The sequence below is a fragment of the Burkholderia stagnalis genome, from assembly GCF_902830275.1.
Taxonomy (GTDB): Bacteria; Pseudomonadota; Gammaproteobacteria; order Burkholderiales; family Burkholderiaceae; genus Burkholderia; species Burkholderia stagnalis.
This window is the reverse complement of the sequence record NZ_CADESW010000018.1, coordinates 57,672-114,498: the sequence shown is the minus strand read 5'-3', so window position 1 is coordinate 114,498 and position 56,827 is coordinate 57,672. Positions and strand designations below refer to the sequence as shown.

Here is a 56,827-nt window from a genome sequence, read left to right as displayed (position 1 = left end):
TATCCGGAAACGCAGTTCGGCGGCGATTTCCCGGCCGGGACCAACTATCTCGATCCGTACATCCGCGCGAAGCTCGACGCGCCCGGCAACGTCGCGATCTATCCGCCGAACCGCTACCGCTACGACACGATCGACTACTTCGCATCGCGCCCGTATCCGGCGCCGCCGTCGGCGAGCAACTGGCTCGGCACCGACCAGTTCGGCCGCGACGTGCTGGCGCGGCTGCTCTACGGCTTCCGGCTGTCGGTGCTGATGGCGCTCGCGCTGACCGCGTCGGGCACGCTGCTCGGCATGCTGGCGGGCGCCGTGCAGGGCTTCTACGGCGGCCGCACGGACCTGGTCGGCCAGCGGCTGGTCGAGATCTGGAGCGCGCTGCCGGACCTGTACCTGCTGATCATCTTCGCGTCGATCTTCGAGCCGTCGCTGTGGCTGCTGTTCGTGCTGCTGTCGATGTTCGGCTGGCTGCTGCTGTCCGACTACGTGCGCGCGGAATTCCTGCGCAACCGCGGGCTCGACTACGTGAAGGCCGCGCGCACGATGGGGCTGACCAATCGCCAGATCATCTGGCGGCACGTGCTGCCGAACAGCCTGACGCCGGTGATCACGTTCCTGCCGTTCCGGATGAGCGCGGCGATCCTGTCGCTGACGAGCCTCGACTTCCTCGGGCTCGGCGTGCCGCCGCCGGCGCCGAGCCTCGGCGAGCTGCTGAAGCAGGGCAAGAACAATCTCGACGCATGGTGGATCTCGCTGGCCGCGTTCGCGGCGCTCGTCGTCACGCTGCTGCTGCTGACGTTCATGGGCGACGCGCTGCGCAACGCGCTCGACACGCGCACGCGCGGCTCCGCATTCGGCGGAGGCCCGCGATGACGCAGCCGTTGCTGGAGATCGAGCGCTTTTCCGCGCAATTCGGCGCGCGCACCGTCGTGCACGAGCTGAGCCTGTCGGTCGCGCGCGGCGAGCGCGTCGCGCTGGTCGGCGAGTCGGGCTCGGGCAAGAGCGTGACCGCGCTGTCGATCCTGCGGCTCGTGCGCGGCGCGACGCTGTCGGGGCGGATCGTGTTCGACGGCGAGGATGTGCTGACGAAGACCGAGCGGCAGATGCGCGGCCTGCGCGGCGCGGACATCGCGATGGTGTTCCAGGAGCCGATGACCGCGCTCAATCCGCTCTACACGATCGGCCGGCAGATCGCGGAAAGCCTGCGGCTGCACGAAGGGCTGCGGCCCGGCGAAGCGCGCGAGCGCGGCATCGCGCTGCTGCGCCGCACCGGGATTCCGGAGCCCGAGCGGCGCATCGACAGCTTTCCGCACCAGCTTTCCGGCGGCCAGCGGCAGCGCGCGATGATCGCGATGGCGCTCGCGTGCCGGCCGCGCCTGCTGCTCGCCGACGAGCCGACCACCGCGCTCGACGTGACGGTGCGCGAACAGATCGTCGACCTGCTGCTCGAGCTGCAGGAACAGGAGGCGGCCGCGCGCGGGATGGCCGTGCTGCTGATCACGCACGACCTGAACCTCGTGCGCCGCTTCGCGCAGCGCGTCGCGGTGATGGAGCGCGGCGCGCTCGTCGAGACCAACGCGACCGGCGCGCTGTTCGACGCGCCGCGGCACCCGTACACGCGGCGCCTGCTCGACAGCGCGCCGCGCCGCGCGATCGGGCCCGTGGCGGACGACGCGCCGGCGATCCTCGACGTGCGCGCGCTCGCGGTCGACTACCGCACGGCCGCGCAAGGCTGGCGCGCGGTGTTCGGGCGAACGGCGTTCCGCGCGGTGCACGACGTGGCGCTGCGCTTGCGTCGCGGCGAGACCATCGGTATCGTCGGCGAATCGGGGTCGGGCAAGTCGACGCTCGCGGCCGCGGTGCTCGGGCTGCAGGCGCCGGCGGCCGGCACGATCGAGATCGGCGGGCGGCCGCTCGCGGCGCTGCATACGCAGGCCGGGCGCCGCGCGCTGTACGGACGGATGCAGGTCGTGTTCCAGGATCCTTTCGGTTCGCTGTCGCCGCGCATGACGATCGAGCAGATCGTCGGCGAGGGGCTCGCGCTGCATCGGCCGGAACTGTCGGCCGGCGCGCGCCGTGAGCGGATCGCGGCGCTGCTGGACGAAGTCGGGCTGCCGGCCGACGCGATGCCGCGCTATCCGCACGAGTTTTCCGGCGGGCAGCGGCAGCGGATCGCGATCGCGCGCGCGCTGGCGGTGGAACCCGAATTGCTCGTGCTCGACGAGCCGACCAGCGCGCTCGACGTGTCGATCCAGAAGCAGGTGCTGACGCTGCTGACGAACCTGCAGGCCCGCTATCGGCTCAGCTACCTGTTCATCACGCACGACCTGGCCGTGATGCGCGCGATGGCGCACCGGGTGATCGTGATGCAGGCCGGGCGCGTGGTCGAGGCGGGCGATACGCTGCAGGTGTTGCATGCGCCGTCGCATCCTTATACCCGGGCGCTGATGGCGTCGTCGATGCTGGCGCCGTCGCACGAACCGTACGAGAGGGAACATGATTGACGAAAGCTGGGCGGACGCCGCGCGCGGGTTGCGCAGCACGGCCGATTTCTGGGCGCTGCGCGTCGTCGACGAGACGACCGACGGCCACCAGGTGCGCAACGACGTCGCGTTGCCGGCGTCGCGCGTGCGCGACCGCGGCGCGATGCTGATCGCGTGGGCGGGGGCCGGCGCGGGCTACGCGGCGAGCGCGGACCTGTCGCCGCGCGGGCTGCAGGCCGCGCTCGACGTGGCCACCGCGCGCGCGAAGGCGAGCGCCGCATGGTCGCTGATCGACCACCGGCAGGCGGCGCGCCCGCAGGCGGGCGGCGCGTACGCGTCGCCGGGCGTCGACGCGCCGCTGCCGTCGCGCGCCGAATGGATCGAACGCCTCGCGCACGAATGCGCGGCGGCGCGCATCGACGCGCGGATCGTCGAGCGCACCGCCGCCGTGACGATCACGCAGACCGACCAGCTGTTCGTAACGAGCGACGGCGTGCGGATCGACCAGCGGTTCCGCTTCCTGATGCCGGAGCTGAGCGCCGTCGCGCACGCGAACGGCGACACGCAGGTGCGCTCGCTCGGCCATTCGGGCACGCTTGCGCAGGGCGGCCTCGACGTGCTCGCGCGCTACGGCTTCGACGGCGCGGGCGCGCGCGTCGCCGACGAGGCGCTGCAGCTGCTCGCCGCGCCGAACTGCCCGTCGGGCCGCCGCGACCTGCTGCTGATGCCCGACCAGATGATGCTGCAGATCCACGAATCGATCGGCCATCCGCTCGAGCTCGACCGCATTCTCGGCGACGAGCGCAATTTCGCGGGCTGGAGCTTCGTGAAGCCGGAGATGTTCGGCAGCTACCAGTACGGCTCGCCGCTGCTGAACGTCACGTTCGATCCGGGGCTCGCGTCGGAGGCGGCCTCGTATGCGTTCGACGACGACGGCAGCGCCGCGCACAAGCAGCACCTGATCCGCAACGGCGTGCTCGAGCGGCCGCTCGGCGGCGCGCTGTCGCAGCAGCGCGCGGGGCTGCCGGGCGTCGCGAACGCGCGGGCGTCGAGCTGGAACCGGGCGCCGATCGACCGGATGGCGAACCTGAACGTCGAGCCCGGCGACCAGACGCTCGACCAGCTGATCGCCGGCATCGAGCACGGCATCCTGATGCGCACCAACACGTCGTGGTCGATCGACGATCATCGCAACAAATTCCAGTTCGGCTGCGAGTTCGGCCAGCTGATCGAGCACGGCAAGCTGACGCAGGTCGTCAAGCAGCCGAACTACCGCGGCATTTCCGCGAGTTTCTGGCGCAGCCTGCGCGCGGTGGGCGATGCGAGCACCTTCGGCGTGTACGGCACGCCGTTCTGCGGCAAGGGCGAACCGATGCAGGTGATCCGGGTCGGCCACGCGTCGCCCGCGTGCGTGTTCGCCGACGTCGACGTTTTCGGAGGAGCGTGATGACGGGATTCGACACGGTAACGACCAGCACCACGACGGCGCTCGACTGGCGCACGCATTTCCTGCGCATCGCGGACGAAGCCGAGCGGCTGAAGGCGTCCGGCGAAATGGTGCTGCTGTGGTTCGCCGGCGAGACGTCCGATTTCGTCCGCTTCAACGAAGGCCGGATCCGCCAGACCGGGCGCGTGGTGCAGGGCAAGCTTGCCGTGCGGCTGATCGACGGCGCGCGGCAGGCGAGCGCCACGTCGACGCTGGCGGGCGACCCCGCCGCCGACCTGCCGGCGCTCGCGGCGACGCTGCGTGCGCTGCGCGACGAGCTGCGCGATGCGTCAGACGATCCGCACCTGCTGGTCGACACGTCTACGTGGACGCAGGACACGCGCCGCCCGGGCCGCCTGCCGGACGCGGACGCGCTCGCGCGGGTGGTGGCCGAATGCGCGCGCGGGCTCGATTTCGTCGGTTTTTATGCGGGCGGCTCGGTGGCGCGCGGGTTCGCGTCGTCGACGGGCAGCCGCGGCTGGCACGAAGTCGAGAACTTCGATTTCAACTGGTCGCTGTACGCGCCGGGCGGCCGCGCGATCAAGACGGCCTATGTCGGCGACGACTGGGACGACGCGGTGTTCGCGCGCAAGGTCGAGGCGGCCGCCGCGCGGTTGCCGGTGCTCGGCCGTGCGCCGAAGGCGCTCGCGCCCGGCCGCTATCGCACGTATTTCGCGCCGGCCGCGATCTACGAGATGACCTACCTGATCGGCTGGGACGGCTTCTCGGCGCGCGCGCACCAGAGCGCGCGCAGCGCGCTGCACAAGCTGCACGCGGGCGAGGTCGCGCTCGATCCGCGCGTGTCGATCGCCGAGAACCTGGCGCTCGACATCGTGCCGGCATTCAACGCGGACGGCTATCGCCGCGACAGCGTGCCGCTCGTCGTCGCGGGGCGCAGCGCCGAGCGGCTCGTCAGCGCGCGCAGCGCGCGCGAATACGCGCTGGCGCCGAACGGCGCGAACGATGACGAATCGCCGCAGTCGCTGACGATCGCGGGCGGCACGCTCGCGGACGACGACGCGCTCGCGGCGCTCGATACGGGGCTGTACGTCGGCAATCTCTGGTACCTGAACTTCTCCGACCGGATGAACTGCCGGATGACCGGGATGACGCGCTTCGCGACGTTCTGGGTCGAGGGCGGCAAGATCGTCGCGCCGGTCGACGCGATGCGCTTCGACGACAGCTTCTACCGGCTGTTCGGCCCGGGGCTCGAGCAGCTCGGCGCGACGCCCGCGCTGCAGCTGAACGACGCCGGCTGGGGCGAGCGCGCGACGGGCGGCGCGCAGGTGCCGGGCGCGCTCGTGCGCGGGTTCGAACTGACGCTGTGACAGGCGAGGGCGCGGCCGCCCTGCGATGCAAGGCAACCGCGCGAGCGGCCGGCGTCGGTCGACTAATCGCCGCCGCGACGCGGCGTGCCGTGTCGCGCGAGAAACCGATCGAGCTGGCCGGCAAACGCCTTGCTGTCGCGCGCGCTGAACGGCGCCGGGCCACCCGTGTCGATGCCTGCATTGCGGAGCTGGTCCATCACGTCGCGCATCGTCAGGCGCTCCTTGATGTTTTCACGCGTGAACCAGTTGCCGCGCGGGTCGAGCGCATGCGCGCCGCGCTCGATGACGGCGGCGGCGAGCGGAATGTCCGCGGTAATCACGAGGTCGCCGGCCGCGACGAGTTCGACGACGCGGGCATCGGCCGCGTCGAAACCCGCCGGCACCTGGATCGACTTGATGAACGGCGACGGCGGCGTGCGCAAATATTGGTTGGCCACCAGCGTCACCTGCACTTCGGCGCGCCGCGCGGCCCGAAACAGCATGTCCTTGATGACGGCGGGGCAGGCGTCAGCGTCGACGAGCACTTGCATGAGGACAACTCCAGTACGTTGGAACGCCATCGTATCTCAAGGTCGCGGCGGGCCCGCCGGCAATCGCTGCCCCTGGTCGAGCATCGGGTCGATGCTGCACACCCTGCCCGCCGTCAGTCGGCAATCGAACGAATGACCTTCGCCGGATTGCCGCCGACGAGCGTATTCGGGGGAACGTCCCGGGTGACGACGGCGCCCGCGCCGACCACTGCGTTTTCGCCCACCGTCACGCCGCCGATGACGGTCGCGCCGGCGCCGATCCAGACGTTGCGTTCGATCCTGATCGGCCTGGCGACGACGAACGCGCGCCGCCGGGACGGTTCGAGCGGGTGGCCGCTCGTGATGAGGCTCACGTTCGGCCCGATCATCACGTCGTCGCCGATGTCGAGCCCGCCGAGATCGTAGAACGTGCAGTTCTGGTTGATGAACACGTTGCGGCCGACGCGGATATCCGGCCCGCCGGTCGTATAGAACGGTGGAATCAACAGAACGCTGTCGTCGACCGGCTTGCCGATCAGCTCGCCGAACAACGCGCGCACCTCGTCCGCATCGTTGTACGTCAGACGGTTGAGGCGGGCGGTGAGCGCCATCGCGCGCTTGATGTCGGCCTGCATGGCGGCCGATTCGGGCGTCCTTCCCGGAATGATCCTGGTTCGATCGTCATTCGCCATGCGTCGTTTTCCTCCGTGCGCGTTGGATCGGGCATTGTAGGACGGCATCCGGCATCCGGCATCCGCGACATCCGGTTCGCGCCCGTTGTAATAGAATTGCCGGCGCCCGTCCCGCCGCCCCGACAAGGCGGCCGACGAATCCGAGAGAGCGCCCCCTGAGCCGGTCGAATGAGCCACGACACCACAACCATAACGAGCTGCCCTGTCCGCAAGCGGCTGGCCTTGCGCCGTCAAGCCAGGCGCTTCCCGGATGCCGGCCTGAATCATTGGCTGGAAATCCAGCGCGACCCGTTGAAGTGGCTGGCCGACATGCATCGCGCGTCGCCCGATCTCGCGAGCCTGCGGATGGGCGTGAAGCGGCTCTGGTGCGTGTTTCATCCCGAGGCGGTCCATGACCTGATGGTCTCCCATCGCGCCGACCTGCGGCGCTGGGAGCCGAGCCTGTGCATCATGCGGCAGTGGAACGGGCCGAGTTTCATGATGAAGGAGGGCGACGCGGCACGTCGCCAGCGCCAGGTGGTGCGCCCGCATATTCAGCCGCCCGCCGCGCAGGAGATCCAGCGTATCGCGCGACACTGGTCGGCGCGCCTCGTGCCGGGCCAGGTGGTCGACCTGGATCTGGAAATGGCCGCCTACAGCGTCACGCTGGCCGGCCATGCGTTGTTCGGCGTCGATCTCGGCCCGAACGCGGAAACCATTGCCAAGGCCGTGCGCATCCTGTCGCGCGTTGCGTTGCTCGAAACCAGCACGGGGCTGCCCCTCGGTCACTGGTTCCCGAGCAAGATGTGCCCGCGCAAGCGTTGGGCCCTGCGCGTGATGCGTTCGCAGATCGAGCGGGTCGTCAAGGAATCGGCGCGCCCGGTGGTCATGCATCGCGACGACCTCGCCACGCTGCTGATGGCCTCGCACCAGGCCACCGGCGCAACGCTGTCCTGGGCGCAACTGCTGCTGGCCCGGCATCCCGAGGTGCTGGCCGCGCTGCGCAAGGAGCTCGCCACGATCGACTGGTCCGGCGTGACGCAGTTGCAGGACCTGCGTCGCGCGCCGCTGCTGCGCGCCGTGATCCAGGAAACCCTGCGCCTGTACCCGCCGGCTTATGCGCTGGTGCCGCGCCAGCTGTCGCGCGCGATGACCGTGGCGGGCACGTCGTTCGCGCGCGGCGATATCGTGATGATCTCCAGCTGGATCACGCATCGCGACGCGCGCTGGTTTCCGGAGCCCGATGCGTTCCGGCCCGAGCGCTTCATGCAAGCCGCGACCTGGCCGCAGGGCGCGTATTTTCCGTTCGGCGTCGGCGATCGCGCCTGCCCGGGCACCGGCATGGCGATGATGGACCTGGCCGTCTCGCTGGCCTACTGGGTCGAGCACTGGGACATGACGATCCTCGGGCCGGTGACCCCGCAAGGCTGGTTCTCCCTTCGCCCCAGGAATGCCCGCGTGCGCTTCGAACCGCGCATGCGTGCCGATTGCGAGCCGAACGAGACGCCGCGTCAGTAGAGGGTCGGCCCGATGCGCATCACCGGGCCGGAAGGCGCGGCGATTCGCCACGGACTCCGAAGCTTCCTCGTGTCACGGCCCACATATGATCCACCCCGCTCGACGAGCGGGATGTGAAACGGCGCGCGATTCGATCATCGGCAACCGGCTTTGCCGGATCGAACGGTTCTTGCTATCCTCGCCGCCGAATCCCGCTCTCCGAACCCATACCAGGAATTTCCCATGACGATCGACGCGCAGCCGGCTTCGCCACGCCCGGCGCATCACGACCGCAAGATGCTGGTGCTGTCGATGCTCGGAGGCGCGCTCGAGGTCTACGACTTCATCATCTTTTTCTTCTTCGCGGTGACGCTGAGCCGCGTGTTCTTTCCCCCCGACATGCCGCAATGGCTGAAGCTGCTGCAAAGCTTCGGCATTTTCGCCACCGGCTACCTCGCGCGCCCGCTCGGCGGCATCTGGATGGCGCATTTCGCCGATCGCAGCGGCCGCAAGCGCGTGTTCAGCCTGACCGTGCTGCTGATGGCGTTGCCGTGCTTCGCGATCGGCATCATGCCGACGTACGCGCAGATCGGTTATCTCGCGCCGCTCGTATTGCTGGCGATGCGGATCCTGCAGGGCGCAGCCGTCGGCGGCGAGGTGCCGAGCGCGTGGGCGTTCGTGGCCGAGCATGCGCGCAGCGGGCGCCGCGGCTACGTGCTCGGCATGCTGCAGGCCGGCCTCACGCTCGGCTATCTGCTCGGCGCGCTGACGGGCGCGGTGCTCGAACGATGCTTCAGCCCTGCCCAGATGCTCGATTACGGCTGGCGCATTCCGTTCATTCTCGGCGGGCTGTTCGGGCTCGTCGGGGTCTGGATGCGCCGCCGGCTCAGCGAGACGCCGCGCTTTCTCGAGATGCAGGGCCGCCGCACGGCAGCCGTCGCGTTCCCGCTGCGCGAGGTGATCCGCGCGCAGCGCAGCGCGTTCATGCCGGCCGTCGCGCTCACCGCCGTGCTGACGTCGGCCGTCGTCGTGCTCGTGATCGTGACGCCGACCTTCATGCAGCAGCGCTTCGGCCTGTCGGCCCGCGAGACGTTCGCGATCAGCAGCGTCGGCATCGTGTTTCTGAACATCGGCTGCGTGATCGCGGGCCTCGTCGTCGATCGCATCGGCGCGTGGAAGGCCGTGGCGCTCTACAGCGCGCTGCTGCCGGTCGGCACGGCGGCGCTCTATGCGAGCCTCGCCGGCGGCGGCCACGGCGTCGCCATCGCGCTGGCCTATGCGTTTGCCGGACTGCTGTCGGGCGTGGTCGGGGCCGTGCCGTCCGTCATGGTTGCGCTGTTCTCGACCGCCATGCGCGTGTCGGGCATTTCGTTCACGTACAACCTGACCTACGCGATCTGGGCCAGCGCCGCGTCGCTGGCGCTCGTCGCGCTGATGCCGGCGAGCGCGTGGGTGTGCGTGCAGTTCACGTTCGGCGCCGGCGTGCTCGGTGTCGTCACGGCCCTGCGCTATGGCCGCAAGGTCTACTTCGGCGACTGGCACGGGCATCTCGACTTCCCGGCCACCGCGCGCACCGCCGAGGCGGCGCCCGGTCGAAGCGCCTGATTCTGCCTATGACGCGACGGCAAATGGACGCTCCCGGCGGGAATCCGAAAGGCAGGGCGCGCGTGTTATTTCGGGCGATTTAAAGCAGGGTCGAGGAATGAACGCCCCGTCGAATGCGGATTTAGAGTATTTGCACGAATTGGCGTAAAACGTCGTCGGCAATTGGCGAACGCGGCAACGATTTCATCAATCGTTTTATAAAGCTCAACAATTTAGCCAGCCAATCAGCGCATTGCGATGCCGCGCTGCATTGATTCAAATGCGGGTCCGGCGCGGAATCGGTTCCATTCGAATTTATTTACCTAAATCAAATCGTGCGTCGCTAAATGAATTTTTTCGCACGCATGGCTTTATTTTCGATGCAGATCGGATAGCATGTCCCCCCAGGTCGGCCTCTCCGCGAATTGCCGAAGATGAATGAATCGGCATGAACGCGATTGGCGCGCCTGCGCGCAGTCGCAGGCGGCAATGAGGAAGCGGCCGAGCGCATTACCGCATCAGGCATTAAAAGAGCAAGAAGACTGTTGCATGCCCCGGGCCCCCTGTCAGGCGAAACAACGAGAAAGCGCCAAGGCGTCGAGTTTCCCGATCGCGTCTTGACGCCGTCGATTGCGACGCGTGTCCGCCGACCGAAGGCCATTCGGGATTCCCACTTACTCGACAGGAGACCGCCATGGCTCGTGTTCGTGTTGCCGCGTGTCCCGAATCGTCAGCGCGCCTCTCCTCATGCAAAACGTGCTGAGCCTCGACGCGAAGCGCCATCCCGTCGTCCCGCAGGGCCGGGGCGTGCGCTCGGTCGTCAACGGCGTGTCGTTGATCTGGGAAGCGGCGCCGGGCCTGCATGCGATCTCGATGGGCGTGGGCATCGGCCGGGGCGCTTATGACGATCCGCACGGCGAAGCGGGCCTCGCCCATTTCTGCGAGCACGCGCGGGTGGCCCAGGTCAACCGGATGATCGGGCCCGCCAAGGCGAGGGTGCTGTCGGTCGAGGCCTTCACCGAGCGAAACGAAACCTACTTCGTCGTGTGCGCGCTGAAACAGGACGCCGCGGTGCTCGGCGAATGGCTCGACGCATTCCTGAATCCGCGCCCCCTCGACGACGCGGCGATCGAGCAGGAGCGCGCCGTGCTCGTCGAGGAGGTCGCGACGCTCGAGAGCAGCGAGATCAGCCGGATCGACGACGAGTTCCTGAAGGCTGCCTACGGCGACGAGCGGATGTGGCGCCCCATCGGCGGGCGCGTGGCCGACGTCGCGGCGCTGGCCGGCGCGAACGTGCATCGCGCGATCGCCGACGACAACCGGCGCGGCAAGATCGCGGTGGCGCTGGTCGGCGACCTGCAGCCGACCGGGCTGCTGGCCTCGGTCGAGCGCACGCTCGGGGTGCTGCCGCGCGCGCGTGAGACGGCGGCCGCGGCGGCGGCCGACCCTATGCCGACGCACGGCCTGGCGGCGGGCCGCGCGCCGATTCCGACGTCGTTGGGCGTCGGCTATTTCATGCTCGGCTACCCGGCGTTCCCGCGTTTCGACGAGCGCCGCGTGTCGCTCTATGCGATGAGCCTGATCTTCGGCGAGGACGAGCATTCGGTGCTCTACAACGCGCTGCGCGTCGACAAGGCGCTGCTGTATGCGGTCAATTCCGAGTGCCATCTGTTCAAGGATCACGGCCATCTCATCATCCGCGGGATGGTGGCGTACGACAAGCTCGAGCGGGTGATGGACCATGTGTTCGAGCTCGCGGCGGCCATGCCGGCGATCGTGCAGGACCGTGTCGTGCAGGACGAAGCCCGGCAGGCGCTGATGCGCACGCTGCTGATGCGGCTCGACGATCCGCGCAACCGGCTGATGCGGCTGCTCAAGCACGAGATGTGGTTCGACGCGTACTTCGACTACGAGGACGACCTGGACTTCATCCGGGGCGTGACGCCGCAGAGCCTGCACGAGGTGACCGAAGCGGTGCTCCGGTCGCCGCCGCTCATCTGCCATGGGGTAGCGAATGGCTAAGGTACTTCTCATCAACCCCAACATCAAGATCGTCGATCGGGAGAAGGATCATTACTCGATCATGGAGCATCTTGGGCTGGGCCTGCTGTCCGCCGCGCTCAAGAAGGACGGGCACGTCGTGCGGATTCTCGACTGCTACGCGCACAACCTGTCCAACGACGCGGCGGTGGGCGCGTTTCTCGCGTTCGAGCCGGACTTCGTCGGGCTGACCGCGAACTACCTGAACTTCGACTCGGCGGTGGAAGTGGCCGAGCTGGCGCGCCAGGTGCTCGACGACGTCTATGTTTTCGTCGGCGGCGAGCACTGCACGTATGCGGCCGAGGAAATTCTCGCCCGGCATCCGGCCATCCAGGCGGTGGTGCGCGGCGAGGGCGAAGAGGCCGTCGTGGAGCTGGTGGCGAAGGCGCCCAAGCTGCTGGGCGTCGCGGGCGTCTATTTCCGCGACGTGCGCACCAACATTCTCTTCAAGAATCCTGACCGTCCCGGCATCGAAGACCTGGACCGGCTGCCGCTGGCCGACCGCGCGACGCTCGACTACTGCCGCAGGCGCGATCTCAAGACCGCCATCGGCGTGATCGCGCAGCGCGGCTGCAACTTCAAGTGCACGTTCTGCAATGCGAACAAGTACCTGCGGCTGGGCGGCGGCGCGGCCATCCGGCGGCGCACGGTCAAGAACGTGGTCGACGAGCTCGAGTATCTCTACGAGCACTACTTCCTCAAGGGCAACGTCGAGAAGCTCTATTTCTACGATGCCAACTTCATCGACGGCAGCAATCGCTCGAAGGCATGGGCGCGCGACCTCGCGCACGAAATCGTCCGCCGCGGCGTGGCCATGCCGTTCGAGGTTTACCTGCGCGGCGATTCGCTCAAGGGCGACGACGACGAGGTCGTGACGGACCTGAAGCGCGCCGGGCTGGAGGCGGCCTTCATCGGCATCGAATCGTTCGACCAGCAGGATCTCGGTTTCTACGGGAAGGACATCACCACCGAACGGCTCACCGAGGGCCTCGACCTGCTGCGGCGCCATCGCGTGCTCGGGCCGACCGCGGGCGTGATCATGTTCAACCCGTACAGCACGGTGCAGGGCATCCGCACCACGGCCCGGCTGCTCGCGCGCTTCGGCTATGCGTCGTTCTGGAACCTGTCGCAGCGGCTGCAGCTCTTTCCCGGCGTGAAGCTGGTGGACGAGCTGCGCGACAAAGGCCTGCTGGACGGCTACGACAAGTCCAACAAGGTGTATTCGTACCGCTTCCAGGAACCGATGATGGGGCGCCTGTCCGACCACCTGCTGCAGCTCAACGACGAAGTGGAAATCGTGCGGGACAACGCGCTGCCGCGCCATGTGTCCACCGAGCTGAACCGCATTCTCAACGCGGTCGAACTGCACGGGCTGGACGAGGCGAAGGCCAACCGCATCGCGGCGCCGGCGATGGCGCGGCTGCAATCGATCAACGGCCTGAACGTCGAGTATTTCCTGCAGACCATCGCGCACTTCGAGGGCGGCAGCGACGCCGGGGCGATCGCCGGCGACCGGCAATCCTACCTGGGCGAACTGGGCGCTTCCCTGGACAGTCTCGAGACCGAATTCAGCACGGCGCTGCATGGCTTACATGATTGGTTGATCAGCGAACGCTCCGCTGACGACCTTGCTGTTGCTTCGCCAGCCGGACAAGGGCGGTGAACCTGTCCGGCCGAAGCCGGCTGGCGAGCAATTCCGTGTGGCTCGCGCCACTTCATCAACGCGTCAACCAAGGAGAAGTCATGGCAATCAATCTCATGGCCCCCAAAGGCAATGACCAGAACGTGAAGCTGTCGACCGAAATCTGGAAGAAGCTGAACGAGGTCAAGACCGCCAAGCTGCAGGAAACCGCGCAACACGCGCAAGCCGACCAGGCAGGCGACGTCGAAGTCCGCAAGGACGGCGAGTAAGCGCGTTGCCTGAGGTTACGTCGCGGTGCACCGCGACGTAACCTCTTTTTCGCCCTTGCGCGGCCGCGCTCGGGCGTCCCTTTCCCATGAGCAGGATGCGCCATATGGACCTGTCGAACGACTTCGATGTGCTGTTGGTGAATCCCCGCAATCCACCGAGCGGCAGCGCCGAATCGGCGGAGTTCACCTGCGAGAATCTCGCGCTGGCGTACCTGTCGAGCGCGCTCGCGACGGCCGGCGCACGTACGCTGATCGTCGATTGCGACCTCGACAAGGTCGGCGCGAGCGAGATCGCCGCGCTGTGCGAACGGGAGCATCCGGTGCTCGTGGGCATCACGGCGCTGTCGCGCAACGCGGGCGACGCGATCGAGATCGCGCGCGAGGTCAAGCGCCGCTGCCCCGGCACGCGCACCGTGCTCGGCGGGCTTCACTTCACCTACTGCGGCGAAAAGGTGCTCGCGAAAGTCCCCGAGATCGATTTCGTGATTCGCGGCGAGGGCGAATTCTCGATGATCGCCCTCTACCGCTACCTGAAGGATGGCGTCGGCACGCGGCTGCAGATCGGCGGGCTGCTCTACCGCTCGCAGGACGGCTCCGTCGTCAGGATTCCGGCGACCGGCGCGATCGAGAACCTCGACGCGCTGCCGTTCCCGGACCGGCAGGTGCTGGCGCGCGCCGTTCGCAAGGGCATCCAGCCGGCCATCCCCGTGCTGAGCAGCCGCGGCTGCTACGCGCGCTGCCTGTTCTGCAATGCGTCCCACGTATACAACGAAGGGGGCGGCCGCCCGTGGCGCCACCGCTCCGCGTCGAACGTGGTCGACGAGATCGAGGGGCTGGTCGACCGCTATGCGGCCGACGCCGACCCGGTGATCCTGTTCTACGACGACACGTTCATCGGCCCGGGCAACAAGGCGCGGCGCCATGCGTACGAGCTCGCCGACGAGATCATCCGGCGCGACGTCCGCATCATGTTCGAAACCTTCCTGCGCGCGGACACGTTCCACGACGACTACGAACTCGTGCGCCGCCTGCGCGAGGCCGGCATGGTGCGCGTGTTCATGGGCATCGAGGCGTCCGACGACCAGGAGCTCAAGCTGTTCCGCAAGGCCGTCACCGTCCACCAGATCGACCAGGCGCTGGACAACCTGAAGACCAACAACGTGACGACGCCCTCCAGCGGCTTCATCATGTTCCTGCCGTACAGCTCGTTCACGTCGCTGCGCCGCAATGCGCTCTACCTGCGCAAGATCCACCATGCGTCGGTGTGGAACCTGTCGACGCGGCTGGACGTGTATGGCGGCAACGAGTTCGTCCCGTACCTGCGCGAGCAGGGGCTGCTGACCGGCGCGGACGAATACGACGGCGTGTACGAATACAAGTTCCGCGATGCGCGGGTGGCCCGCTTCGCGGCCTACATGGACATCTCGCAGAACGACGTCGTGCAGCGGCTCGACACCGTCGGCCGGTTCGTGGAATTCAACTTCGCGAACATGTCGTACGAGCTGTCGCGCATCGGCATCGCCTGCGACTGGGACGAGTCCGCGCTGATCGACCGCGCGCAGAAGGACATCCAGACCCTCGCTTTCGACTTCTTCATGAACGCGATGGAGCGCTTCGAGCGCAACGATCCCGATATCGAACGCGGGCCGGAGAAGGACCGGTTCTTCGACACGCTGTCCGAGCGGATCGACGCGCTCGAATCGTCCTATGCGCGCTTCCTGGCGCGCGCGAACGCGGCGCTGGAAGGCCGTGCCGCGCCGGCCGGGCAAGCGCCCGCCGAATCGGCACATGCCGCTTGAACCGGCCAGACGGAGACCCCATGCCTGCCAACAAGATCATCCTGGTCAACGCCCACAAGAAGTCGGCGGAGTATCTGCACAACAACCCGACGGAGCACCTCGGCCTTGGCTATCTCGCGGCGTACCTGCGCAAGTTCGGCTACTCGAACGTCGAGATCATCGACGGCTATGCGCTGGCGCTGTCCACCGAGCAGATCTTCGACGAGGTGCGCGCGGCCGCGCCCGACCTGATCGGCATCACGCTCGAATACAACACCTTCGAGGAGGCGATCAAGCTCGCCCGGCTCGTGAAGGGCGTGCACCCCCACGCACGGGTCGTGCTGGGCGGCGAGCATGCGACCTATGCGACCGTCGAGATCCTCGAGACCCACCCCGAGATCGACTTCATCGTGCGCGGCGAAGGCGAAGTCACGTTCCTGGAACTCTGCGAGCTGACCTTCAACGGCTCGGGCCAGCCGCTGGCCGACGTGCTGGGCGTCGCGTATCGCGATGCGTCGGGCAAGGCCGTGCAGAACAAGGACCGCCCGGCGATCGAGGATCTCGACACGCTGCCGTTCCCGGCGCGCGACACGCTCGAACGCGCGCTGAAGGCGGGGCTGCGGCCCGCGATCGCGATGCTCGGCAGCCGCGGCTGCCCGGCCAAGTGTTCGTTCTGCAATGCGTACAAATTCTTCAACATCGGCGGCGGCGCGCGCTGGCGGCCGCGCTCGGCGGAGAACATCGTCGACGAGCTGGAGATGCTGCTGAACAAGTACCAGGGGCTCGACATCTACCCCGTGGTGTACTTCGGCGACGAGAACTTCCCGGGCCCCAAGCGCGGGCTGCCGCGCGTGCGCGAATTCGCGGAGCGGATCATCCGCAAGGGGCTGAGCGTCGAGTACGAGATCTTTTGCCGCACCGATTCGTTCAACGGGCAGGACGAACTGGTGGACCTGCTCCGGCAGTCGGGCCTCATCTCCGTGCTGATGGGCATCGAGGCCGGCTCGGACGACCAGCTCAAGCTGCTCAACAAAGGGTCGAGCGCCAGCAAGAACCTGTCGTCGGTCGAGATCTTCCAGAAATACAACGTCGTGACGAGTTCGAGCGGGTTCCTGATGTTCAATCCGTATACGACGTTCCGCGACCTGCGCCGCAACGTCAGCTTCCTGCTGCGCATCCAGCACGCGACGCTCTACAACATGAGTTGCCGCGTGCATGCGTATCCGGGGCTGGAGATGAACAAGGATCTTGCCGACAGCGGCATGCTGACGCCCGAATATACGCACTACAAGGTCGACAGCATCGCGTTCGTCAACAAGCATGTGCAGGGCATCGCCGACCTGCTCACGGACCTGGCCGACGTCGACCTGCTGCGCAGGGAAGATTCGACGATGCGGGACATCGACATCAACATGGCCCGCACGCTGTCGGTGATCGGCGGCAACCTGCTCGAGGGGGACATGGTCCAGCAGTGCGAGGTCGCCGCGCTGTTTGCCGCGAAGGCCGCGGTGCAGCGGCGCTCCGCCGATTTCTTCCTGGCGCTGGTGGAGCAGGCGGAGGCGCATGACCTGACGCGGGACGGCTTCATCACGCAGTACGCAACCTATGCCGAAGCCATCCGGCAGGGCCTCGATCATCTCGACAACGTATTCCATGAAACGATGCTGAACATCAAGCATTACCTCGACGAAACCTTCCTGACGGACCTCGTCGGCGAGCCGCTCTCGGCCCGGAACCTGTGCCGTCCGGAGCAAGGGCACAACGGCGCGCTGTCCGCCGCGTCGATGCATTCCGTCGGGGAGGTGTCGTGAAGCACGTCGTGACCTCCGCGCTGTGGCGCATCATTCCGGTCGGGCTGGCCCTCACGCCGATCGGCGTGCTGTTCGGCGTGCTCGCCGCGCAGTTGAACTGGACGCCGTTCGAAGTGTTCCTGATGAGCCTCATCGGCTTCACCGGCAGCGGCCAGTTCGCGTATCTCGGGTTCGCGTCCCGCGGCATCGACATCTCGTCGCTGGGGCTGGCCTTTCTCGTGATCCTGAGCATGAACCTGCGTTACGTGCCGATGTCGCTGACGGCCACCGCGCCGCTGAAGATCAACCTGCTCGGGAAGGTGCCGCTGGCCCACTGGCTGGCGGACGAATCCTATGCCACCGAGAAGCAGTCGGACGGGGTGGCCAGCCGCTTCGTGATCCGCGGGACGATCACGGCGTTCTGGTGCCTGTCGACGGCGGCCGGCGTCGCGCTGGCGGCGTTCCTGCCGCCGGTGGTCAAGTCGACGCTGGCCGGCGTGACCTATCCCGTCAGCGCGATCCTGCTGGCGCTGGGGCTGCTGAACATCTACGCGTTCGTGCGCGCGCGCCGGGCGGAACGCGCGCGGCAGCCGGCCGCGCTGTCGGCGCGCAAGGCCATCGCGATCGGCTTCGTGGCCGTCTTCGTGCTGCAGTATCTGCTCGGGCCCGTGTATTTCTGGATTCCGGGGATCGCGGTCGTCTATTGGCTGCTGGTGAAAACGGACGGGATGATCGGCCATGAATAACGCGATGCTGGGAACACTCCTGCTGCTCGGCGTCAGCGTGCTGGTGCGCGTCATTCCGAGCATCGTGCGGCTGCCGTTCGACAACCGGCGCCAGCAGACGCTGCGCCAGCTTCTGCCGATCGCCGTCTTCGTCAACCTGGTGGCGTACTGCTTCCTCAGCGAGGTGAAGACCCACCCGGCCGAGGCCGTGGCCGCGTTCGCGCTGCTGCTCGGCATGATTACGTTTCTGCCGCGCGTGGGCGTGCTGCTGTCGGTCGTGCTGTCGTCGACGGTCTACTTCCTGATGCTGCACTTCGGGGCCGGCGGGCACCTGATCGCGTCGATCTGAAGGCGAGCACCTTCGCCGACGGGGCGCCGGCCCGTGCCGCGGGGGCCGGCGCCGTCGCGTCTTCGTCATTCCCGATCGTTAGTTTCGCGGCCTGCCGTGGCGTCGGCATATTCAAATGCGGATTTGCGAATAGCGAATGCCGCGCCTGAAAAAATGGAACCGGTACTGCGATCTTTACGCGCTGCGTCAGTTTATGCGGTGCGATTCTTGAATTGACGGATTACTCTAAGTAAAAACAGGTCGACTGACACATTAGTGAAGTCCATACGAAATGTGCGGGATTATCCGGATGCTTGCTTTTTTCGCAGACTTGTACGCTACCTTACTGATAAAGATATTTACTTGGCCGATATGATTCCGGGCTAAATTCGCCTCCGTTTGAAACTGGATACCAAGAAAACCATCTTGACGGCCGCTGGCAAGCTGGTGTAAGCAACCGGTAATATTTTTAATCCGTGCAATAATCCCGGCGATTATTAGGCCATCCTCGGCGATATTTTCGTTTCTGTCCCCTAAAAAGCGATTCATATGCGCCTGACACATGCGAAATCTGCAAAAATGTCATTTGAATCGACCAAGCGATTCGCTTTCAATACGAAAGCCCTTTTTTGCTGGCAAAAACCAAAACAGTAATCAGGTTTTTTTAAATATAAATCGCAAAGCGTGCCGGAACGTCCCTGCGTCGCCGCTCGTTGCTTGAACGAGCGACCTGTCCGTTTCCGCCAGGCCGAAGCGAAATACGTGTCGTCGTAGTTGAGCGAGCATTACCACCATCGAATCAGAGTCCCCGGCGTGCTTTTCTCGATCGTGGCCGGACGGCGATCCCGTCCGGGAGAGCGCGCGTCGGTGGGGCGGGTGCGTCTGCCCGACGCATCCGCCCACGCTTGCCGCGCCGGCACGACCGGAGACGCGACCAGGAGCCAAGATGACAAACTGGGTTGAAGAACTATTGGCCGGGCTGGAACGAGCCAGTTCGGAGCGGGAGATCTATGGCCGTATCGAGGAGGCGGCGCGCAGTCTCGGCTACGAATACTGTGCATACGGATTGCGCATGCCGTGGCCGGTATCGCGGCCGAGGATCTATTTGCTCAACAACTACCCGCCGGCGTGGCAGGCGCGCTACCAGGAGGCGCGCTATGTCGACATCGACCCCACCGTGAAGCATGCGCGCCGTTCGCAGGCGCCCGTGGTGTGGAGCGACGCATTCTTCGCCGATACGCCCGACCTGTGGTTCGAGGCACAGGAGCACGGGCTGCGCCACGGCTGGACGCAGTCGGCGTTCGACAGTTGCGGCGTGGCCGGCATGCTGACGCTCGCGCGCTCGCACGGCCCGATCACGCCGGCCGAGCTCGAGCAGAACGAGTTCAAGATGCGCTGGCTCGTCAGCACGACGCACCTGGCAATGACCGGCACGCTGATGCCGAAGCTCGCGCCCGACACCGAGCGCGGGCTGACCGACCGCGAGGTCGAGGTGCTCAAGTGGGCCGCGGACGGCAAGACGTCGAGCGAGATCTCGACGATCCTGGTGATCTCCGTCGACACCGTGAACTTCCACGTCAAGAACGCGGTGACGAAGCTCAAGGCCGCCAACAAGACCTCCGCCGTCGTGCGCGCGACGATGCTCGGGCTGCTGAGCTGAAGCGTCGCGCGCGCCGTCGCGCATTCATTTCGTTATCCGATCTTCCGACGCCGCGCATGCGCGGCGCGTCGGCGCGCGCCTGTGTGTCATGCGTGTGTCGCGCATTGCGTCGCGCGTGTCGCCGTTCGAGCGTCGCGCGCGATGCGCGAGCGGAGTCAGCTCCAAACTTTGGTAGTTGTCGCAATCAACGCCGCACGCTGAAATCTCGATCCAGCGAATGGTCGGGTGCGCCGGGCAGCGATGCCGGTGCGAATCGGTCGTTCGCCTCGCTTCATCCCGTCGAAACGACACACCCCACAGCAGGCGCGTTGCTCGGTCGAACCGATGCAGGTGCGCTTTTTGATCGAGTTTCCTTGCTTGAAGAGAGGTTGACGATGGACCCCAGAGCACATACGCCGACGCAAGACCGCGAATCGCACAGCCTGTACGGCTTCGACATGACGGAGTACCTGCGCGGCGACGCGCACGCCGGCCAGCCGGCCTGCGACGTCGCGTTGCACGCGGTCACGCACGGCGGCATCTATCCGCTCGGGCAGGCGCGCCTTGCACTCGGCGCCTATGAACGCGCGGCGCTCGACGTGCTGCAGCGCCATCGCGAACTGCGCATCGACGGCGACACGCCGGCCGACGTCGCGGGCGGCACGACGCTCGCGCTGTACGTGAACTCGCTCGGCCGCCTGCACATCCGCCCGGCGTCGGAACCGAAGGTCGCCTACGAGGAGCGCGACAGCTGGGTCGACCTCGGCACCGTGACGGTGGGCGACGACGTGCTCGCCGAGATCGACACGGCGCTCGCCGCATGGCGCGCGATCGAACGCCGCAGCTTCGCCGAGGTGCGTGCCGCGATGGACCGCGCGCAGGCCGAAGGGAACCTGTCGCGCATCCTCGAGGAAGTCATCGATCACGTCGAGCACGTGGAATCGGTGTGCTTCTACGTCGGCGACCGCTTCTTCGCGCTGATCGACCGCTTCACGAACCTGATCGACAGCAAGACCGGCAAGGGTCATCTGCCGCGCCTGCGCGAGCTGCCGTATGCGGAATGGAGCGAGGAGGACGTGCTGATCGTCGCCGCGCTGAACGCGCTGTTCCTGTCGGGCCGCTCGGTGCGCTTCGAGGAATTCAACGGCGCGCTGCTGACCGCGCAGGACGTCGTCGGCCGCCTCAACCAGCTCGCGGCGAGCTACACGGACGCCGGCTGCGAGGTGGCGGTGCCGCTCGATCTCGACCTGTTCGAGCGCGCGCAGAAGATCCGCGAGCAAACGCTGTGCGCGATCGGCAAGCCGTGGCTGCGCTACCGCTGGATCTACGGCCTGAATTTCCAGAAGACCGAACGGATCCTGCACTCGGCCGTGTCGACCGAGGCGCACGACCAGTGGTATCGCGAATTCGGCGACGACTTCCGCCAGTTCGTGTCGCCGCACGGCGAGTTCGCGCCGCCCGAGTATGTCGCGATGGCGCTGCTCGCGAACGCGGCGATCGCGCGCGACGTCGCGGGCGTGCCGTGCGAGGCCGGCAGCGCGGCCGTCACGAGCTGGATCGAATACCTGATCGAGAAGACCGTCGCGTCCGCCGTGCTCGCCACCGGTTCGGACTACGGGATGTCGAGCTCGCTGCGCGACATCGGCCAGCTCGTCACCTATGACGAGCCGACGCTGATCGACACGGTGCACGCGCTCACGCCGGCGAGCTTCTTCACCGCGTACGTGTCGCACAAGACGATCGCGCGCTACGGCGACGCGGAAAGCAAGATGATCGCGAGCTCGGTGCAGAAGCGGATGCAGTTCAACCGCTGGCACTTCATCCCCGGCAACTTCGAGCGGCCGCTGATCCGCTCGTCGCGCCACTGGTACTACCCGCCGCTCGTGCCGGACATCTCGTCGCATTCGGACATGCACCGCGCCGCGCACAACCGCGCGCGCGTGAAGTACTCGATCCGCGTGCCGGGCCCCGACATGTCGCGTCCGCCGCTGAACATCGCGGGCCAGCGCTATCGCGGCTTCTACGACGTGCGCATCGTGCGCGCCGAAGGCGACGAGTATTCGACCGAGGACATGCTGCGCGTGCGCCGCCGCACGCTGTGGCTCGAGGCGCTGTATACCGCGCTCGTCAACTACCTGATGACGCCGGACGCCAAGCGGCTCGTCGTGAAGGGCTTCGAGGCGGGCACCTACCTCGACCTCGCGGGCGACGTGCTGCCGAACGCGGCGGACACGCTGCGCGCCACGGCCACGGAGGGCGCACTGTGACGGCAGCGCCGATCAGCGTCGTCAACACGGTTGCCGCCAACGGCGGCAAGCGCGACACGCACCGCATCACGTTCTTCCAGCAGGGCGGCCGCGTCGTGCTCACCCACGCGCAGCTCGATGCGCAGGCCACGCGGCTGGCGCACGACCTGCGCGAGGCTGGCCTGGCGCGCGGCGCGCGCATCGGCATCGTCGCGCGCAACGGGCTCGCGTGGGTGCTGCTCGATCTCGCCGCGCTGAAGGCGGGCATCGTCACGGCCGGCTTCGAGTTCGGCAAGTTCCAGCCGAACCAGGCGCTCGTCGACAAGTACGCGCTCGACGCCGTCTACGCGGACGGCGCGACGTCGTTCGACCCGGCGCGCGACCTGCGCACACTGCTCGACGCGCACGTGCGGGCCTGCGGCGACGGCAGCGGCGTCGACCCGGTCGCGCCGCCGTTCGAATCGGCCGTGTACGCGCGCGACGACGTCACGACGATCAAGTTCACGTCCGGCAGCTCCGGCGAGCCGAAGGGTCTCGCCGCGCGCGCCGGCAGCATCGACGCGTCGCTCGCGGCGGTCCAGCAGCTCTACGCGCACGGCGACGGCGACGACGTGCTGGTGTTCCTGCCGCTGTCGCTGCTGCAGCAGCGCTACTGGATCTATTCGGCGCTGACGTTTGGCCACGACGTGACGGTCGCGCCGTTCGAGTTCGCATTGGAGGCGACCCGCCAGCAGCCGCCGACGGTCGTGATGGGCGTGCCGGGTTTCTACGACGGCGTGAAGAAGCGCATCGAGCGCCTGACGCCGCCCGGCGAAACCGGCATCGACGCGCGCCGGCAGCGGATCGACGCGCTGCTCGGCCCGCGCATCCGCTACATGTGGACGGGCTCCGCGCCGGCGAACCCCGACACGCTGCGCTTCTTCGAGGAAGCGGGCGTGCCGATCTTCGAAGGCTACGGGATGAACGAGACGTGCATCGTGACCAAGAACTATCCGGGTCACGCGCGCACGGGCAGCGTCGGCCGGCTGATTCCCGGCAAGCGCGCGCGGATCGACGACGAAGGCGTGCTGATCGTCGGCGCGGACGAGCCGGTCAACACGCAGTACCTGTACAGCGAGCCGGGCGCGAGCGAGCGGATCTTCCTGCCGAGCGGCGAGGTGCGCACCGGCGACCTCGCGCGCTTCGACGACGACGGCTTCCTGTACATCCTCGGCCGCGCCGACGACCTGATCGTGCTCGCGAACGGCAAGAACGTGCATACGCGCAAGCTCGAGGAGCAGGTGAAGACGCACGTCGGCGTCGAGGAGTGCGTGCTGTACGGCGCGGGCCAGCAGTACCTCGTCGCGGTGATCTCGCCGCAGGACGCGGGCGCCGACCACGCGGCGATCCACGCGCACGTTGCCGAGCTCAACGAGACGCTGGCCGTGCACGAGCGGATCGTGAAGGCATTCATCGCGCCGCAGCCGTTCGGCACCGAGACGCGCTTCGTCACGTCGCAGTTCAAGCCGAAGCGCAAGGAAATCTTCAACGCATTCAAGATCGAAATCGATCGACTTTATGGAGGACGAGCGTGAGCGACATCGAAGCCATTGTGCGGCACCACCTGTGCGAAGTGGTCGGACGCCCCGAATCGGAGGCGGCCAGCCTGCCGCTCGACGACGACCTGACGTACGACTTCGGCCTCGCCTCGCTCGAGCTGATCGTGCTGATGAGCAGCGTGTGCGAAGCCGCGCGCGTGCCGTTGACGGAGTTCGGTGAGGACGACCTCGCGAAGCTGCGCACCGGCCGCGACATTGTCAACCTGCTGGCCACCAAAGTACCTGCATAAGGAATCACGATGACCTGGAACATCCCGAACATCCTGAACGCGACGCTGGAGAACGACGTCGTGAAGCTGCGCCGCATCGGCATCGACGACAAGGAAGGCTTCGCGCAGATCGCGTATGACCCGGACAGCTGGACCTACATGGTGTCGGTCGTGCACGACGAGCCGAGCCTGGTCACGTTCCTCGAGCGCGCGATCGCCGATTCGCTGGCGGGCACGCGCGTCGTGTTCGCGATCATCGACAAGGCGAGCGGCCGCTTCGCGGGCACGACGGCGTTCGGCAATCTCGCGCCGGCCGACCGCCGGCTGGAGATCGGCTGGTCGTGGCTCGGCGCGCCGTATCGCGGCACCGCCGTGAACCGCGCGACCAAGGGGCTGCTGCTCGAATACGCGTTCAGCGAGCTCGGCTGCGAGCGCGTCGAATTCAAGACCGACGTGCTGAATTCGCGCGCGCGCGCGGGCCTGAAGTCGATCGGCGCGACCGAGGAAGGCGTGATGCGCAGCTTCAACTTCATGCCGAGCGGCCGCCGCCGCGACGCGATCTACTACAGCATCCTGAAAGCGGAGTGGCCCGATGTCCGTGCAACCCGCTTTCGCTGATCCGGCGCCGGGCGTGCCCGCCGACGCGTCGCGCGACGCGCGGTTCGCGATCGACGCCGACGTCGATCCGGCCCGCCGCGTGCGGCTGGCCGGCAGCCGTCGCGAGATCGGCCGCCAGCATGGCGCGGCGCTGCGCGATGCGATCCAGGGCTTCCTGACCGATCGCATCGCGCGGCTCGCGCCGCTCGTCACGGCCGCGCGGCTGCGCGAGCTGGCGCCGCTCGTCGAGCGGCACGCGCGGGTGATCGAGCGCGAGCTGCCCGATCTCGCGGAAGAAGTGCACGGGCTCGCGGAAGGCGCCGGCATCACGGTCGAGGACGCGTACCTGCTGCAACTGCGCCGCGAGCTGACGGGCTTCCAGCGGATTCCGGCGGCCGCGCGCGGCGACTGCACGACGTTCGCGCGGCATGCGAACGGGCAGGCGGTGATCGCGCAGACCATCGACCTGAACGGCGACATGGCGAGCGAGCTGAGCGTGCTGGAGATCGCGCACGAAGGCAGCGGCGCCGCGGACGTCGCGCTCGTCAGCTTCACCGGGCTGCTCGGCTATCTCGGGATCAACAGCCACGGCGTCGCGATCGGCCTGAACCTCGTGCTCGGCGGCCAATGGCGGCCGGGCATTCCGGGCTACCTCGCGATCCGCCATCTGCTCGATACCTGCGCGAGCGTCGACGAATGCGTCGACACGCTGCGCCGGCTGCCGCTCGCGAGTTCGCGCTCGCTGACGATCGCCGATGCGCAGCGCGTCGTCACCGTCGAATACGTGCCCGACTCGCTGATCGTGATCGAAGGCGCCGAGCACGCGCATACGAACCACTTCCTGCACCCGGCGTTCGCGGCCGACGACGCGCTGAACCCGTTCGCGCGCACGTCGTCGCAGCGGCGGCTCGACGCATGCATTGGCGGGCTCGCAAGCCTGCCGGCCGATGCGGACGCCGCGGCCTGCCTCGCGCTGCTCGGCGAGCCGCCGATCGAAGTCGTGCCGACCGGCGACATCCGCCGCGAATGCACGGTTGCGTCGGTCGCGATGTTTCCCGCGCGGCGTGCGCTGCACGTCCGCGGCCGGGCGGGCGCGCCGCCCGCGACGCAGCACTGAGTGTCACGAACCTAAAACCGATTCCCGTCCCCACCGGAGAACCCCGATGACCTACGTCGTCACCGAGAACTGCATCAACTGCAAGCACACCGACTGCGTCGAAGTGTGTCCCGTCGACTGTTTCCACGAGGGCGAGAATTTTCTCGTCATCGATCCGGACGAATGCATCGATTGCGGCGTGTGCGAGCCGGAATGCCCGGTCGGCGCGATTCTGCAGGACGTCGCGCTCGACCCGAGCCAGTCGCTGTACGCGAGCCTGAACCGCGAGCTCGCGCAGAGCTGGCCGACCATCACGATCCGCAAGCCGGCGATGCCCGACGCGGCCGCGTGGAAGGACGTCGAAGGCAAGCTCGAGCAACTGAAGCGCGACGCGATCGCGTAAGCCACGAAAGGATCGTTATGTCGAATGTTGGAATCGACCGGGCCGGCGCCGTGAACGCGGCGCCCGCGCACGCCGCGCCGCACCGCCGCATGCTGCCGCTGCTGCTGATCGGGCAGGGGATGGCCGCGATGGACACGTCGATCGTGAACGTCGCCGCTCCCGCGCTGCGCGCGGACCTCGGCATCTCGGGCGCGCTGCTGCAGCTCGTCGTGGCGGGCTACATCCTCGCGTACGCGGTGTTCCTGATCACCGGCGCGCGGCTCGGCGACGACTACGGCTACCGCCGCCTGTTCGTGATCGGGCTGGCGATCTTCACCGTGTCGTCGCTCGCGTGCGGCGTCGCGCCGAGCACGTGGCTGCTGATCGTCGGGCGCATCGCGCAGGGCGTCGGCGCGGCCATGCTGGTGCCGCAGGTGATGTCGCTGATCCAGCGCAGCTACGAGGGCAGCGCGCGGGCCCGCGCGATCGGCTTCTACTCGATGATCCTCGGCCTCGGCTCGACCGCGGGCCAGGCGCTCGGCGGCGTGATCATCACCGCCGACTTCGCCGGGCTGTCGTGGCGGCCCGCCTTCCTGATCAACGTGCCGATCGGCATCGTGCTGCTCGCGAGCGCGCGCTCGGTGCTGCCGTCGCTCGCCGGGCCCGAGCGGCGCAAGCTCGACCTGATCGGCGTGGCGCTGCTGACGGGCGCGATGCTGCTGATCGTCGTGCCGCTCACGTTCGGCCACGACGTCGGCTGGGCCGCGTGGGTCTGGGCCTCGCTCGCAGCGGGCGTGATCGGCGTCGCGACCTTCCTGCGCTTCGAGCGCGCGCTCGCGAACCGCGGCGGCAGCCCGCTGCTGAACCTCGACGCGGTGCTCGCGACGGGCATCCGGCCGGGGCTCGCGGTGGTGTCGATCGGCTTCGTCGGCTACGGCGGCTGGCTGTTCGCGTGCGCGCTGTACCTGCAGACCGGCCTCGGCTACTCGCCGATGATTTCCGGCTTCGTGTTCGCCGCGTATGCGTTCGGCTTCGGCATCTCGAACGTGAGCTGGTCGAAGCTGCCCGCGCGCCTGCTGCGCTTCACGCCGGCCGTCGCGCTGGTGGCGATGGTGGCCGCGAACCTCGCGTTCGGCGCGACCGCGCGCCATGCCGGCTGGATCGCCGCGGTGATGGTGCCGCTGCTGTTCTGCGCGGGCGCCAGCCACGGGCTCACGTTCGGCACCACGGTCAACCAGATGACGCAGCGCACGTCGCCGCAGCACGCGCCCGCGCTGAGCGGCCTCGTCACGACGTCGGTGCAGCTGTCGATCGTGATCGGCGTGGCCGCGCTCGGCGCGATCTATCTCGCGGTCGCGGCGCCGGGCGAGAAGGTGGCGTCCGCGCATGCGATCGCCGACGTGACGTTCGCGATCGGCGCGCTCGCGCTCGTGGCGATCGCGTGCTCGCTGCGCCTGGCCACCGTGCGCAGCCCGGCCGCGGCCGCGCAGCCCGCGTGATGTTTCCGATATCGACGAACCCGACGACCAACAAGGATTGCTCCGTGGACGCCCAATCGCTCATCCCCGAACCCGCCGTCGCGTCGCAGCCGCTGCGCGCGCAGCTGCTCGCCGAATGGCGCGCGACGCTCGCGGCGACGCTGCACGTCGCGCCGGACGCGCTCGACGCCGGCCTGCCGCTCGTCGACGCGGGTTTCACGTCGGTCGAGCTGATCGACCTGGTCGTGCGCTGCCAGCTGCAGCACGCGATCGCGTTTCCGCCCGAGCGGCTGGTCGGGCTGTCGCTCGCGTCGCTGGTCGACGGCATCGTCGAGGCGCTTGCCGCCGGCGAGGCCGGGAAGGACGCGTCATGACGACCCCGATCGCCATCACCGGCTTCGGCGTGCTGTCGCCGGCCGGCGCGACCCCCGACGCGCTGTGGCGCGCGCTGGAATCGCGCGCGGTGCTGAACGGGCCGTGGCCGAAGCGGCCGCTCGCCGGCTATCCGGCCGACAACGTGATCGCGGTGCCCGAGGCGGCATGGCGCGGGCTCGAACCGGCCTGGTCCGGCGTCGAGAACCGCGCGGCCGCGCTGGCGCGCCACGCGGTCGGCCACGCGCTCGCCGATGCGGGCCTGGCCGACGCGCTCGGCGACCTGCGGATCGGCTGCATGCTCGGCACGACCACGGCCGGCGTCGAAGTGGCGGAGAACCGCCTGGTCGGCGCGCACGGCGGCGACGCCGCGCGCACGGCCGACCTCGACGCGAGCGCGGTGCTGCCGGGCCGCGACGGGCGCTGGCGCGGCCCGCTCGCGGTGCTGTCCACCGCCTGTTCGTCGGGCCTGCTCGCGCCGGCGCTCGCGATCGACGCGCTGCTGGCCGGCGAGGCCGACGTGATGATCGCGGGCGGCGTCGACGTGCTGCTCGAATACACGATCTGCGGCTTCAACGGGCTGCGCGTCGCGACCGGCGACCGCTGCCGGCCGTTCAGCGGCAACCGGCAGGGCGTGGTGCTGTCCGAAGGCGCCGCGTGCGTGTGCCTCGAACCGCTCGACGCGGCGCTCGCGCGCCGCGCGCCGATCCGCGCGGTCGTGACCGGCTACGCGTCGGGCTGCGACGCGGCCCACGCGACCGCGCCCGACGTCGACGGCGTCGCGCGCACGATCGCCGCCGCGCTCGCGGCGAGCGGCGTGTGCGCCGATGCGCTCGGCGGCGTGTTTGCGCACGGCACTGGCACGCCGACCAACGACGGCGCCGAAATCGCCGCGCTGCGCCGCGCGTTTGCCGACACCTTCGGCCACGACGCGCTGCCGCCCGTCACGTCGATCAAGTCGACGCTCGGCCATCCGCAGGCGGCGGCCGGCACGTTCTCGCTCGTCGCGGCGGCGCTCGCGCTCGCGCGGCGGCGGCTGCCGCCCACCGCGAACCTCGACGTGCGCGACGACGCGCTCGGCGACGTGCGGATCGCGGACGGCGACGGCCTGCCGCTGGTGGGCGACAGCGTGCTGGTCGACGCATTCGGCTTCGGCGGCAACAACTGCGTGATGGTCGTCGCCGACGCCACACGCGCCTACGAGGAGGCGAGCGCATGAGCGCCGTGACGCCCCGCGCGCCCCGCCGCGCGTTCCGGATCGCGGCGGCCGCCGCGATCGTGCCCGCCGACGACGGCGTGCTGACCGATGCGCACCTGCACGCCGAGCGCCGCTCGCGCAAGGTCGGCCCGCTGCCGGTGAAGGCGCGGATGACGCTGGCCGCCGCCGAGCGGCTGCGCGCCGCGCTCGGCGAAACCGACCGCGCCACGCCGGCCGGCCGGATCGGCGTGAGCTTCGGCACGCTGTTCGGTGCGATCGACGTTGCCGAGCAATGCCTCGGCACCGTGCGCGCGGAAGGTTTCGCGCAGGTCACGCCGTCGTGGTACGCGACCGGCCTGCCGAACGCGACCGCCGCGATCGTCGCGTCGCTGTTCGACTGGCGCGGCCCGAACCTGACCTTCCTCGGCTACCAGGCCGGGCTCGACGCGATCGTCGGCGCGTGCCGGCAGATCGCGGCCGGCCACGCGGACGCGGTGTGCGCGGGCGGCTTCGACCTGCCGAGCGCCCGCTACGTCGCGCGCGCCGACGCGCCGCTCGCCGACGCCCGCGCGCTGCATCCCGGCGCGGGCCTGCTGTGGCTCGCGGGGGGCGAGCCACAGCAGGGCGACCTCGGCCGGATCGTCGGCTGGTCGCAGCAGGCGTTCGACGACGACGCGTTCGACGCGGCGCAGGCGCGCGGCTTTCCGGCGCTGATCGCGGCCGCGCTGCACGGCGTGGCGGGCGACGGAGCCGATGCCGCGCCGGCCGTGCACGTCGTGCGCCCCGGCGCGCCGGGCGCGATCGACCGGCTCGCCGCCAGCGCGCCCGTCGCGCTCGCGGCCGGCCTGGCCGGCGCGTGGGCCCCTGGCCGGCATGCGCTGGTCGTAAAAGGCCTCGGCACGCTCGCCACGTGCGTGGTCGTCGACAACCAACCGATCCCGGAGTGAAGCGATGGCCGATCTGATCGAAGCGCGCCCGCGTGCGGCGCTGCCTTACCTCGATGCGCGGCAGCGCGCATTCGATGCGCTGCGTCCGCTCGACGCGCTCGCGGCGCACACCGTGACCGCAAGCGACGGCGTGCCGCTCGCCGCGTTCGAAGCGGGCGACCCCGACGCGCCGACGGTGCTCGTCGTCAACGCGCTCGGCGTGTCCGCCGCATTCGTCGCGCCGCTGGCCGCGCGCCTCGCCGAGCGGCACCGCGTGATCCTGTGGGAATCGCGCGGGCTGCCCGATGGCGTCGGCGAGGCGGCCGACCTGTCGCTCGCCCGGCATGCGCAGGACGCGGCCGACGTGCTCGCCGCGCTCGGCGGCGCGAATGGGCATGCGAACGGGCGCGCGAACGGGCACGTCGCGGCAATCGTCGCGTACTGCTCCGGCGCGAACATCGCCGCGTATGCGCTCGACGAGCGCCTGCTGGCCGCCGGGCGGCTCGTGATCGTGAGCCCGTCGATGGAAGTCGCGGGCGTCACCGAGCGCACGCTGTACCAGAAATCCGTGCTGCCGCTGTGGCAGCGCATCGCCGACGGCGGCGCGGCGTACGCGGGGCTCGTGCGGGTGCTGCTGAACCAGGCGCGGCGCGTCGACGACGGCTCGCTCGACTACCAGCTCGCGACGCTGAACGGGCTGCCGTTCGGCGACGACGCATCGATCTGCCGCTACGCCGCCATGCAGGCCGCGTGCCTGCGCGAGGACTGGGCCGCGCGCCTGGCCCGCCTCGCGCTGCCCGCGCTCGTGCTGCACGGCGCGCGCGACGACGTGATTCACGCCGCGACGTCGCGCGGCGTGGCGGACGCGCTTGCCGGCGCGACGCTCGAGACGATCGACGACGCCGGCCATTTCGGCGTGTACACCAGCCGCGCGCTGCAGGACCGGGTCGCGGCCTTCCTGAACGACGGCGGTAGCGGCCGGGCCGCGCCGCAAGCGAACGATCAATCTGACAAGGAGCAATGACCGATGAAGATGCATCTGACCGTGCTGGAAGAAGCGAAGGCCGAGCTGGTCGAACGGATTCGCGATCATTCCTTTCTCGCGCGCTGCCGCGAAGGCGACGTGCCGCTCGACGAGCTGAAGCTGTTTCTCGTCCAGCAGGGGCTCTACAGCAGCTACTTCACGCGCTACCTGTGCGCGCTGATGGCGAACCTGCCGAACAACGCGGACGTGTTGAAGCTCGCCGGCAACCTGTGCGAGGAACTCGGCCTGACCGACGACAGCGAGACGCCGCACAGCCTCGTATACCGCGCGATGCTCGAGCACTTCGGGCTGACGACGGAAGGCGCGCAGCCGCTGATCGGCACGCGCCGCCTGATCGACGCGATGTTCGACCACTGCCGCCACCCGGACGCGTCGCGCGGCCTCGCCGCGCTGTGCCTCGGCGCGGAGGCGCTGGTGCCGACCGTCTACGCGGACATCATCAAGGGCTTCGAGCGGCACGGCGTCGCCGCGCCGGCGCTGTCGTTCTTCCACATCCACGTCGAGTGCGACGACGGCCACGCGGAGACGATGCGCGACATCATGGTCGACATCGCGCAGCGCGACCCCGAGCAGATCCCCGCGATGCTGAGCGCCGGCTACGCGCTCGTCGACGCGCGCCTGGCGTTCTTCGATTCAATCGAGGCCGGTTTCGCGCAGCGCGAGGCTGCGCAGGCCGCGCAGCTCGAGACGATCCAGTAACGCGAGGACGTAATGGCCGACACGCTGACGATGGACAAGGCGACGCTCGTGGCCCGCGCGCAGGGCGAGATGCGCACGCATCTCGCCTCGCTCGACGCCACGGTGCGCCAGAAGGTGGCGCTCACCTGCGGGATCCTGTTTTCGCACGGGCACGATTCCGGGCTCGCGGGGCAGATCACCGCGCGCGCGGAGGCGCCCGGCACGTTTTACACGCAGCGCCTCGGGCTCGGCTTCGACGAGGTGACCGATGCGAACGTGCTGACCGTCGACGAGGATCTGAACGTGCTCGACGGCGACGGGATGGCGAACCCCGCGAACCGCTTCCACACGTGGATCTACCGCGCGCGGCCCGACGCGCAGTGCATCGTGCACACGCACCCGCCGCACCTGTGCGCGCTCGGGATGATCGGGCGCTCGCTGAAGGTGTCGCAGATGGACGCGTGCATGCTGTACGACGACGTCGCGCATCTTCCCGAATGGCCGGGGCTGCCGGTCGGCAACAGCGAGGGCGAGCTGATCGCCGGCGCGCTCGGCCAGCGGCGCGCGGTGCTGCTCGCGCACCACGGCATCGTCGTGGTCGGCCGCTCGGTCGAGGAGGCCTGCGTGGTCGCCGTGCAGTGCGAGCGCGCGGCGCGGCTGCAATTGCTGGCCGAGGCGGCCGGCGAGATCGTCGACATCGATCCGGCGCTCGCGCGCGAAGCGCACGACTGGATCCTGCAGGACACGCGCTCGCGCGCGTCGTTCTTCTATTTCGCGCGCCGCCTGCTGCGCTCGCTCGACGCCGAGCAGCGCCGCGCGTTCGGCCCGCTCGCGTTCGCGTGAGCGCCGCCATTCACGGACAACCGATACACACATGTACACGACGCTCAATCACGATGCGAGCTTCACGCAGAAGGTCGTCGAACGCCTCGGCGCGAGCTGGAACCACCGCGTCGCGGTGCGCCAGGAACGGCTCGACCTCACGCAGTACTGCGACGACACGATTCCCGAATTCCCGGTGTCGATGGTGCCGTTCTGGGACGACGAGGATTTCGTCAAGCTGACCGACGCGCAGAAGCTGCGCTTTCTCGGCGCCGCCTGGGTCGCCTACAACGAGAAGGCGATGTACCTCGAGGACGAGATCGTCCAGCCGCTGTGCAGCCTGCTGCTGAAGGGCCGCCTGCCGGGCGCGGGCGATGCGCAGCTCAAGCAGGTGCTCGCGCAGGTGCAGGTCGACGAGCAGTTCCACATCCTGATGTGCCTCGACGTGTGCCACTGCGCGCGCGAGCGGCATGCGCTCGACGGCTACACGATGCCCGAGCCGCGCGTCGGCGCGGGGCAGCGCGAACGCCTCGCGCAGGCGCGCGATGCGCACCATGCGGCGATCGTGCGGCTCGCGTATGCGTCGGTGGCCGAGATGTCGATCAACGCGTACCTGAACCAGGTGTCGAACGATACGACGATCCAGCCGCTGAACCGCATCAACACCGACATGCACCGCCGCGACGAAGCCGCGCACAGCACCGCGTTCCACGAGATCGTCGCGTCGGTTTACCGCGCGCTCGACGCCGACGGGCAGCAGACGTTCCGCGACGAGATCGCCGCCGCGCTCGACGTCTACACGACGCCCGACGCGAGCGCGTGGGAATCGATCCTCGAATTCCTCGACGTGCCGGGGCGCGAGCGCATTCTCGCGCGCCTGGAAGCGCGCACGCGCGGCGTGCGGCTGAACCGCGACTACGCGACGCTCGGCAGCCTGTTCGACGAGCTCGGCATCGCCGCGCCGTTCTCGTTCGCCTGATGCGCGCCTTCGACCAACACGCCCTGCCTGGAGCCGTATGAAGATTTTCGATGCCTCGATCCTGAACCTGCCGTTCTACGACGCGGCCCACCGCACGCTCGCCGCCGACCTCGAAGCATGGGTCGACGCGCATGCGTACCTGCCGCGCGAGTACGCGCACCTGAACCCGTCCGAGCGCGGCCGCAAGTACACGCGCCTGCTCGGCGAACACGGCTGGCTGCGCTACGCGGTCGATCCGGCGCCGGGCCGCACGCGGCCCGACGTGCGCAGCCTGTGCCTGATCCGCGAGGCGCTGTCGTATCTCGACGATCTCGTCGACTTCGCATTCACGATCCAGGGGCTCGCGGCCGCGCCGATCGCGTGGTATGGCGCGCCCGCGCAGCAGGCCGCGTGGCTCGGCGCGCTGCGCGACGGCACCGCGGTCGGCTCGCTCGCGTTGTCGGAGCCCGAGACGGGCTCGAACCTCGCGGCGATGACGGTCGCGGCCGAGCGCACGGCGGACGGCTATGCGATCAACGGCCGCAAGACCTGGGTGTCGAACGGCACGATCGCGGATCATCATTCGGTGCTGCTGCGCACCGGCGACGGGCCCGGCGGGCTCGGCCTCAGCTTCCTGTCGGTGCCCGCCACGTCGCCCGGGCTCGCGGCGAGCGAGATCGAGCTGGTCGCGCCGCGCGCGTTCGCGAGCCTGACGTTCGATCGCGTCGCGCTGCCGGCCGACGCGCTGATCGGCACGTCCGGCGCGGGCTTCCGCTACGCGATGGAGATCCTGAACCTGTACCGCGTGACGGTCGGCGCGGCCGCGCTCGGCTTCGCGCGGCGTGCGCTCGCCGCGTCGCTCGACTGGACGCGCCAGCGCCAGGTCGCGGGCGGCAAGCTGATCCAGCAGCAGTTCACCATCGACAAGCTCGCCGACATGGCGACCTTCGCCGATGCGGCCGCGCTGCTCGTCGCGCGCGCCGCGTGGGAATTCGACACCGGCGTGACCGACGTCGCCGCGCACGCGAGCATGGCGAAGCTGTACGCGACCGACGGCGTCGCGAAGGTGGTCGACGACACCGTGCAGCTGTTCGGCTCGGCCGGCCTCGTCGCCGGCTCGGTGCCCGAGCAGCTGTACCGGCAGGTGCGCGCGCTGCGCATCTACGAAGGCACGTCGGAAATCCAGAAGATCGTGATCGCGGGCAGCGTCTCGCGCCCGCGCGCATGAACGCGCCGGCGGGGCGCGTGGTGCTCGTGACGGGCGGCACGCGCGGCATCGGCCTCGCGATCGTGCGGCGCCTCGCGGCGGCCGGCTGGCGGGTGGCCGCGTCGTATCGCGGCGATGCCGCGGCCGGCGCGCGGCTCGCCGACACGCTCGCGAGCGCGGGCGTCGAGCACGCGGTGCTGCAGGCGGACATCACCGCGCCGCACGCGTGCCGCGCGCTCGTCGCCGACGTGGCCGCGCGCTTCGGCGGGCTCGATGCGCTCGTGAACAACGCGGGCATCGTCGACGACGCGCCGTTCGTCACGCTCGCGCGCGAACGCACCGCGAACGTGCTGCGCACCAACCTGCTCGGCGCGATCCGCGTGACGGGCGCGGCGCTGCCGCATCTGCTGAAGGCGCAGCGGCCGGCGGTCGTCAACGTCGCGTCGCTCGGCGGCGTGGTCGGCAAGGAAGGGCAGGTCGCCTACGCGGCGAGCAAGGGCGGGCTGATCGGCTTCACGCAATGGCTCGCGCGCCGCTACGGCGACGCCGGGCTCGCGGCCAACGCGGTCGCGCCGGGCTTCATCGAGACCGACATGATCGCGGCGCTCACGCCCGCGATGACCGCGCACATCGTCGGCGGCAGCGCGGCGAAGCGGGTCGGGCGCGCGGACGAGGTCGCGCAGGCCGTGCAGTTCCTGCTCGAACCCGGCTACGTGCACGGCACGACGCTGCGCGTCGACGGCGGCTTCAATCGATGACCCGGACATCGGGCCCTGTATTCAGCAAGACAGCAACGGAATCGCACCATGCGGATTGACGAAGACGACACGACGCTCCATTACGAAGTGGGATACGCCGACACCGACGCGGGCGGCATTGTCTATCACGCGCGCTACATCGAGATGGCCGAGCGCGCGCGCAACCGGCTGATGCGCGCGGCCGGCTATTCGTTCGCGCGGCTCGCGGAGGACGGCGCGCTGTTCATCGTGCGCCGCGTCGAGGCCGTGTACCACGCGAGCGCGTGGCTCGAGGACACGCTGACGCTGCGCGCGCGGATCGCGAGCGTGACGGTGTCGCGCTCGGTGTGGGTGACCGACGTCACGCGCGACGGCGCGCCGGTCGCGCAGATCACGATCGAGATGGTCGCCGTCGATCGCGCGACGCGGCGCGCGGTGCCGCATCCCGCCGCGCTGATCGACTGCCTCGCGCCGTATGTCGCGCAGCCTGCCGGAGCAAGCGCATGACGGCCGCCATCGATACCGGCACGCGGCTCGACGCCGCCGACGTGCTGCGCTGCCTGCCGCACCGCGCGCCGTTCCTGTTCGTCGATCACGCGCAGGTGGACGCCGCCGGCGCCGCGATCGTCGGCCATCGCACGTTCCAGCCCGACGAGCCGTGGTTCGCCGGGCACTTTCCCGGCGATCCGCTGGTGCCGGGCGTCGTGCTGATCGAATTCGTCGCGCAGACGGCCAACCTGCTGGTCGGCCACCTCGCGGGCGGCGAGGCGCGCTGCCATCTGGTGGGCGTGCGCAACGCGCGCTTCCTGCAGCCGGTGCGGCCGGCCCAGGCGATCGAGGCGCACGTGCGCGCGGGCGCCGACGGCGCGCTGCCGCGCGCGGGCGGCATCGCGACGTTCGACGCCACCGTGCTGCGCGACGGCGCGCGCTGCATGAGCGCCACCGTGACCATTTATTTGACGCAGTAACCCGCCCGGCGCGCGCCGGGCATTCAACGCAAACGGAGATGCAAATGAGCCAGCCATGGACGAAGGACCAGGTGATCGACGTGATCAGGACGGAACTGCTGCCCGCGCTCGAATCGGTGGCCGGCGTAGCGCCGGGCTCGATCGGTGCGGACACCGCGCTGCTCGACAACGGGCTCGCGCTCGACTCGCTCGACGTGCTCGACCTGCAGGTCGCGCTCGAACGCCGCTTCAGCGTGAAGCTGCCGGTGCTGAACCGGCAGTTGATCGAAGGCGCGCGCAACAGCGTCGACGGCCTGGCGGAGCTCGTCATCGACCATCTGCCGCAGGTCACCACTTGAGTGCGCGCGTGCTGGTGATCGACGCGCACGGCCCGGTCGAGCATGCGCTGTGCGCGTCGCTCGCCGACGCCGGGCTGCAGGTCGTCGCGCACGTCGCCGGCGACGGCGACGCAGCGCCGCCGGCCGCGCGCGTCGTCCGCGCGGCAGACCCGGCCGGCGCGCTCGACGACTGGAACGACACGTACGGGCCGTTCGACCGGATCGTGTTCGGCCAGCCGCGCGACACGCGCGAGCCCGCACCGGACGACGATCCGTTCGACGCGCTCGCGGAAGGCGTCGACGCACGGCTCGGCGCGTTCCTCGCGACGCTGCAGGCGGCGGCCGCCGTCGCCATGCGGCGCGGTGACGGCGCACAGATCTGGGCGCTCACGCAGGACGACAGCGTCGGCTACTACCTCGACACCGCGCCCGGCGCGCTGCCGATCGACGTGCGTGCGCGGCACGCCGCGCTGAAGAGCCTCGGCAAGGAAATGCTGCGCTTCGGCGTGCGCGTGAACGCCGCGCACCTGCAGCCGGTGGCCGAGGCCGCCGAGCCTGAAGCGTGGCACGCCGCGCGCGATGGCCTGAAAGCATTCGCGCTGCGGTTCCGGCCGTCGTCCGCGGAGGCCGTCGCGGACGCGCTGACCGCGTGGATCGCGCGCGACGATTTGCCGCTCGCCGGCATGGTGGTGCCGATCGGCATCGGTTTTGCGGAGAACAACTTGTGAAGACCAGCGAATCCCTGATCGACGTCGGCGCGCCGGACGCGGGCCGATCCTCCCCGGACGGCGCCGAGGCCGCGCGCCTGCTCGCGCGGCTGCGCGACCCCGCGCCGGCGGCCGCCGCCAACCGCGAGTACGTGCTGCGGCTGTCGTGCCGCGACAGCCGGGGCGTCGTCTACGCGGTGTCGCGCGCGCTGTTCGAGGCCGGCTGCAACATCGTCGACGCGCAGCAGTTCGGCGACGTGGGCAGCGAGCGCGTGCACGGCCGCTTCTTCATGCGCGTGCACGTGGACGCGCCCGCCGCCGTCGCCGACGCGACCACGCTCGTGCGGCTGCTCGATGGCCTGCGCATCGCGTACGGGATGGACGTCGAGGTGCACGACGCGCAATGGCGGCCGCGCGTCGCGATCCTCGCGAGCCGCGAGGGCCACTGCCTGAACGACCTGATCTTCCGGCAGATGTCGGGGCAGCTGCCGATCGACATCGTCGCGATCGTGTCGAACCACGCGGAGCTCGGCGCGCTCGCCGCGCGTTTCGCGCTGCCGTTCCATCACCTGCCGATGTCCGACGCCGACGGCGGAAAGCCCGCGCAGGAGGCGCGCATCGCCGCGCTGTTGGAGCGCGAGCGGGTCGAGCTGGTCGTGCTCGCGCGCTACATGCAGATCCTGTCGCCCGAGATGTGCGCGCTGCTGCACGGCCGCGCGATCAACATCCATCACAGCTTCCTGCCGAGCTTCAAGGGCGCGCAGCCGTATTACCAGGCGTTCGACCGCGGCGTGAAGCTGATCGGCGCGACCGCGCACTACGTGACGACCGATCTCGACGAAGGCCCGATCATCGAGCAGGACGTCGAGCGGGTCGACCATGCGGCCGGCCCGCGCGAGCTGGCCGCGATCGGCCGCGACATCGAATCCGTCGTGCTTGCGCGTGCGGTCAAGTGGCACTGCGAACATCGCGTGCTGATGAACGGCGGCAAGACCGTCGTGTTCCGTTAATCCTTTTCTTAGTCGCCGAGGCCGACATGTCCGCTTTTTCAGAACAAACAGTGCTGCACGTGCATCACTGGAACGACACGCTGTTCAGCCTGCGCACCGAACGCCCGCCGAGCCTGCGATTCTCGAGCGGCCACTTCGTGATGATCGGCCTCGAAGTCGACGGCCGGCCGCTCACGCGCGCGTACAGCATCGCGAGCGCCGCGCACGCCGACCATCTCGAGTTCTTCAGCATCAAGGTGCAGGACGGGCCGCTCACGTCGCGCCTGCAGCACCTGCAGCCCGGCGACAAGCTGCTGGTGTCGCGCAAGCCGGTCGGCACGCTCGTGCTCGATGATCTGAAGCCCGGCCGCCGGCTCTACCTGTTCGGCTCCGGCACCGGGCTCGCGCCGTTTCTCAGCGTGATCCAGGATCCCGAGGTGTACGAGCGGTTCGAGCAGGTCGTGCTCGTGCATGGCGTGCGTCTCGTCAGCGAGCTCGCGTATTCGGATTTCATCCGCGACGAGCTGCCGCGCACGGAATTCCTCGGCGATTTGCTGCGCGAGAAGCTGATCTATTACCCGACGGTCACCCGCGAGCCGTATCACAACCGCGGGCGCATCACGGACCTGATCGAGAGCGGCAAGCTGTTCGAGGATATCGGGGTGCCGCCGCTGTCGCCGCAGGACGATCGCGCGATGCTGTGCGGCAGCCCGTCGCTGCTCGCGGATCTCGGCAAGCTGCTGGACGCGCGCGGGTTGCAGGTGTCGCCGCATCAGGGCGAGCCGGGGGATTATGTGATCGAGCGGGCGTTCGTCGAGAAGTAAGCGGTGGGCGGGCGAGCGAGGGTGGGTTGCCTGCGCGGCTGACAGGGGCGGCTTACGTGCGCCCTGGCTGGCCGCGCACGATCAGCCGCCGCATCAGCGTGCGCCAATGCGCGGCGCGCGCCGGTACGCAGGCTTTTTCGAGCGTCGCGATGCGGATCGCGGGTGGTACGCGCATTCCGTCAGGCGGCGGGCTGTCCGGCGCGCACACATTGAAACCATGGCGGGCGAACGTCGCGGCACGCGGGTCGAGATCGGCAAAGATCGCGCAGCGCACGGCCGAGCAGCCGTCCAGCTCGGCCAGCGCCGCGACGCGGGCCAGCAGCGCGCCGAGCACGTCGGACGCGTGCGCACCGTCGCGTACGTACAGCCGGCGGATTTCGCGCCGGCCGGGCGGCCCGTCGCACGCGGCCACGGCCGCGCAGCCCACCGGCACGCCGTCGAGCCGCGCGATGTACACGGCGCCATGCGGCGGCGCGTACGGGCCCGGCAGCGCGGTCAGCTCCGTGCCGAGGCGCGGCATCGTCACGCCATGCCGCAGCCATGTCATTTCGTATTCGAGCAGCAGATCCTGCACGAGCTCCTCGTCGTCCGGAAACGCCGCCGCACGCACGTCGACGGGGCGCGTGCGCGCTGCGACATCGAGCCTGGCCGGACGCGTCGAGGAGGGCGTCATCGCGTTACCCGCAGAGCGAGAAGCCGGTCAGCAGCGACAGCAGCGCGTCGGGCGTCAGGTAGCCGGCGAAGCTCCACGCGATGAGCGCGGCGAGCGCGAGCGACACCGATCCCACGCGCGCGATGCGGACCAGGCGGGCGCGACGGTCGCTGTGAGCCGTGCGGCCAACAGCGCGCGTGGCGTGCAGGGCGGTCGTCATGCGGGCTGCGCGATCGGCACGGCGAGCCGCGCGACGCGCTGGTCGTTGATCGGCAGGTGCAGCAGCCCGGCGACCACGCCGAGCGCGATCGAGCCGTACCACAGCAGGTCGTACGAGTGGGTCGTGTCGAACACGATGCCGCCGAGCCACACGCCGAAGAAGCTGCCGAGCTGATGGCCGAAGAACACGAGGCCGAACAGCGTCGTGATGTAGCGCACGCCGAATACCTGCGATACCACGCCGTTCGTCAGCGGCACCGTGCCGAGCCAGATCAGCCCCATCACGAACGAGAAGATGTACAGGCTCGCCTGCGTGAGCGGCAGCAGCACGAACAGCGCCATCGCGGCCGAGCGGACGAAGTAGATGCCCGCCAGCAGGTACTTGCGCCGCATGAAGCCGCCCGCGTAGCCGCACAGGAACGTGCCGATGGTGTTCGCGAGCGCGATCGTCGCGAGCGCGATGCTCGCTTCGCGCGCGGTCATTCCCTTGTCGAGCAGGTAGGCCGGCATGTGCGCGGCGATGAACGCGAGCTGGAAGCCGCAGGCGAGGAAGCCGAGGTTCAGCAGCCAGAAGCCGCGGTGCGACAGCGCTTCCGCGATCGCCGCGCGGATCGTCTGGTCGTGGCCGCCTTCGGCGCTGTGGCCGACCGGGCGATCGCGCAGCCAGCCCGCCAGCGGCGCGGTGGCGAGCATCACGACGGCCAGCACGACGATCGCCGACACCCAGCCGAACGCGCCGATCATGCCTTGCGCGAGCGGCACCATGCAGAACTGGCCGAGCCCACCGATCGTGCCGGCGATGCCGAGCGCCCAGCCGCGCTTGTCGGCCGCGAAGAGGCGCGACAGCGCGCCGTAGACAGCGCCGAACGCGGTGCCCGACAGCGCGACGCCGACCATCACGCCGGTGCCGAGCGTGTAGACGCCGGTCGACGCCGCGTGCGCCATCACGACGAGGCCGAGCGCGTAGAGCACCGCGCCCGCGAAGATCACGCGCGCCGAGCCGAAGCGGTCGGCGATCATCCCGGTGAATGGCTGCGCGACGCCCCATAGGAGGTTCTGCAGCGCGAGCGCGAAGCCGAACGCTTCGCGCGACCAGCCGCGATCGAGCGTGACGGGCAGCAGGAACAGGCCCTGCACGTTGCGTACGCCGAGCGCCGCGCCCATTACGATGCCGCCTGCTATTACGAGCAGCCAGCGACGCTTCCATGCCTCTTCTGGTCCGATCACCGTCGTCTCCTTCCCCTGTTGGATTCGTTCGCCCGCCGCATGGGTGCGGTGGTCGTGCGCCTATTAGAGACCCGGCCGGGGTGGGGGCTCAAGTGAGTCTTTGGGTGGGGTCGCATGCGTGGGGGGTATGTGAGGGTGGGGGTGGGGCTTGGTCGCGCTGATGACGGGCTTGGGAACGCACCTTGCCGGCTTGTCCCTCAAGGGGAATTCCTTTCGGTATGTGCAAGAAGCAAGCAGCGCTGTTTGCCCCGAGCCAAATAAGCGATGCGCGATGCCGCAATGTGACCGGCAAGACGCATTCCCATGACAAAAACGTCGATTCTTCGTGGATTTCTGGGGATATCGCTGGTTGATCCATACGTGATGTTTACGGCATTGCCGCGTCAATGCCGGTTACAAACGCACAGCGGCCATGTCGCTGATCAGTGTTTGTCGGCGTTGCCGACCATGGCTACGCAGTACGCTGACTCCCTCTGCGCTTTGAGGCACGGGGCAAGTGTCATCGGTGTGTCCTCATGCATAATCGACGGCATTCATCGTCTTGTCCATTTCGACAATTCTAAAATGCTGTCCATGACTAAACGCTACCTTGTTCTTGATCAAAACATTCTGCGGAAAGCCGAACTGTCGGATATGCTCGCAAACCAGCAAGAAGCGCATTTCGTGCTTCCGGATTTGGCTTTTCTCGAGCTAACCAAAAACGATAAGTGGAAGGAAACGCTTCGCGGTTCACTCGCAATTTTAGCTGAGGCTCCCGTCCGGGTGCATATCGCTTATTCAGTGAACGAATCGTTGAAAAAGGAGCTTGAGACACTTCAACCACAAACTGGACACTTGATGTATCACGAAGCGACGGAATTCGTTCGCGACCTCCTGTGTTGGGTGCGCACAGGTGTTGAAACCGTTGCATTTCGTCGCATTAAGGAGGGCGCGGACCACCGACTTGCTGTCGCCTCCGATCACTTAAGTCACGACGCAAATAGAGGTCAATTAGCGGGGCTGATTGAGGTTACAAAAAATATGGTGACTAGAGAGCAGCAAAAATTGCTTCGCTCAAAGCAATTAAGTGAAGGGGAGCGGCTGAGTATCATACTCGACCACGCGAAAATTCTGTCTGTTGGGATCCTGCAAGGAAGAGGTGTCGACAAGAGAAGAGCGATCTCCTTTATCAAGCGACGCCCGCTGGTTTTTAGGTATATTCTTTTAAATGTTTGGCACTGTATGCGCTGGATAGCGGAAGGCGGATTTGAAGGATTTCCGGCCGAAAAAGTTTCGAACGATGTTCTAGATCAACAATATGTTTTGACCGCCACGAGCTTTCATGGATTGGTAAGCAATGACACGCGCGTCAAGCACGCATACAGCGATCTTACTAAGCTGCTGGGTATGAAGATTTGAAGTGATAGAACGCAAAGCGGCCGTGTCTGTCAGCCTTCATTGTCCAGCCCTAAACCAAGCGCTTCGCTGGACTAGTCAGGATCAGTCCGCATAGCCATAGATGTAGATCTTGTGCGGCCCTGCAGGGGATGATAAGGCGGCCGGCCCGTGGTCGCAGACGTGGCGCCCAATGATGCATAGGTTTTTGCGCCTTATCTGATAAGGCGCTTTCCGGAAAGCTACGCCAAGACCTATACTCACACCCTTCGGGACCTGCCGTCGTCGACTCGGAGCGGTCTATCGCCATACTGAAACATCCGGGACGCTTTACAAAATGAAGAGGACATTCGCAGCGTAACGTCCTCAGACGGACCATCGGCGCGTCAAACCGAAGTACTCACTGCGGCACATTCATGGCCATACAAGGTAGCCTGTCGAAAGTGTCTTGAACTTCGTGTCCAACGCTGCTCGACCCGAATTAGGAATGTTAGCGATAAGATAGTCGATACACTCCAGGAGTCGCTCGCTAACCACGCCTCGCTTAATAACATTCAGCGCGGCACACGCCTGAGTTCTGCAAACGGTTTGCTCAAGTTGCGCTTGAATCTCATAGTTCGTTAGGGCTGCTAGCGCGGTCCAGCCGTGCTGATCGCCAAGCAGTGCCAAGATGCGATCATAGTAGCCACGTCCACGTGGTGAGACACCGTCGCAGTAAGTCACACCGCGACCAATACGGCATATCAGAACTACTCTAACCAGTTTTGCTGCGAAATTTGGGAGTATGTCCAGCTGATTATTGATATAAGACGCTATGGAGTCCGCTACGGGCCCTTCATGGTGAAAATTGTCCCAGCCGTTGTGCTTCTCAAGCAATTCGTCTAAAAGTGAATCGATCTGTATTGATTTCTCTGCGTTGGAGCGAAAAGCATTTCCCCCTACAGCTGCAAAGAATTGCTCACCCAAAACGTGCTTGTCAGAATACAAATTATTGTTATAGCCTTCGAGGGTTAGTCCCAGCTTATACTTTGTTTCATCGTTGCTCGAGCCCCATACAGTCACAGCCAGCAATGCAATGTTCTTTCGAACCTGAGGGTCAGTGTCCCCCGCGACATAAATTCCGAACATTGTTCGGAGAATATGACCGCAATGATGAGAGGCAAGTGCTTTGATCTTTTGTTCAATACCGGCCTTATTAACCGGATCAAGCGGTTGCGTGTACGTCCTTAAGTTTTGAATAAAAGCTTGGACCTGCAACGCGGCTTCGGTTGGGCTGTCATTCAATACGTCTTGGATGCACGTGGTCAACCACCCAAGCAGTTCATATGCGTTGATGACATAGTTCGTCGGATGCGATATTCCAATATCATTTCTCATATCGAGAATGTGCTTGAGTTTTTTATGCGTCGTGTCCGCAATCAACTCTAGCTTTCGGCATGTATCAAGCAACACCGCATCCTTCAATGAGCGTAGATCGTCTTCCGACTGATAAAATTCACGAGCCTTACCCCCAACCGCAGCGTCATAAAAAATATCCAAACCATAGGCAGTTGCCTTTTTGTGCAGATTGAGAACAACCTCATTCCAAATTGAATTAAGAGAATAGTCAAACAATCCAAAGCCTGCACCAACTACAAACTTGGACAAGTAGCGGGCATCTTGTTTAACTTCTGGCGGTAATGAAGCGATGACGTTCGGCAGGTTTTGACCAATGATCGCACGCTGGTCCTGGGCGGCGATGATATTGTCATGAGGAAGTCCGATGTTTTTTAAGAAATCCACAACTCTCTGCGCTTGTGGATCAATGAGGTCCATCGGCTGCTTGGAGATCAGTTCGTTCATATGGTCTTCCTCGCCCATCGTGTGGGCAGTAATTAGAATGAGGCTTATTATAGGGGGAACGGTGATATGGCCGGTGGGCAAGATCGGTCAATAGCACAGTCAGCGGCGTAAGACTGATCGATATATTCGTGATCGATATTCACTGTGTCCCATTCATTGGGCTCGCCCCTTCTTCCTGCCAGCACAAGCCCCTTATTAGTGTGAACAGTCCCTATCCAGCACTACCCTGGAACCGCACCCGCCTTACTACCCGATCTCGCACCGGCACACTGAACGTCAGCTTGACGAGCCACACACCATCCATCTCCAGCGCGAGCCGCGCGCGATAGCGCCCCGGCTGGCTGTCGGGTGTCGCATCGACCGGCGTGATGTTGTGCGCCATCGGCATCGACGGCATGTCGGCCGTCACCGTGAAGCGCGCGCCGTCGACGGGCGCACGCGTGTGCGGATCGGCGAGGTCGATCGCGCAGTCGTATGCGTATGCGGTGCCGGCCGGCTTGCATGCGATCCGTGCGTCGGGGGCGGCGGCGTGCGCGGCGGGCAGGGCGGTTGCCAGCACGACGAGCGTCGCCAGCGTACATGCACGGCGCAGCGACCGCCGGGCGGCGGTGGAATACGAAAGAATCATATTTGCTCCGATTGTCGCCGCGCTGCTCGACGGCGCAAGCGACGCGACAGCAGCTGCGGCGAAAGAGAGAAGGCGCGCAACACGCGCCGAATACGCGTCGCATACCACCCTCGCAGTTTCGCCACGAGCGCTTCGTCAACCATCCCGCGCGGCCGCACGACGAGAATCGCCGCAACAAGGCCACCGAACGCGATCATCCGATAGCCGTGGAACAGCCGGCTACCCTCGATCAATCCGAGATCCACGGCGACCCCCGCAAACGGCCCAATCGGCGCACCAAGCCCGCCGATCAACGCATACGACAGTCCGTGAATACCGAGCATCAGATCGAAGTTGTCCGGTTCGATATACGTATTGCAATGTGCATAAAGCGCGCCACCGACCGCCGCGATACCCCCCGCGATTGCCGCCGCGACGAGCTTCGCGCGTCGCACGTCGATGCCGAGCGCGGCGGCGAGCGCGGGATCCTCGCCGGTCATCCGCAGCGCGCGGCCGAAGCGCGTGCGCTCGAGCACGACGAGCCCGACAAGCACCAGCCCGAGCACACTCCACACGACGAGCGCGACATCGCCGGGCGTCATCCCGTGCTCGAACACATAGCGAATCCCGGCAAAACCCTCCGCGCCGTTGGGCCCAACCAACTCGCCATCCGCGCCGACCCGCTGCACACGCACGACCGCCAGCGCTTGGCGCACCGTCTCGGCGGCCGCGAGCGTCGCGAGCGAGAAACCGAGCGCACGCAGCCGCAGCGTAAGCGCGCGCAATACAAACCCCGCCGCGATGCCGACCAAGGCGGCAAGCACAAGTGCTGCCGCGAGCGACCACCCACCAAGCACCGTCGCCGACGCCCCCGCATACGCACCGATCCCGAACAACGCCTGCTGCCCGAACGACAAATCGCCGCCGATCGCGAGCACATACGCAGACAGCGCAAGAAACGCCAGCAACCCAAAATTCGCAATCAGCGTCACCGGCCACCCTCCGCGCGATCGAGCAACGCGGCACGCCCACGACGCCCCGGCACGAGCGACGCGAGCCCACCAGGCCGCACACACAGCACCGCAAACAGCAGCAAATTCGCGGCGAGATCACGGTATTCGACACCAACCCGCGCCTGCAGCACGGTCTCCACCGCACCAAGCGCAAGCCCACCCGCAATCGCCCCCGGCAACGACCCAAAGCCGCCAAGCACCGCAGCCGCGAGCCCCTTCAGCGTTGCCCACATCGCGAACATTGCGCTCACCTGGCCCTGCATCCCGGCGATCAGACACCCGCCGAGCGCACCAAGCGCGGCCGCCAGCGCGAACACGCGCGTCGACATGCGGCGCACGTCGATGCCCATGAGCGCAGCGGCCGCACCATCGTCGACGATCGCGCGCACCGCGAGCCCGAACCGGGTGCGGTGCAACAGCATCCAGCAGCCGAGCGTCGCGAGCGCCGCGCAGCCGAGCGCGATCGCATGATCGGCACGAAACGCGCCGGCCTGCCACGCGGCCGGCAACTGCGCGAACGGCGACGGGAACGGATTCGCGTGCGCGGGCAGCAGGTGCACGCCCGCGTCCTCGATCTGCATCCACACCGCGAAACTCGCCGCCATCGCAGTGACGCTCACGCCACCGCGATGCGGCGTGAAGCACAGGCGCTCGACGTACAAATTGACGACGAGCGTGGCCGTGACCGCGATCACCGGCGCGGCGAGGTACGCGGCGACGGGCGGCAGCGATTCGGTCAGCCGGATCGCGACATACAGCCCGAACATCACGGTCGCGCCATACGCGAGGTTCACGCGCCGCAGCACGCCGAACACGAGCGTGAAGCCCGTCGCGAGCAGCGCGTACGACGCACCGAGCGCGAGGGCGTCGAACGGCAGCGGGCTCACGTCAGCCCGCCGCGAGATCCGGTTCCGGCGACGCCGCGTCACCGAGATCATCACCCAGATACGCGCGGCCAACAGCCGGATCCGCAAGCACGCGCGCGGGCGTGCCATCCGCCAGCACGCGGCCGCGTTCAAGCACGACGATGCGTTCGGCAAGACGCGCAACGAAGCCGATCCGATGCTCGACGAGCACGATCGCGACACCCAACGCGCGCAGCGCGGCGAGCCGTTCCTGCAGCACCGCGAGTTCATCCGCGTCGAGCCCCGACGCCGGTTCGTCGACGAGCAAGAGCCGCGGGCGCTGCGCCAGCGCACGCGCCAGCTCGAGCCGACGGCGTTCCGCGAAGGTCAGCGTAGCCGCCAGCACATGCCGCTTGTGCGCAAGCCCCGCGGACGCGAGCGCCGCATCGGCGGCGTCGCGCCCGGCCGCCGCGAGGTTGTCGCCGACCGACAGCCGCTCGAACACGCGCGGCTGCTGCGACGTCCACGCGATGCCGAGCGCGACGCGCCGCCACGCGGGCATGCGCGTCACGTCGGCGCCCGCGAAGCGGACCGTGCCGGCCGTCGGGCGCAGCGTGCCGGCGACGAGGCCGAGCGTCGTGCTCTTGCCGGAACCGTTCGGCCCGATCAGGCCGACCGTCTCGCCGGGCGCGATGTCGAGGTCGAGGCCGTCCACCGCGCGCACGTCGCCGAAACGGCACGCGACGCCGCGCAGCGCGACGAGCGGCTGCGTCACGGCAGGCGGGCCGGTTGTTCGACGTGTACGAGTTCGGTGCGCGGCGCGGGCCGCTCGATGACGTCCCACGCGTTGCGGCGCGCTTCGACGAGCACGAACGGCTTGACCGACTCGCGCTCCGGCGTGCGTTGCACGGTGCCGAGCAGGCCGTCGGCCGTCTTCATCGCGGCGAGCCCCGCGCGGATCTTCTCGCGGTCGGCCTGCACGGTGTCGGGCTTCGCGAGCACGCCGCGCGTCTCGATCGCGGTGCGGATCATGTAGAGGATTTCCCACGCGGCCATGCTGTGCAGGTCCGCGTAGCCGCCGAAGCGGGCGGTCTCGGCCGCGGCCTTCTGCGCGACCGGGTTGATCGTCGCGAAGCTGGTCGGGATCACGAGCCCTTCGGCCGCGGGCCCGCACACCTTCAGCAGCTCCGGCGTCGAGCTGCTCGTCAGGCCGACCAGCACCTTCGGCCGCACGCCCTGGCGCTGCATTTCCTTCAGCACGCCGCACGCCGAATACGGATGCGCGGAGATCGCGACCACGTCGGCGTTCGCGGCCTTGATCGCGCGCACCTGCTCGGCGAAGTTCGTGTCGTCGAGCAGCCAGCGCGTCTCGCCGAGCATCTCGAAGCCGGCCTCCTGCGCGCGCGGCTTCATCACCTGGTACCAGGTCTGGTTCGAGTGGACGAAGTTCTGCTCGACGCCGCCGTACACCGTGCGCGCATCCGGGTGCTCGCGCCGCACCCATGCGAACACGTCGTCGTACATCGCGTTCTCGTCGGGAATGTTGCGGAACGACCAGTCGGAGGTCTTGGCGAGACCGATCTTCATCGCGACGTCGGTGAATACGGGCAACTGCAGGCCGGAATCGGTCGCGTCGCCGGCCTTTTTCTGCAGCGAGCCGAACACGGCCTGCACGACCGGCGAGCAGGTCGTGCCGACCGCGGCGAGCGTGTCGGTCCTGGCGAGGCGCCGCACGATGTCCACGCCTTCGGTCGGCTTGCAGTTGTCGTCGAGGTAGCTGATCTCGAGCCGGCCGCGGGTGCCGTCGCCGAGCTTCACGCCGCCGTCGCGGTTGATCTCGTCGGCCGCCGCGCGCAGCGCGGCCTCGCTGTTGACGCCGAACGGGCGCAGCACGCCCGAGGTTGCGCCAAAGCCGGTGATCCGGATCACGCGATCCGCGGCGGTGGCTGTTGCGGTGGCATTGCCGGCGAGCATCGCAAGCGCGATGGCGGCGGCAAACACTGGCTTGCGGGGTTTCATCGGGCATTCCTCCTGAGGCGCGGCGTACGGATGCACGGCTCAGGAGGCCAGGCACGCCGCGTTGCGGTCGTTGGAACGCCGTCGATTTCACCCGCCGCTTTTGCCGGGGGCAACTACCATCTTTGGTAGTTGCGGGCGGCGGCGCGCGTCGCTCAGGCAGCAGGCGCGGGCGATGCAGCCGCGTCGTCGGACGCGGACGCGCGGGCCTCGCCGACGATCCAGTCGACCACCGCGCGCACGTCGTCGCGCAGCGTCTCGTCGGCATGGCATAGCCAGTACGCGTGGCCCGTCGCGCGGCCCGCGCCGGCTTCGCCGATCGCGGCCAGGCGGCCGTCCGCGAGCAGCGGCTCGACCAGCGCACGGCGGCCGAGCGCGATCCCGCGGCCCGCGAGCGCCGCCTGGATCACCTGGTCGTACTGGTTGAAGCGCAGGATGCCGCGCGGGCGCAGCGCGTCGAGGCCGAGCGCGCTCAGGTGATCGGACCACTGCAGCAGCGGGCGGCGCGCGCCGTCGAATTCGAGCAGCACGTGGCGCGCGACGGTATCCGCGTCGAGCTTCGCGATGCCGAGCGACGGATGCGCGACCGGCACGATCACCTCGTCGAACAGGCGGATCGCGGCCGACGGCACGCCGCTCGTCGGCGCATAGCGGATCGACAGGTCGATGCCCTCGGTGCGCGCGTCGAGCACACGGTCGGTCGCGGCAACCCGCAGGTCGATGTCGGGATGCAGGCGCTGCAGGTTGCCGAGGCGCGGCAGCAGCCACAGCGCCGACACGCCGATGCTCGCGGTGACCGTGACCGGCTGGCGCGACTTCGGATGGGTGAGCAGGTCGACGACTTCCTGCAACTGCTGGACCGCGCCGTCCGCCGCGCGAAACAGCCGCTCGCCTTCGGCGGTGAACGAGATCGCGCGGTAGCCGCGGTTCAGCAGCTTGACGCCGAGCGCTTCCTCGAGCGCGTTGACCTGGCGGCTGACCGCCGACTGGGTGAGGCACAGGTCCTGCGCCGCGAGCGTGATGCTCATGCGCCGGCCGACCGCGACGAAACCGCGGACCAGGTCGAGCGACGGAAGCCTGACGAGAGGGACTGCCATGCGCGCTCCTCATGCGAGTGATGCAAGAAGATTGATTGAGGGAATTCCCGCAGTCAAGTGAAATAGGCAGTGTGGCGCGTCCGCAAGGGACATCCGAGGCTTTACGGACGCGTCATGCATGACACTCGAGCATGTGGAGAACAAACAATGAGTGAGAAGGACGCACGCATGCCGGAGCCGGAACCGTTTGCCGTGACCGCGGCAGACGGTTATCCGATCAAGGGTTTCGTCTGGCGGCACCGCGCGGGGGCAGCGGACGACGAGCCGCGGCCCGTCGTGATCGTGAACGCGGCGACGTCCGTGCGCTGCCGCTACTACTTCCGGTTTGCGGGCTACCTGCACCGGCACGGCTACGACGCGATCGTGTACGACTACCGCGGCATCGGCGAATCGCGGCCCGCGCGGCTCGACCGGCTCGACGCGACCTGGCTCGACTGGGGCGAGCGCGATTTCGAGGCGGTGCTGCGCTACGCGCTGGCCGAATTCCCCGGCCAGCCGATCGACGTGGTCGCGCACAGCATCGGCGGCTTCGTCGCCGGCCTCGCGCCGTCGAACCACCTCGTGCGCCGCGTGTTCACGATGGGCGCGCAGTATGCGCACTGGCGCGACTACGCGCCGCGCAGCCGGCTCGCGATGCTGTGGAAATGGCACATCGTGATGCCGGCGCTGTCGGCGCTGTTCGGCTATTTCCCGGCCAAGCGCCTCGGCTGGATGGAGGACACGCCGAAAGGCGTCGCGCTGTCGTGGAGCCGCAGCCGGCCGGATTTCGAGGACACCTACCGGCGCGCGCCGATCGAACGCGACGATGCGCAGCGCCGCTCGCTGGTCCGGCGCTTCACCGCGATGCGCGCGCCGGTGCTCGCCGCGAGCGTCACCGACGATCCGTTCGGCACGATTCCGGCGATCGAGCGGCTGCTGCGGTATTTCACGCGCAGCCGGGTCGTGCATCTGCGAATCGGCCCCGATGCGATCGGCGTCGACAGCATCGGCCATTTCGCGTTCTTCCACAGCCGCTTCGAGTCGACGCTGTGGCCGATTCCGCTCGGCTGGCTGAAGACCGGCCAGCTCGCGCCGAAGACGCCCGGCTGGATCGTGTCCGAGCGCGACGCGCGCGGGCATGCCGACACGGAGCCGGTGGTCGAGCATCAGATCGTGCTGCTGTAAAGGGCGATCTGCCGTGGTTCCGTGCGTCGGCATGTGCGTCGCCCGGCGGCGGTATCGAATGAGGAGCCGAAGCGATGCTGAGTCCGCATGAAATCGCCACGTTGATGGTGCTGGCCAGCACACCGGGCGGGCTTGAGCGGGAGCTGGCGGAGATCCGTTCGCTGCTCAGCCGAGGGCTGGTGCAGCTCGACGCGACCGCGAGCGAAGCCACGCGCGTGCTGCTGTCGGTGCGCGGGCGGGAGGTCGTGGCCCGGCTGGCGGCGGTATTTCCCGCGCCGGGCTTCGGGATCTGAGGCGGGAGATAAAGCGGCAGGGGCGAGCGCGTCGCCCCCGCCACACGGATGGACTGCCGCTCAGTGGCTTGCCGCTTCCGACGCGCCGATGCCGGTTTCCGAACGGACCGTCTGCGCGTCGAAACCTGCCTGGTCGATGCGTGCGCGGGCCGACTGGTCGGTCACCGAGAACAGCCAGATGCAGGCGAAGCCGATCGCCATCGAGAACAGCGCGGGCGACGCATACGGGAACGGTGCGCGCGCGTAGTGGAACACGTCGACCCACACCGCCTTCGACAGGATCGTCAGCACCACTGCCGACAGCAGCCCGAGGAAGCCGCCGATGGTCGCGCCGCGCGTCGTGCAGCCGCGCCAGAGCACGGACATGAACAGTACCGGGAAGTTGGCGGAGGCCGCCACCGCGAACGCGAGCGACACCATGAACGCGATGTTCTGCTTCTCGAACACGATGCCGAGCACGACCGCGACGATGCCGAGCACGACCGTCGTGATGCGCGACACGCGCAGCTCGCTCGCGCTCGATGCCTGGCCGCGCTTGAACACGGTGGCATAAAGGTCGTGCGACACCGCCGACGCGCCGGCGAGCGTGAGCCCCGCGACCACGGCGAGGATGGTCGCGAACGCGACGGCCGAGATGAAGCCGAGGAACACATTGCCGCCGACCGCGCTCGCGAGGTGCACCGCGGCCATGTTGGCGCCGCCGAGCAGCTTGCCGCCCGCGTCCTTGAACACCGGGTTGGTGCTCACCAGCACGATCGCGCCGAAGCCGATGATGAAGGTGAGGATATAGAAGTAACCGATCCAGGTGGTCGCCCAGAACACCGACTTGCGTGCTTCCTTCGCATTCGGCACCGTGAAGAAGCGCATCAGGATGTGCGGCAGGCCGGCCGTGCCGAACATCAGCGCGATGCCGAACGAGATCGCCGAGATCGGGTCCTTGATGAAGTTGCCGGGGCCCATGATCGACGTCTTCTTCTCGTGCACCTCGACCGCTTTCGCGAACAGCGCCTCGGGGCTGAAGTTGAATTGCCAGAGCACCATGAAGGCCATGAAAGACGCGCCCGCGAGCAGCAGGCAGGCCTTGATGATCTGCACCCAGGTGGTGGCGGTCATGCCGCCGAACAGCACGTACACCATCATCAGCGCGCCGACGATCACCACCGCGATCCAGTATTCGAGGCCGAACAGCAGCTTGATGAGCTGACCCGCGCCGACCATCTGCGCGATCAGGTAGAACGCCACCACGACGAGCGTGCCCGACGCGGCGAACGCGCGCAGCGGGGTCTGCTTGAAGCGGTAGGCGGCCACGTCGGCGAACGTGAAGCGGCCGAGGTTGCGCAGCCGCTCGGCCATCAGGAACGTGATGATCGGCCAGCCGACCAGGAAGCCGATCGAGTAGATCAGGCCGTCATAGCCGTTCGCATAGACGGCGGCCGAGATGCCGAGGAACGACGCGGCGGACATGAAGTCGCCCGCGATCGCCAGGCCGTTCTGGAAGCCGGTGATGCCGCCGCCCGCCGTGTAGAACTCGGCGGCCGAGCGGGTCTTGCGCGCGGCCCATTTGGTGATGAAGAGCGTGGCGACCACGAACACGACGAACATGCAGATCGCGGTCCAGTTGGTCGCCTGCTTGACGGCCTGGCCGAGATCGCCGCCGGCGGCGAAGCTGCTGGCGGAGGCGACTGAAAGCGCGGCCGTTGCGGGAAGGTGCAGGCGTTTCATGCGGCCTCCCGCTTGATTCGGTCGGTCAGGTCGTCGTAGGTGCTGTTGGCGTGGCGCACGTAGAGGCCGGTGACCGCCACGGTGAAGACGATCACGAACAGGCCGATCGGCATGCCCCAGGTCGTCACGCCCGCACCGAGCTTCGCGGCGAGCAAGTCCTTGTCGAACGCGATCAGCAGCACGTAGCCGTAGTAGATGACCAGCACGAGCGCCGTCAGCGTCCAGCCGAGCGTCGAGCGCTTGCGCACCAGTTCGCGGTAGGCCGTGCTCGACCTGATTTTCTCGACACGTTCGAGGTCCATTTTCGTCTCCTGCATAGATGTCTTCCTTTGCTTGCCTGGTGGAGCGCCGTCGTGCGGGCTGTGCCTGAACGGCTGGCGATCCACGTGGGTGTGGGCCCCCGGACAGGGATGGGGGCGAGGGCGCAAACAGGCAATCTTCGTGTGTTGTTGTTTCGATGCGCCCGTGAGTAAGGTAAAAGCGTCCGCTTACCGGGTTCTTACGCGCGGGGAAATCTTTGGGTGGGGTTTACGTGGGGGAATCGAGGGGGAGGGTGGTTGTTTTTGTGAATGATGTTGTCGATTGTGTCTAATGCGCGTGGGCGGTACAGGCGGACATATATAGCGACGCCGTGTGTGGTTGTTGATACGCGGGGTGCGTGGTTCAATGAGGCACTTTTTTGTGATTGCCTGCCTTCATGTCTCTGTTTGAACCTGCCACGCTGACTACGGCCCGCCTCACGTTGCGACCGCTCAAGGAAGAAGATGCGCACGCACTGTTCGAGATCTGGTCGGACGCGGAGGCGATGCGCTATTTCTCAATTCCGGCGATGACTGGTCTGGATGAGGCGAGGGAACGGGTCGCGCGGAAGTTGACTACGGCTGTGGACGGGATGGATCTCAACTGTGTAGTCGAATCGCGCGCGACCGGCGAAGTGATCGGGGAGTGCGCGCTCTTTCACGTGAACGCGCAATGCCGGCGGGCGGAGATCGGATTCAGCCTGAAGCGCCGGCATTGGGGAAGCGGGTATATGGGTGAGGCGGCTGGTGCGCTGGTCGAGCATGCGTTTGGTGCGCTGAAGCTGAATCGGCTTGAGGCGGATATCGATCCGCGCAACGCGGCGTCGGCGCGGGTGCTTGAACGGCTGGGGTTCGTGCGGGAAGGGTTGCTGCGGGAACGGTGGATTGTGGGGGATGAGGTTTCGGATAGTGCGCTTTATGGGTTGCTGGGGAGGGAGTGGAGAATCTAGGTGGTCGGGCAGGCGGAAGCAAGGCTGCTGGGTTCGACTTGTTGAATGCGTAACCGTATTGACGTGATTTTTCAATCTTCGTTTGGAAAATGCGTTTTCAGTTTTCGACACGCGACTGAAGCCGATCGATCCGTGGTGGTTCCTGCCGGGACTCGTATGTAGCGCGACGCTATGTCATGTATATAGCGCCTCGTTCGATAGTGAGATTTCGCGCGCTTACGGTGTCGTTGATGGGCATTCAGTGGCTGCTGCCAATCCGTTGCGCCGGCCGAGCGCTTTCATCAATTCGTTGCATCGACGGGTTGAATCCGCAGAGCTAAACAGTCACTCCGCGCCGTCACGCGAGGACACCTTACAGAAGCGATGGCAGACTTGTACGCCAGTTCCAGCGGGCTGAACCGACGAAGGATAAGATCAGTGATGGATGATACCTCGCAAGTACTCGTACTTAGGAAACGTGTGATGGGCACCCTCGGCGTCGAGGAATAGGACGCATCTCGTGAGAAACTGCAAGCGAACACAACTCGCAACGCGCAGTTGTCGTTGCGGACTTCAACCGCAAGGGATCCGGCCATTCTGTAATTGGCCCCCGGATACGCGAGTACCATTACCGCTCAATTTCGGCAGGTAATCGCGGCGCCACGGCCGCAATCGAATCAATGACTTCGGCAGCTAACCGCGCTATCTTTATCTTGTCTTAATATTAAAAGTGACGTCCACTGGCAGCCGTTCGTAGTGCGCGAAAACTGCATACTCCAATGTATCGAGAGAACCTGTCGGAATTAATTCGACGGAAGTGTAACCGTGGCGATCATCGCGAGACACTCTGACATCGCCAACACATGATGTTAGCCTATCTGCAAGCCTGCGATAAAACGCACCCATCGCGCTTCGGTTGCTTCCGAAATCCCATGTGCAGGAATACCTTATTTCACTGTATGACTCACGTCTGATAATGCAGCGATCTGATGATGGTATTGAAACTGTCGACCTCCAATATTCAATTCTTCCGGAGGATATTAGCGGTCCTGTTCTTATTGCTAAAAACTGATCTTTCGCATTTGCGAGCAGTTGACTTAACTGTGCGCATGTCGGTGGTTCAGCCGACGCAATCTTCTCGCCACCGGTATCACAACTAGAAATAAGTGGTACCAAGGCGCAACATAGTACGACTGCAATAGCTCTCATTAATGAGGCTCCCAGTTCAATGGAACACGTGAGCATGCGTCTTGATCTGCGGTGTTGTGGCATTTGGCATAGTCGTCGTAGATTCGTGCGTATGCGGCTGCCTTGTCTGCTGCTAGCTTGTCTGCTGCCGGCTTGTCTGCTGCCGGCTTGTCTGCTGCCGGCTTGTCTGCTGCTAGCTTGTCTGCTGCCGGCTTGTCTGCTGCCGGCTTGTCTGCTGCTAGCTTGTCTGCTACTGCCTTGTCTGCTGCGCCAGCAGTATTTGGTAAGGATGCGCTTGATGTGCCGGCCGCCCCTTCGGCGCCTGTGCCGGAGGGGTACGCAGGTACGATGTCGGTGTGTTCCCCGAACGAGCCATCAATCCACGCAGCGATCTTCACCACCAGTACAAGAACTATAGTGGTTAAAACGGTGATAAGAATTGAGATTTTTCTTGTTTTTTTGACTATTGGGGGGCGCGAAGTCTCTATCGGCGGATTAGTGTAGTGAATTTTTACGGTTGCGGCCTGGTTGGGAAACATGTCTAGATCCGCTAGATCACCCTCTGTTTGATCAGGAGACAGCAGCACGGGCATCGGCACATCTTCCATCTCTTTAATTCTCGTGCAAGCGATATTCACGATATCTCTCAGAGAAAACAATGATGGTCCATTGATTTTCCCATTCAGCAACACGTCAATTAAGATTCCGGAAAATGCAGTGAACACTTGCGTCCTGGGTGCCTTGGCCTGCGAATCCTTATCGGCTGCACACAAAACTGTTGTACCTCTGATCGGATGCATGCGTTTTTTCTGCTGGCGATGAGATTCGAATGCGCGGCTCGCAGTGGCCTCCAATCCACCATCAGCCGACAAAAATTCTCCTATCCCTGCGCCAGCATAACAGCAGTCAAAAATAACAAATCGGCGAGACCATGCGGCTAGTTTTTTTTATCTCGTCGGCAAAATCCGAAACCTTCAATGAGGTAATGTGTGGTTGATTTTTTGATGTTGATGCGATCGCGAGTGAAATTGATTTGCTGTGTGGAATTCCGTGCCCGATATAGATGAAAAACACATTTTGCAGGAAATTGGATTTTTCACATTTCTCATTAAATCTCTCGATGTGCCTGCTCATTTTAAGCAGCTGGTCGGTGTTATTGAGTTGAGATCCAAACAAATCAAGAAAGTCTTCAGGTGCTACCTGAAGACCTCTTGCGGATATGA

56 protein-coding genes (2 of these 56 only partly in view) are annotated in these 56,827 nt (G+C 67.0%); 40 read left to right on the top strand and 16 right to left on the bottom strand.

What is annotated here, in order from left to right; genetic code table 11:
• The 4 genes in view from HWY45_RS26885 to HWY45_RS26870 are tightly spaced (each overlapping or abutting the next) and all read left to right on the top strand, a layout consistent with a single transcriptional unit that may run on beyond the window.
• Positions 1-867: the 3' portion of an ABC transporter permease gene (locus HWY45_RS26885; protein WP_059564949.1), read on the top strand. It extends 243 nt beyond the left edge of the window; the window shows 867 of its 1,110 coding nt (coding positions 244-1,110); its start codon lies beyond the left edge, outside the window; its stop codon occupies positions 865-867.
• On the top strand, positions 864-2,498 hold the full coding sequence (locus HWY45_RS26880) for an ABC transporter ATP-binding protein (protein ID WP_059883388.1): 1,635 nt from the start codon (positions 864-866) through the stop codon (positions 2,496-2,498). The genes HWY45_RS26885 and HWY45_RS26880 overlap by 4 nt, the downstream gene beginning before the upstream one ends.
• Positions 2,491-3,924 carry a TldD/PmbA family protein gene (locus HWY45_RS26875; protein ID WP_059883386.1) on the top strand — a complete coding sequence of 478 codons (1,434 nt, stop codon included), beginning with the start codon at positions 2,491-2,493 and terminating at the stop codon, positions 3,922-3,924. The genes HWY45_RS26880 and HWY45_RS26875 overlap by 8 nt, the downstream gene beginning before the upstream one ends.
• Positions 3,924-5,291 (top strand): metallopeptidase TldD-related protein, encoded by a 1,368-nt coding sequence (locus tag HWY45_RS26870; RefSeq protein ID WP_059883384.1) that lies wholly within the window; start codon positions 3,924-3,926, stop codon positions 5,289-5,291. The genes HWY45_RS26875 and HWY45_RS26870 overlap by 1 nt, the downstream gene beginning before the upstream one ends.
• A 62-nt stretch (positions 5,292-5,353) precedes the next feature.
• Here the strand turns inward: HWY45_RS26870 and HWY45_RS26865 are convergent, their stop codons facing one another.
• The gene (locus HWY45_RS26865; RefSeq protein WP_059806533.1) at positions 5,354-5,821 is read right to left on the bottom strand and encodes a YaiI/YqxD family protein; all 468 of its coding nucleotides are present in this window, start codon (positions 5,819-5,821) and stop codon (positions 5,354-5,356) included.
• A 113-nt stretch (positions 5,822-5,934) separates the two neighbouring features.
• On the bottom strand, positions 5,935-6,492 hold the full coding sequence (locus tag HWY45_RS26860) for a sugar O-acetyltransferase (RefSeq protein WP_059806530.1): 558 nt from the start codon (positions 6,490-6,492) through the stop codon (positions 5,935-5,937).
• Positions 6,493-6,801: 309 nt separating this feature from the next.
• Between HWY45_RS26860 and HWY45_RS26855 the strand changes: the two genes are divergently transcribed.
• From HWY45_RS26855 to HWY45_RS26700, 32 genes are all read left to right on the top strand, one after another.
• On the top strand, positions 6,802-7,989 hold the full coding sequence (locus tag HWY45_RS26855) for a cytochrome P450 (RefSeq protein ID WP_230946954.1): 1,188 nt from the start codon (positions 6,802-6,804) through the stop codon (positions 7,987-7,989).
• Positions 7,990-8,211: 222 nt separating this feature from the next.
• Positions 8,212-9,573, top strand: coding sequence for an MFS transporter (locus tag HWY45_RS26850; protein WP_059564942.1), 1,362 nt, complete (start codon positions 8,212-8,214; stop codon positions 9,571-9,573).
• A gap of 726 nt (positions 9,574-10,299) precedes the next feature.
• A complete protein-coding gene (locus HWY45_RS26845) occupies positions 10,300-11,574 on the top strand; it encodes a M16 family metallopeptidase (RefSeq protein WP_059883380.1) in 1,275 nt (424 codons plus the stop codon).
• Positions 11,567-13,255, top strand: coding sequence for a B12-binding domain-containing radical SAM protein (locus HWY45_RS26840; RefSeq protein WP_059806516.1), 1,689 nt, complete (start codon positions 11,567-11,569; stop codon positions 13,253-13,255). Before HWY45_RS26845 ends, HWY45_RS26840 begins: the two co-directional genes overlap by 8 nt.
• 80 nt (positions 13,256-13,335) lie before the next feature.
• A complete protein-coding gene (locus tag HWY45_RS26835) occupies positions 13,336-13,503 on the top strand; it encodes a hypothetical protein (protein WP_155628734.1) in 168 nt (55 codons plus the stop codon).
• Between the two features lie 104 nt (positions 13,504-13,607).
• Positions 13,608-15,302: a B12-binding domain-containing radical SAM protein gene (locus HWY45_RS26830; RefSeq protein ID WP_059883375.1), complete on the top strand. Its 1,695-nt coding sequence runs from the start codon at positions 13,608-13,610 to the stop codon at positions 15,300-15,302.
• A 20-nt stretch (positions 15,303-15,322) separates the two neighbouring features.
• The gene (locus HWY45_RS26825; protein ID WP_059883373.1) at positions 15,323-17,092 is read left to right on the top strand and encodes a B12-binding domain-containing radical SAM protein; all 1,770 of its coding nucleotides are present in this window, start codon (positions 15,323-15,325) and stop codon (positions 17,090-17,092) included.
• Positions 17,089-17,817, top strand: a complete 729-nt coding sequence (locus tag HWY45_RS26820; RefSeq protein ID WP_059883371.1) for an AzlC family ABC transporter permease — start codon at positions 17,089-17,091, stop codon at positions 17,815-17,817. The genes HWY45_RS26825 and HWY45_RS26820 overlap by 4 nt, the downstream gene beginning before the upstream one ends.
• Before the next feature lie 4 nt (positions 17,818-17,821).
• A complete protein-coding gene (locus tag HWY45_RS26815) occupies positions 17,822-18,145 on the top strand; it encodes an AzlD domain-containing protein (protein ID WP_059564936.1) in 324 nt (107 codons plus the stop codon).
• Positions 18,146-19,070: 925 nt separating this feature from the next.
• On the top strand, positions 19,071-19,784 hold the full coding sequence (locus HWY45_RS26810; RefSeq protein WP_059564935.1) for an autoinducer binding domain-containing protein: 714 nt from the start codon (positions 19,071-19,073) through the stop codon (positions 19,782-19,784).
• Between the two features lie 374 nt (positions 19,785-20,158).
• The gene (locus tag HWY45_RS26805) at positions 20,159-22,030 is read left to right on the top strand and encodes a hypothetical protein (protein WP_059883369.1); all 1,872 of its coding nucleotides are present in this window, start codon (positions 20,159-20,161) and stop codon (positions 22,028-22,030) included.
• Positions 22,027-23,583 (top strand): AMP-binding protein, encoded by a 1,557-nt coding sequence (locus tag HWY45_RS26800; RefSeq protein WP_059883367.1) that lies wholly within the window; start codon positions 22,027-22,029, stop codon positions 23,581-23,583. Before HWY45_RS26805 ends, HWY45_RS26800 begins: the two co-directional genes overlap by 4 nt.
• Positions 23,580-23,837, top strand: a complete 258-nt coding sequence (locus HWY45_RS26795) for a hypothetical protein (protein ID WP_059564932.1) — start codon at positions 23,580-23,582, stop codon at positions 23,835-23,837. The genes HWY45_RS26800 and HWY45_RS26795 overlap by 4 nt, the downstream gene beginning before the upstream one ends.
• Before the next feature lie 9 nt (positions 23,838-23,846).
• Positions 23,847-24,434 carry a GNAT family N-acetyltransferase gene (locus HWY45_RS26790; protein ID WP_059564931.1) on the top strand — a complete coding sequence of 196 codons (588 nt, stop codon included), beginning with the start codon at positions 23,847-23,849 and terminating at the stop codon, positions 24,432-24,434.
• Complete coding sequence (locus HWY45_RS26785; RefSeq protein ID WP_059883365.1) at positions 24,409-25,530, top strand: C45 family autoproteolytic acyltransferase/hydrolase; 1,122 nt, start codon at positions 24,409-24,411, stop codon at positions 25,528-25,530. Before HWY45_RS26790 ends, HWY45_RS26785 begins: the two co-directional genes overlap by 26 nt.
• Before the next feature lie 46 nt (positions 25,531-25,576).
• Positions 25,577-25,912 (top strand): ferredoxin FdxA, encoded by a 336-nt coding sequence (gene fdxA / locus HWY45_RS26780; protein WP_017335602.1) that lies wholly within the window; start codon positions 25,577-25,579, stop codon positions 25,910-25,912.
• A 17-nt stretch (positions 25,913-25,929) separates the two neighbouring features.
• A complete protein-coding gene (locus HWY45_RS26775) occupies positions 25,930-27,390 on the top strand; it encodes an MFS transporter (RefSeq protein WP_059883362.1) in 1,461 nt (486 codons plus the stop codon).
• A 44-nt stretch (positions 27,391-27,434) separates the two neighbouring features.
• Positions 27,435-27,743, top strand: a complete 309-nt coding sequence (locus tag HWY45_RS26770; RefSeq protein ID WP_167361388.1) for a phosphopantetheine-binding protein — start codon at positions 27,435-27,437, stop codon at positions 27,741-27,743.
• Positions 27,740-28,960: a beta-ketoacyl synthase N-terminal-like domain-containing protein gene (locus HWY45_RS26765; RefSeq protein ID WP_059883358.1), complete on the top strand. Its 1,221-nt coding sequence runs from the start codon at positions 27,740-27,742 to the stop codon at positions 28,958-28,960. Before HWY45_RS26770 ends, HWY45_RS26765 begins: the two co-directional genes overlap by 4 nt.
• Positions 28,957-29,886, top strand: coding sequence for a beta-ketoacyl synthase N-terminal-like domain-containing protein (locus HWY45_RS26760; RefSeq protein ID WP_059883355.1), 930 nt, complete (start codon positions 28,957-28,959; stop codon positions 29,884-29,886). The genes HWY45_RS26765 and HWY45_RS26760 overlap by 4 nt, the downstream gene beginning before the upstream one ends.
• A 4-nt stretch (positions 29,887-29,890) precedes the next feature.
• Positions 29,891-30,889, top strand: coding sequence for an alpha/beta fold hydrolase (locus tag HWY45_RS26755; RefSeq protein ID WP_059883353.1), 999 nt, complete (start codon positions 29,891-29,893; stop codon positions 30,887-30,889).
• 3 nt (positions 30,890-30,892) lie between these two features.
• Positions 30,893-31,609, top strand: coding sequence for an iron-containing redox enzyme family protein (locus HWY45_RS26750; RefSeq protein ID WP_059564924.1), 717 nt, complete (start codon positions 30,893-30,895; stop codon positions 31,607-31,609).
• A gap of 12 nt (positions 31,610-31,621) precedes the next feature.
• Positions 31,622-32,431: an aldolase gene (locus tag HWY45_RS26745; RefSeq protein WP_059564923.1), complete on the top strand. Its 810-nt coding sequence runs from the start codon at positions 31,622-31,624 to the stop codon at positions 32,429-32,431.
• 31 nt (positions 32,432-32,462) lie between these two features.
• A complete protein-coding gene (locus HWY45_RS26740) occupies positions 32,463-33,389 on the top strand; it encodes a diiron oxygenase (protein WP_059806483.1) in 927 nt (308 codons plus the stop codon).
• 37 nt (positions 33,390-33,426) lie between these two features.
• Positions 33,427-34,596: an acyl-CoA dehydrogenase family protein gene (locus tag HWY45_RS26735; protein ID WP_059564921.1), complete on the top strand. Its 1,170-nt coding sequence runs from the start codon at positions 33,427-33,429 to the stop codon at positions 34,594-34,596.
• Positions 34,593-35,333 (top strand): SDR family NAD(P)-dependent oxidoreductase, encoded by a 741-nt coding sequence (locus HWY45_RS26730; RefSeq protein WP_059564920.1) that lies wholly within the window; start codon positions 34,593-34,595, stop codon positions 35,331-35,333. Before HWY45_RS26735 ends, HWY45_RS26730 begins: the two co-directional genes overlap by 4 nt.
• Positions 35,334-35,381: 48 nt before the next feature.
• The gene (locus tag HWY45_RS26725) at positions 35,382-35,819 is read left to right on the top strand and encodes an acyl-CoA thioesterase (RefSeq protein ID WP_059564919.1); all 438 of its coding nucleotides are present in this window, start codon (positions 35,382-35,384) and stop codon (positions 35,817-35,819) included.
• On the top strand, positions 35,816-36,280 hold the full coding sequence (locus HWY45_RS26720) for a 3-hydroxyacyl-ACP dehydratase FabZ family protein (protein WP_059564918.1): 465 nt from the start codon (positions 35,816-35,818) through the stop codon (positions 36,278-36,280). The genes HWY45_RS26725 and HWY45_RS26720 overlap by 4 nt, the downstream gene beginning before the upstream one ends.
• Before the next feature lie 44 nt (positions 36,281-36,324).
• Entirely contained in the window at positions 36,325-36,618 is a 294-nt protein-coding gene (locus tag HWY45_RS26715) for an acyl carrier protein (protein ID WP_059564917.1), read from the top strand.
• Entirely contained in the window at positions 36,615-37,325 is a 711-nt protein-coding gene (locus HWY45_RS26710) for a hypothetical protein (protein ID WP_059883351.1), read from the top strand. The genes HWY45_RS26715 and HWY45_RS26710 overlap by 4 nt, the downstream gene beginning before the upstream one ends.
• Positions 37,326-37,414: 89 nt before the next feature.
• The gene (gene purU, locus HWY45_RS26705) at positions 37,415-38,314 is read left to right on the top strand and encodes a formyltetrahydrofolate deformylase (protein WP_059564973.1); all 900 of its coding nucleotides are present in this window, start codon (positions 37,415-37,417) and stop codon (positions 38,312-38,314) included.
• A 26-nt stretch (positions 38,315-38,340) separates the two neighbouring features.
• Positions 38,341-39,117: a ferredoxin--NADP reductase gene (locus tag HWY45_RS26700; protein ID WP_059806472.1), complete on the top strand. Its 777-nt coding sequence runs from the start codon at positions 38,341-38,343 to the stop codon at positions 39,115-39,117.
• A gap of 52 nt (positions 39,118-39,169) precedes the next feature.
• Here the strand turns inward: HWY45_RS26700 and HWY45_RS26695 are convergent, their stop codons facing one another.
• The 3 genes from HWY45_RS26695 to HWY45_RS26685 are packed head-to-tail and all read right to left on the bottom strand — an operon-like array spanning position 39,170 to position 41,152.
• Entirely contained in the window at positions 39,170-39,790 is a 621-nt protein-coding gene (locus HWY45_RS26695; protein WP_059883349.1) for a GNAT family N-acetyltransferase, read from the bottom strand.
• A 4-nt stretch (positions 39,791-39,794) separates the two neighbouring features.
• The gene (locus HWY45_RS26690) at positions 39,795-39,989 is read right to left on the bottom strand and encodes a hypothetical protein (protein WP_059883348.1); all 195 of its coding nucleotides are present in this window, start codon (positions 39,987-39,989) and stop codon (positions 39,795-39,797) included.
• On the bottom strand, positions 39,986-41,152 hold the full coding sequence (locus HWY45_RS26685) for an MFS transporter (protein ID WP_230941888.1): 1,167 nt from the start codon (positions 41,150-41,152) through the stop codon (positions 39,986-39,988). Before HWY45_RS26685 ends, HWY45_RS26690 begins: the two co-directional genes overlap by 4 nt.
• Before the next feature lie 366 nt (positions 41,153-41,518).
• Here HWY45_RS26685 and HWY45_RS26680 point away from each other — a divergent pair, with 366 nt between their 5' ends.
• The gene (locus HWY45_RS26680; protein WP_150998612.1) at positions 41,519-42,613 is read left to right on the top strand and encodes a hypothetical protein; all 1,095 of its coding nucleotides are present in this window, start codon (positions 41,519-41,521) and stop codon (positions 42,611-42,613) included.
• A 390-nt stretch (positions 42,614-43,003) separates the two neighbouring features.
• On the opposite strand, the gene HWY45_RS26675 is transcribed toward HWY45_RS26680, so the two are convergent.
• From HWY45_RS26675 to HWY45_RS26645, 7 genes are all read right to left on the bottom strand, one after another.
• Complete coding sequence (locus HWY45_RS26675; protein ID WP_081069818.1) at positions 43,004-44,431, bottom strand: hypothetical protein; 1,428 nt, start codon at positions 44,429-44,431, stop codon at positions 43,004-43,006.
• Positions 44,432-44,642: 211 nt separating this feature from the next.
• Positions 44,643-45,059 (bottom strand): FixH family protein, encoded by a 417-nt coding sequence (locus HWY45_RS26670; RefSeq protein ID WP_059883346.1) that lies wholly within the window; start codon positions 45,057-45,059, stop codon positions 44,643-44,645.
• Entirely contained in the window at positions 45,056-46,030 is a 975-nt protein-coding gene (locus tag HWY45_RS26665; RefSeq protein ID WP_059883344.1) for a branched-chain amino acid ABC transporter permease, read from the bottom strand. The genes HWY45_RS26670 and HWY45_RS26665 overlap by 4 nt, the downstream gene beginning before the upstream one ends.
• Positions 46,027-46,938 carry a branched-chain amino acid ABC transporter permease gene (locus tag HWY45_RS26660; protein WP_059883340.1) on the bottom strand — a complete coding sequence of 304 codons (912 nt, stop codon included), beginning with the start codon at positions 46,936-46,938 and terminating at the stop codon, positions 46,027-46,029. Before HWY45_RS26660 ends, HWY45_RS26665 begins: the two co-directional genes overlap by 4 nt.
• 1 nt (position 46,939) lies before the next feature.
• Positions 46,940-47,671, bottom strand: a complete 732-nt coding sequence (locus HWY45_RS26655; RefSeq protein WP_059806438.1) for an ABC transporter ATP-binding protein — start codon at positions 47,669-47,671, stop codon at positions 46,940-46,942.
• Positions 47,668-48,915 carry an ABC transporter substrate-binding protein gene (locus HWY45_RS26650; RefSeq protein ID WP_059883338.1) on the bottom strand — a complete coding sequence of 416 codons (1,248 nt, stop codon included), beginning with the start codon at positions 48,913-48,915 and terminating at the stop codon, positions 47,668-47,670. The genes HWY45_RS26655 and HWY45_RS26650 overlap by 4 nt, the downstream gene beginning before the upstream one ends.
• 152 nt (positions 48,916-49,067) lie before the next feature.
• Positions 49,068-50,009 (bottom strand): LysR substrate-binding domain-containing protein, encoded by a 942-nt coding sequence (locus HWY45_RS26645; protein WP_059883336.1) that lies wholly within the window; start codon positions 50,007-50,009, stop codon positions 49,068-49,070.
• A 147-nt stretch (positions 50,010-50,156) separates the two neighbouring features.
• Here HWY45_RS26645 and HWY45_RS26640 point away from each other — a divergent pair, with 147 nt between their 5' ends.
• The gene (locus tag HWY45_RS26640) at positions 50,157-51,173 is read left to right on the top strand and encodes an alpha/beta hydrolase family protein (RefSeq protein ID WP_059883334.1); all 1,017 of its coding nucleotides are present in this window, start codon (positions 50,157-50,159) and stop codon (positions 51,171-51,173) included.
• A 74-nt stretch (positions 51,174-51,247) separates the two neighbouring features.
• Entirely contained in the window at positions 51,248-51,466 is a 219-nt protein-coding gene (locus HWY45_RS26635) for a hypothetical protein (RefSeq protein ID WP_017335631.1), read from the top strand.
• 60 nt (positions 51,467-51,526) lie between these two features.
• Here HWY45_RS26635 and HWY45_RS26630 read toward each other — a convergent pair whose 3' ends face one another.
• Together HWY45_RS26630 and HWY45_RS26625 are read right to left on the bottom strand one after the other, a co-directional pair.
• Positions 51,527-53,188 (bottom strand): cation acetate symporter, encoded by a 1,662-nt coding sequence (locus tag HWY45_RS26630; RefSeq protein ID WP_059883332.1) that lies wholly within the window; start codon positions 53,186-53,188, stop codon positions 51,527-51,529.
• A complete protein-coding gene (locus HWY45_RS26625) occupies positions 53,185-53,490 on the bottom strand; it encodes a DUF485 domain-containing protein (protein ID WP_059564903.1) in 306 nt (101 codons plus the stop codon). Before HWY45_RS26625 ends, HWY45_RS26630 begins: the two co-directional genes overlap by 4 nt.
• A gap of 395 nt (positions 53,491-53,885) precedes the next feature.
• On the opposite strand from HWY45_RS26625, the gene HWY45_RS26620 reads away from it, so the two are divergent.
• Positions 53,886-54,437, top strand: coding sequence for a GNAT family N-acetyltransferase (locus HWY45_RS26620; RefSeq protein WP_059883330.1), 552 nt, complete (start codon positions 53,886-53,888; stop codon positions 54,435-54,437).
• A 1,187-nt stretch (positions 54,438-55,624) separates the two neighbouring features.
• Here the strand turns inward: HWY45_RS26620 and HWY45_RS26615 are convergent.
• Entirely contained in the window at positions 55,625-56,476 is an 852-nt protein-coding gene (locus HWY45_RS26615; RefSeq protein ID WP_150998614.1) for a hypothetical protein, read from the bottom strand.
• Positions 56,477-56,510: 34 nt separating this feature from the next.
• Positions 56,511-56,827 carry the 3' portion of a hypothetical protein gene (locus HWY45_RS26610; RefSeq protein WP_150998617.1) on the bottom strand. 118 nt of this gene lie beyond the right edge of the window, so 317 of the gene's 435 nt are visible here — the last part of the coding sequence; its start codon lies off the right edge, out of view; the stop codon is at positions 56,511-56,513.

Bases quoted from the DNA above. Each gene is read 5' to 3' on its own strand.
- HWY45_RS26880 (WP_059883388.1), top strand. From the start codon at position 864: ATGACGCAGCCGTTGCTGGAGATCGAGCGCTTTTCCGCGCAATTCGGC.
- HWY45_RS26875 (WP_059883386.1), top strand. From the start codon at position 2,491: ATGATTGACGAAAGCTGGGCGGACGCCGCGCGCGGGTTGCGCAGCACG.
- HWY45_RS26870 (WP_059883384.1), top strand. From the start codon at position 3,924: ATGACGGGATTCGACACGGTAACGACCAGCACCACGACGGCGCTCGAC.
- HWY45_RS26865 (WP_059806533.1), bottom strand. From the start codon at position 5,821: ATGCAAGTGCTCGTCGACGCTGACGCCTGCCCCGCCGTCATCAAGGAC.
- HWY45_RS26860 (WP_059806530.1), bottom strand. From the start codon at position 6,492: ATGGCGAATGACGATCGAACCAGGATCATTCCGGGAAGGACGCCCGAA.
- HWY45_RS26855 (WP_230946954.1), top strand. From the start codon at position 6,802: ATGCATCGCGCGTCGCCCGATCTCGCGAGCCTGCGGATGGGCGTGAAG.
- HWY45_RS26850 (WP_059564942.1), top strand. From the start codon at position 8,212: ATGACGATCGACGCGCAGCCGGCTTCGCCACGCCCGGCGCATCACGAC.
- HWY45_RS26845 (WP_059883380.1), top strand. From the start codon at position 10,300: ATGCAAAACGTGCTGAGCCTCGACGCGAAGCGCCATCCCGTCGTCCCG.
- HWY45_RS26840 (WP_059806516.1), top strand. From the start codon at position 11,567: ATGGCTAAGGTACTTCTCATCAACCCCAACATCAAGATCGTCGATCGG.
- HWY45_RS26835 (WP_155628734.1), top strand. From the start codon at position 13,336: ATGGCAATCAATCTCATGGCCCCCAAAGGCAATGACCAGAACGTGAAG.
- HWY45_RS26830 (WP_059883375.1), top strand. From the start codon at position 13,608: ATGGACCTGTCGAACGACTTCGATGTGCTGTTGGTGAATCCCCGCAAT.
- HWY45_RS26825 (WP_059883373.1), top strand. From the start codon at position 15,323: ATGCCTGCCAACAAGATCATCCTGGTCAACGCCCACAAGAAGTCGGCG.
- HWY45_RS26815 (WP_059564936.1), top strand. From the start codon at position 17,822: ATGCTGGGAACACTCCTGCTGCTCGGCGTCAGCGTGCTGGTGCGCGTC.
- HWY45_RS26810 (WP_059564935.1), top strand. From the start codon at position 19,071: ATGACAAACTGGGTTGAAGAACTATTGGCCGGGCTGGAACGAGCCAGT.
- HWY45_RS26805 (WP_059883369.1), top strand. From the start codon at position 20,159: ATGGACCCCAGAGCACATACGCCGACGCAAGACCGCGAATCGCACAGC.
- HWY45_RS26790 (WP_059564931.1), top strand. From the start codon at position 23,847: ATGACCTGGAACATCCCGAACATCCTGAACGCGACGCTGGAGAACGAC.
- HWY45_RS26785 (WP_059883365.1), top strand. From the start codon at position 24,409: ATGTCCGTGCAACCCGCTTTCGCTGATCCGGCGCCGGGCGTGCCCGCC.
- fdxA (WP_017335602.1), top strand. From the start codon at position 25,577: ATGACCTACGTCGTCACCGAGAACTGCATCAACTGCAAGCACACCGAC.
- HWY45_RS26775 (WP_059883362.1), top strand. From the start codon at position 25,930: ATGTCGAATGTTGGAATCGACCGGGCCGGCGCCGTGAACGCGGCGCCC.
- HWY45_RS26765 (WP_059883358.1), top strand. From the start codon at position 27,740: ATGACGACCCCGATCGCCATCACCGGCTTCGGCGTGCTGTCGCCGGCC.
- HWY45_RS26760 (WP_059883355.1), top strand. From the start codon at position 28,957: ATGAGCGCCGTGACGCCCCGCGCGCCCCGCCGCGCGTTCCGGATCGCG.
- HWY45_RS26755 (WP_059883353.1), top strand. From the start codon at position 29,891: ATGGCCGATCTGATCGAAGCGCGCCCGCGTGCGGCGCTGCCTTACCTC.
- HWY45_RS26750 (WP_059564924.1), top strand. From the start codon at position 30,893: ATGAAGATGCATCTGACCGTGCTGGAAGAAGCGAAGGCCGAGCTGGTC.
- HWY45_RS26745 (WP_059564923.1), top strand. From the start codon at position 31,622: ATGGCCGACACGCTGACGATGGACAAGGCGACGCTCGTGGCCCGCGCG.
- HWY45_RS26740 (WP_059806483.1), top strand. From the start codon at position 32,463: ATGTACACGACGCTCAATCACGATGCGAGCTTCACGCAGAAGGTCGTC.
- HWY45_RS26735 (WP_059564921.1), top strand. From the start codon at position 33,427: ATGAAGATTTTCGATGCCTCGATCCTGAACCTGCCGTTCTACGACGCG.
- HWY45_RS26730 (WP_059564920.1), top strand. From the start codon at position 34,593: ATGAACGCGCCGGCGGGGCGCGTGGTGCTCGTGACGGGCGGCACGCGC.
- HWY45_RS26725 (WP_059564919.1), top strand. From the start codon at position 35,382: ATGCGGATTGACGAAGACGACACGACGCTCCATTACGAAGTGGGATAC.
- HWY45_RS26720 (WP_059564918.1), top strand. From the start codon at position 35,816: ATGACGGCCGCCATCGATACCGGCACGCGGCTCGACGCCGCCGACGTG.
- HWY45_RS26715 (WP_059564917.1), top strand. From the start codon at position 36,325: ATGAGCCAGCCATGGACGAAGGACCAGGTGATCGACGTGATCAGGACG.
- HWY45_RS26700 (WP_059806472.1), top strand. From the start codon at position 38,341: ATGTCCGCTTTTTCAGAACAAACAGTGCTGCACGTGCATCACTGGAAC.
- HWY45_RS26695 (WP_059883349.1), bottom strand. From the start codon at position 39,790: ATGACGCCCTCCTCGACGCGTCCGGCCAGGCTCGATGTCGCAGCGCGC.
- HWY45_RS26690 (WP_059883348.1), bottom strand. From the start codon at position 39,989: ATGACGACCGCCCTGCACGCCACGCGCGCTGTTGGCCGCACGGCTCAC.
- HWY45_RS26685 (WP_230941888.1), bottom strand. From the start codon at position 41,152: ATGGGCGCGGCGCTCGGCGTACGCAACGTGCAGGGCCTGTTCCTGCTG.
- HWY45_RS26680 (WP_150998612.1), top strand. From the start codon at position 41,519: ATGACAAAAACGTCGATTCTTCGTGGATTTCTGGGGATATCGCTGGTT.
- HWY45_RS26675 (WP_081069818.1), bottom strand. From the start codon at position 44,431: ATGAACGAACTGATCTCCAAGCAGCCGATGGACCTCATTGATCCACAA.
- HWY45_RS26670 (WP_059883346.1), bottom strand. From the start codon at position 45,059: ATGATTCTTTCGTATTCCACCGCCGCCCGGCGGTCGCTGCGCCGTGCA.
- HWY45_RS26650 (WP_059883338.1), bottom strand. From the start codon at position 48,915: ATGAAACCCCGCAAGCCAGTGTTTGCCGCCGCCATCGCGCTTGCGATG.
- HWY45_RS26645 (WP_059883336.1), bottom strand. From the start codon at position 50,009: ATGGCAGTCCCTCTCGTCAGGCTTCCGTCGCTCGACCTGGTCCGCGGT.
- HWY45_RS26640 (WP_059883334.1), top strand. From the start codon at position 50,157: ATGAGTGAGAAGGACGCACGCATGCCGGAGCCGGAACCGTTTGCCGTG.
- HWY45_RS26635 (WP_017335631.1), top strand. From the start codon at position 51,248: ATGCTGAGTCCGCATGAAATCGCCACGTTGATGGTGCTGGCCAGCACA.
- HWY45_RS26630 (WP_059883332.1), bottom strand. From the start codon at position 53,188: ATGAAACGCCTGCACCTTCCCGCAACGGCCGCGCTTTCAGTCGCCTCC.
- HWY45_RS26625 (WP_059564903.1), bottom strand. From the start codon at position 53,490: ATGGACCTCGAACGTGTCGAGAAAATCAGGTCGAGCACGGCCTACCGC.
- HWY45_RS26620 (WP_059883330.1), top strand. From the start codon at position 53,886: ATGTCTCTGTTTGAACCTGCCACGCTGACTACGGCCCGCCTCACGTTG.